At 43.5% G+C, this 57,671-nt stretch carries 52 protein-coding genes and 1 other RNA gene (1 of these 53 running past the window's edge); 8 read left to right on the forward strand and 45 right to left on the reverse strand.

Going from position 1 to position 57,671, the window contains the following annotated elements; all coding sequences use genetic code 11:
- Positions 1-153: 153 nt before the first annotated feature.
- From hpf to O3627_RS09145, 3 genes are all read right to left on the reverse strand, one after another.
- Complete coding sequence (gene hpf / locus O3627_RS09135) at positions 154-696, reverse strand: ribosome hibernation-promoting factor, HPF/YfiA family (RefSeq protein ID WP_002903257.1); 543 nt, start codon at positions 694-696, stop codon at positions 154-156.
- Between the two features lie 81 nt (positions 697-777).
- The gene (locus O3627_RS09140) at positions 778-1,443 is read right to left on the reverse strand and encodes a ComF family protein (RefSeq protein ID WP_371621358.1); all 666 of its coding nucleotides are present in this window, start codon (positions 1,441-1,443) and stop codon (positions 778-780) included.
- Positions 1,440-2,738 (reverse strand): DEAD/DEAH box helicase, encoded by a 1,299-nt coding sequence (locus O3627_RS09145; RefSeq protein WP_002920044.1) that lies wholly within the window; start codon positions 2,736-2,738, stop codon positions 1,440-1,442. The genes O3627_RS09140 and O3627_RS09145 overlap by 4 nt, the downstream gene beginning before the upstream one ends.
- Positions 2,739-2,793: 55 nt before the next feature.
- On the opposite strand from O3627_RS09145, the gene O3627_RS09150 reads away from it, so the two are divergent.
- Both O3627_RS09150 and cysK read left to right on the forward strand, forming a co-directional pair.
- Positions 2,794-3,426 carry a YigZ family protein gene (locus tag O3627_RS09150; RefSeq protein ID WP_002903261.1) on the forward strand — a complete coding sequence of 211 codons (633 nt, stop codon included), beginning with the start codon at positions 2,794-2,796 and terminating at the stop codon, positions 3,424-3,426.
- Positions 3,427-3,526: 100 nt separating this feature from the next.
- On the forward strand, positions 3,527-4,456 hold the full coding sequence (cysK, locus tag O3627_RS09155; protein WP_002903262.1) for a cysteine synthase A: 930 nt from the start codon (positions 3,527-3,529) through the stop codon (positions 4,454-4,456).
- Positions 4,457-4,560: 104 nt separating this feature from the next.
- Here cysK and O3627_RS09160 read toward each other — a convergent pair whose 3' ends face one another.
- The 13 genes from O3627_RS09160 to O3627_RS09220 all read right to left on the reverse strand — a co-directional run bounded on the left by O3627_RS09160 (position 4,561) and on the right by O3627_RS09220 (position 18,985).
- A complete protein-coding gene (locus tag O3627_RS09160) occupies positions 4,561-4,923 on the reverse strand; it encodes a S1 RNA-binding domain-containing protein (RefSeq protein WP_002901252.1) in 363 nt (120 codons plus the stop codon).
- A complete protein-coding gene (locus tag O3627_RS09165; RefSeq protein WP_125383270.1) occupies positions 4,923-6,323 on the reverse strand; it encodes a bifunctional Cof-type HAD-IIB family hydrolase/peptidylprolyl isomerase in 1,401 nt (466 codons plus the stop codon). The genes O3627_RS09160 and O3627_RS09165 overlap by 1 nt, the downstream gene beginning before the upstream one ends.
- 39 nt (positions 6,324-6,362) lie before the next feature.
- Positions 6,363-6,995, reverse strand: coding sequence for a response regulator transcription factor (locus O3627_RS09170; RefSeq protein WP_125383272.1), 633 nt, complete (start codon positions 6,993-6,995; stop codon positions 6,363-6,365).
- Entirely contained in the window at positions 6,973-7,992 is a 1,020-nt protein-coding gene (locus O3627_RS09175) for a sensor histidine kinase (protein ID WP_125383273.1), read from the reverse strand. Before O3627_RS09175 ends, O3627_RS09170 begins: the two co-directional genes overlap by 23 nt.
- The gene (gene liaF, locus O3627_RS09180; RefSeq protein ID WP_002893496.1) at positions 7,989-8,684 is read right to left on the reverse strand and encodes a cell wall-active antibiotics response protein LiaF; all 696 of its coding nucleotides are present in this window, start codon (positions 8,682-8,684) and stop codon (positions 7,989-7,991) included. Before liaF ends, O3627_RS09175 begins: the two co-directional genes overlap by 4 nt.
- Before the next feature lie 145 nt (positions 8,685-8,829).
- Positions 8,830-10,683, reverse strand: a complete 1,854-nt coding sequence (gene pknB / locus O3627_RS09185; RefSeq protein ID WP_125383275.1) for a Stk1 family PASTA domain-containing Ser/Thr kinase — start codon at positions 10,681-10,683, stop codon at positions 8,830-8,832.
- Entirely contained in the window at positions 10,680-11,420 is a 741-nt protein-coding gene (locus O3627_RS09190) for a Stp1/IreP family PP2C-type Ser/Thr phosphatase (protein WP_002893499.1), read from the reverse strand. Before O3627_RS09190 ends, pknB begins: the two co-directional genes overlap by 4 nt.
- 18 nt (positions 11,421-11,438) lie before the next feature.
- Entirely contained in the window at positions 11,439-12,755 is a 1,317-nt protein-coding gene (gene rsmB / locus O3627_RS09195; protein ID WP_371621359.1) for a 16S rRNA (cytosine(967)-C(5))-methyltransferase RsmB, read from the reverse strand.
- A complete protein-coding gene (gene fmt / locus O3627_RS09200; RefSeq protein ID WP_002908995.1) occupies positions 12,745-13,680 on the reverse strand; it encodes a methionyl-tRNA formyltransferase in 936 nt (311 codons plus the stop codon). The genes rsmB and fmt overlap by 11 nt, the downstream gene beginning before the upstream one ends.
- Positions 13,681-13,763: 83 nt before the next feature.
- A complete protein-coding gene (locus O3627_RS09205; protein ID WP_002908992.1) occupies positions 13,764-16,151 on the reverse strand; it encodes a primosomal protein N' in 2,388 nt (795 codons plus the stop codon).
- Positions 16,152-16,211: 60 nt separating this feature from the next.
- Positions 16,212-16,526, reverse strand: a complete 315-nt coding sequence (rpoZ, locus tag O3627_RS09210) for a DNA-directed RNA polymerase subunit omega (protein ID WP_002893503.1) — start codon at positions 16,524-16,526, stop codon at positions 16,212-16,214.
- A 25-nt stretch (positions 16,527-16,551) separates the two neighbouring features.
- Positions 16,552-17,184 carry a guanylate kinase gene (gene gmk, locus O3627_RS09215; RefSeq protein ID WP_002893505.1) on the reverse strand — a complete coding sequence of 211 codons (633 nt, stop codon included), beginning with the start codon at positions 17,182-17,184 and terminating at the stop codon, positions 16,552-16,554.
- 187 nt (positions 17,185-17,371) lie between these two features.
- On the reverse strand, positions 17,372-18,985 hold the full coding sequence (locus tag O3627_RS09220) for a ribonuclease Y (RefSeq protein ID WP_125383278.1): 1,614 nt from the start codon (positions 18,983-18,985) through the stop codon (positions 17,372-17,374).
- Between the two features lie 364 nt (positions 18,986-19,349).
- On the opposite strand from O3627_RS09220, the gene O3627_RS09225 reads away from it, so the two are divergent.
- The gene (locus O3627_RS09225) at positions 19,350-19,832 is read left to right on the forward strand and encodes an S-ribosylhomocysteine lyase (protein WP_002893508.1); all 483 of its coding nucleotides are present in this window, start codon (positions 19,350-19,352) and stop codon (positions 19,830-19,832) included.
- A gap of 102 nt (positions 19,833-19,934) precedes the next feature.
- Here O3627_RS09225 and O3627_RS09230 read toward each other — a convergent pair whose 3' ends face one another.
- The 5 genes from O3627_RS09230 to O3627_RS09250 all read right to left on the reverse strand — a co-directional run bounded on the left by O3627_RS09230 (position 19,935) and on the right by O3627_RS09250 (position 24,194).
- Positions 19,935-21,392 carry a cell division site-positioning protein MapZ family protein gene (locus tag O3627_RS09230; RefSeq protein WP_125383279.1) on the reverse strand — a complete coding sequence of 486 codons (1,458 nt, stop codon included), beginning with the start codon at positions 21,390-21,392 and terminating at the stop codon, positions 19,935-19,937.
- 12 nt (positions 21,393-21,404) lie between these two features.
- The gene (locus O3627_RS09235; RefSeq protein ID WP_002908164.1) at positions 21,405-22,559 is read right to left on the reverse strand and encodes a class I SAM-dependent RNA methyltransferase; all 1,155 of its coding nucleotides are present in this window, start codon (positions 22,557-22,559) and stop codon (positions 21,405-21,407) included.
- Between the two features lie 283 nt (positions 22,560-22,842).
- An RNA gene (gene rnpB / locus O3627_RS09240) (RNase P RNA component class B) lies at positions 22,843-23,210 on the reverse strand.
- Between the two features lie 22 nt (positions 23,211-23,232).
- The gene (gene gpsB / locus O3627_RS09245) at positions 23,233-23,595 is read right to left on the reverse strand and encodes a cell division regulator GpsB (RefSeq protein ID WP_125341611.1); all 363 of its coding nucleotides are present in this window, start codon (positions 23,593-23,595) and stop codon (positions 23,233-23,235) included.
- Between the two features lie 71 nt (positions 23,596-23,666).
- Entirely contained in the window at positions 23,667-24,194 is a 528-nt protein-coding gene (locus O3627_RS09250; protein ID WP_343092085.1) for a DUF1273 domain-containing protein, read from the reverse strand.
- A 67-nt stretch (positions 24,195-24,261) separates the two neighbouring features.
- On the opposite strand from O3627_RS09250, the gene recU reads away from it, so the two are divergent.
- Both recU and pbp1a read left to right on the forward strand, forming a co-directional pair.
- On the forward strand, positions 24,262-24,864 hold the full coding sequence (gene recU, locus O3627_RS09255) for a Holliday junction resolvase RecU (RefSeq protein ID WP_002905196.1): 603 nt from the start codon (positions 24,262-24,264) through the stop codon (positions 24,862-24,864).
- Positions 24,857-26,995 carry a penicillin-binding protein PBP1A gene (pbp1a, locus tag O3627_RS09260; RefSeq protein ID WP_343092084.1) on the forward strand — a complete coding sequence of 713 codons (2,139 nt, stop codon included), beginning with the start codon at positions 24,857-24,859 and terminating at the stop codon, positions 26,993-26,995. The genes recU and pbp1a overlap by 8 nt, the downstream gene beginning before the upstream one ends.
- Before the next feature lie 77 nt (positions 26,996-27,072).
- Here the strand turns inward: pbp1a and pepC are convergent, their stop codons facing one another.
- The 13 genes from pepC to rsmH all read right to left on the reverse strand — a co-directional run bounded on the left by pepC (position 27,073) and on the right by rsmH (position 40,650).
- The gene (pepC, locus tag O3627_RS09265) at positions 27,073-28,407 is read right to left on the reverse strand and encodes an aminopeptidase C (protein WP_371621360.1); all 1,335 of its coding nucleotides are present in this window, start codon (positions 28,405-28,407) and stop codon (positions 27,073-27,075) included.
- Between the two features lie 78 nt (positions 28,408-28,485).
- Positions 28,486-29,046, reverse strand: coding sequence for a GNAT family N-acetyltransferase (locus tag O3627_RS09270; protein WP_371621361.1), 561 nt, complete (start codon positions 29,044-29,046; stop codon positions 28,486-28,488).
- A gap of 47 nt (positions 29,047-29,093) precedes the next feature.
- Positions 29,094-29,918, reverse strand: coding sequence for an ammonia-dependent NAD(+) synthetase (nadE, locus tag O3627_RS09275; protein ID WP_002918040.1), 825 nt, complete (start codon positions 29,916-29,918; stop codon positions 29,094-29,096).
- Complete coding sequence (locus O3627_RS09280) at positions 29,915-31,375, reverse strand: nicotinate phosphoribosyltransferase (protein ID WP_371621362.1); 1,461 nt, start codon at positions 31,373-31,375, stop codon at positions 29,915-29,917. Before O3627_RS09280 ends, nadE begins: the two co-directional genes overlap by 4 nt.
- A 107-nt stretch (positions 31,376-31,482) precedes the next feature.
- Positions 31,483-32,397, reverse strand: coding sequence for a thioredoxin-disulfide reductase (gene trxB, locus O3627_RS09285; RefSeq protein WP_048773563.1), 915 nt, complete (start codon positions 32,395-32,397; stop codon positions 31,483-31,485).
- A gap of 65 nt (positions 32,398-32,462) precedes the next feature.
- On the reverse strand, positions 32,463-32,687 hold the full coding sequence (locus O3627_RS09290; protein WP_002893522.1) for a DUF4059 family protein: 225 nt from the start codon (positions 32,685-32,687) through the stop codon (positions 32,463-32,465).
- A gap of 171 nt (positions 32,688-32,858) precedes the next feature.
- Entirely contained in the window at positions 32,859-33,602 is a 744-nt protein-coding gene (locus tag O3627_RS09295) for an amino acid ABC transporter ATP-binding protein (RefSeq protein WP_002911290.1), read from the reverse strand.
- Positions 33,602-34,411 carry an amino acid ABC transporter permease gene (locus O3627_RS09300; RefSeq protein WP_049553151.1) on the reverse strand — a complete coding sequence of 270 codons (810 nt, stop codon included), beginning with the start codon at positions 34,409-34,411 and terminating at the stop codon, positions 33,602-33,604. Before O3627_RS09300 ends, O3627_RS09295 begins: the two co-directional genes overlap by 1 nt.
- 246 nt (positions 34,412-34,657) lie before the next feature.
- Positions 34,658-36,001: a DEAD/DEAH box helicase gene (locus O3627_RS09305; RefSeq protein ID WP_371621363.1), complete on the reverse strand. Its 1,344-nt coding sequence runs from the start codon at positions 35,999-36,001 to the stop codon at positions 34,658-34,660.
- Between the two features lie 104 nt (positions 36,002-36,105).
- A complete protein-coding gene (mraY, locus tag O3627_RS09310; protein ID WP_002893527.1) occupies positions 36,106-37,089 on the reverse strand; it encodes a phospho-N-acetylmuramoyl-pentapeptide-transferase in 984 nt (327 codons plus the stop codon).
- Position 37,090: 1 nt separating this feature from the next.
- Positions 37,091-39,379, reverse strand: coding sequence for a penicillin-binding protein PBP2X (gene pbp2X / locus O3627_RS09315; RefSeq protein ID WP_125409252.1), 2,289 nt, complete (start codon positions 39,377-39,379; stop codon positions 37,091-37,093).
- Entirely contained in the window at positions 39,369-39,692 is a 324-nt protein-coding gene (gene ftsL, locus O3627_RS09320) for a cell division protein FtsL (protein WP_002893529.1), read from the reverse strand. Before ftsL ends, pbp2X begins: the two co-directional genes overlap by 11 nt.
- 7 nt (positions 39,693-39,699) lie before the next feature.
- Positions 39,700-40,650 carry a 16S rRNA (cytosine(1402)-N(4))-methyltransferase RsmH gene (gene rsmH, locus O3627_RS09325; protein WP_002914283.1) on the reverse strand — a complete coding sequence of 317 codons (951 nt, stop codon included), beginning with the start codon at positions 40,648-40,650 and terminating at the stop codon, positions 39,700-39,702.
- Positions 40,651-40,850: 200 nt separating this feature from the next.
- Between rsmH and O3627_RS09330 the strand changes: the two genes are divergently transcribed.
- The 3 genes from O3627_RS09330 to O3627_RS09340 are packed head-to-tail and all read left to right on the forward strand — an operon-like array spanning position 40,851 to position 41,829.
- A complete protein-coding gene (locus O3627_RS09330; RefSeq protein WP_343092077.1) occupies positions 40,851-41,066 on the forward strand; it encodes a helix-turn-helix transcriptional regulator in 216 nt (71 codons plus the stop codon).
- A gap of 47 nt (positions 41,067-41,113) precedes the next feature.
- Positions 41,114-41,656, forward strand: a complete 543-nt coding sequence (locus O3627_RS09335; protein ID WP_125346899.1) for a DUF3278 domain-containing protein — start codon at positions 41,114-41,116, stop codon at positions 41,654-41,656.
- Positions 41,653-41,829, forward strand: coding sequence for a hypothetical protein (locus tag O3627_RS09340; RefSeq protein WP_002896934.1), 177 nt, complete (start codon positions 41,653-41,655; stop codon positions 41,827-41,829). Before O3627_RS09335 ends, O3627_RS09340 begins: the two co-directional genes overlap by 4 nt.
- A 61-nt stretch (positions 41,830-41,890) precedes the next feature.
- Here the strand turns inward: O3627_RS09340 and O3627_RS09345 are convergent, their stop codons facing one another.
- From O3627_RS09345 to nagA, 11 genes are all read right to left on the reverse strand, one after another.
- Positions 41,891-42,148, reverse strand: a complete 258-nt coding sequence (locus O3627_RS09345) for a DUF896 family protein (protein ID WP_002911278.1) — start codon at positions 42,146-42,148, stop codon at positions 41,891-41,893.
- A gap of 22 nt (positions 42,149-42,170) precedes the next feature.
- Positions 42,171-44,210, reverse strand: coding sequence for a glycine--tRNA ligase subunit beta (gene glyS, locus O3627_RS09350; RefSeq protein ID WP_125383293.1), 2,040 nt, complete (start codon positions 44,208-44,210; stop codon positions 42,171-42,173).
- Positions 44,211-44,212: 2 nt separating this feature from the next.
- Positions 44,213-45,130, reverse strand: coding sequence for a glycine--tRNA ligase subunit alpha (gene glyQ / locus O3627_RS09355; RefSeq protein WP_002893545.1), 918 nt, complete (start codon positions 45,128-45,130; stop codon positions 44,213-44,215).
- A gap of 198 nt (positions 45,131-45,328) precedes the next feature.
- Positions 45,329-46,090 (reverse strand): elongation factor Tu, encoded by a 762-nt coding sequence (locus O3627_RS09360; RefSeq protein WP_125383294.1) that lies wholly within the window; start codon positions 46,088-46,090, stop codon positions 45,329-45,331.
- Between the two features lie 311 nt (positions 46,091-46,401).
- A complete protein-coding gene (locus O3627_RS09365) occupies positions 46,402-50,922 on the reverse strand; it encodes a S8 family serine peptidase (RefSeq protein WP_125383296.1) in 4,521 nt (1,506 codons plus the stop codon).
- Between the two features lie 276 nt (positions 50,923-51,198).
- Positions 51,199-53,535 (reverse strand): ATP-binding protein, encoded by a 2,337-nt coding sequence (locus tag O3627_RS09370; protein WP_101771724.1) that lies wholly within the window; start codon positions 53,533-53,535, stop codon positions 51,199-51,201.
- The gene (locus O3627_RS09375; protein WP_260468099.1) at positions 53,536-54,804 is read right to left on the reverse strand and encodes a site-specific DNA-methyltransferase; all 1,269 of its coding nucleotides are present in this window, start codon (positions 54,802-54,804) and stop codon (positions 53,536-53,538) included.
- A gap of 315 nt (positions 54,805-55,119) precedes the next feature.
- Positions 55,120-55,572 carry a GNAT family N-acetyltransferase gene (locus tag O3627_RS09380; RefSeq protein ID WP_002908131.1) on the reverse strand — a complete coding sequence of 151 codons (453 nt, stop codon included), beginning with the start codon at positions 55,570-55,572 and terminating at the stop codon, positions 55,120-55,122.
- Positions 55,573-56,418, reverse strand: coding sequence for an aldo/keto reductase (locus tag O3627_RS09385; protein WP_002908129.1), 846 nt, complete (start codon positions 56,416-56,418; stop codon positions 55,573-55,575).
- Between the two features lie 76 nt (positions 56,419-56,494).
- Positions 56,495-56,689: a hypothetical protein gene (locus O3627_RS09390; RefSeq protein WP_002896920.1), complete on the reverse strand. Its 195-nt coding sequence runs from the start codon at positions 56,687-56,689 to the stop codon at positions 56,495-56,497.
- A gap of 158 nt (positions 56,690-56,847) precedes the next feature.
- Positions 56,848-57,671, reverse strand: partial view of an N-acetylglucosamine-6-phosphate deacetylase gene (nagA, locus tag O3627_RS09395; RefSeq protein WP_343092076.1) — the 3' portion only. The gene runs 328 nt beyond the window's last position; the window shows 824 of its 1,152 coding nt (coding positions 329-1,152); the start codon falls outside the window, past its right edge; the stop codon is at positions 56,848-56,850.

The following is a 57,671-nucleotide window of genomic DNA, read 5'->3' on the forward strand; positions in this document are numbered from 1 at the left end:
CATTTTTTTAAAAATTTTTTGAAGTTTATTTTTTAACTGTAAGTATAAAGTTAATTTCTTTATACGTAGGGTGCTTGTTTTATGTCATTTGACAGTAGAACTTTCTATAAAATAAAAAGGTTGAGAAACATGCTCTCAACCATCTTTTCTTATTTATTTGACTTCTAACAGGCCAATATCTCCATCCTCACGACGATATATGACATTCGTACTGCTATCCTCTGCATCGGAATAGATAAAGAAATCATGTCCCAATAAATCCATCTGCAGAATTGCTTCTTCCAAGTCCATTGGCTTCAAATCGATGTGTTTTGAACGAACAACTTTTGACGGAACTTCTTCTGCTTCCTCAGCAAAGGAATCTGTGAAAAGCTGGCTTGTAGCAACCTTATTGCGATTCTTTCTTTCAATCTTGGTCTTATTTTTGCGGATTTGGCGTTCAATCTTATCTGTGACCAAATCAATTGATCCATACATGTCCTGAGAGATATCTTCTGCACGAAGAGTGATGGAGCCTAGCGGAATTGTCACTTCCACTTTCGCAGTCTTTTCACGGTAAACCTTGAGGTTCACACGCGCATCAAGTTCTTGCTCTGCTTGGAAATACTTCTCAATCTTCTCAAGTTTAGAAACTACGTAGTCACGGAGAGCATCTGTTACTTCTAGGTTTTCACCACGGATACTATATTTAAGCATATAAGTACCTTCTTTCTATACATAAATGTTTTATTTATAATATCATTATAACGCTTTCATTCCTTTTTTGCAAATTTTTTCTTATCTTGCGATTGAAAATGTCAAAATTTCTTTCACTCCTGCTTCCAGCAAGATTTGCTTGGCTAATTGCAAGGTTTTTCCAGTCGTATAGATATCATCAACCAGCAAAATTCTATCTGGCAAATCAACTCCATTCTTAATTTTAAAAGCCTGCTGCGTCTGCAGACGCTCCTCACGAGTTTTACTTGACTGTGCTAGGGTGTCTTTTTTCTCTAAGATATTTCTATATGACAAGTTTGCAGCATCTAAAATACCCTGCACTTGATTAAATCCTCTTACTTGGAATTTTTCGATGCTGACTGGAATCGGAACAATAGCATGCTCCCTAAACAATTTGACTGCTTTTTTAGTTGCTTTTGCAAATACAAAACGCAGTGCATAGTCTCCCTGAAACTTGTATTGACTGAAATAATTCTTCATTGCTTCATTATAGGTAAATAGTGACTGATGCTGGACTTGATTGCCCTCTTTCTCCCATTTTTGGCAATCCATACATAAGTTTGATTGCCCGTTGCGAAAACATCGAGGGCAATGCTCTTCAGATATGCGTTCAAAATTTTGATAACAAGTGGAGCAGCAGCTTGGTCTTTCTCCTTTTAATAGAAAAAGCTGCAAAAAACTGACTTTCTCCTCAATTAGCTCCTTACATAAAAGACACGTTGTCATAATCCCGCCTCCTTATTCATATCCCTCATTTCCCGAATCGCCTTTTCCATAGCAAGGGTAGTCCCATCATGAAAAAATAGCAACTGTCCAGTCGGTCTATCCATACTACGGCCAACTCGGCCTGAAATCTGAACCAGAGCACTACGACTGAACAAACGATGATTGGCTTCCAAGACAAAAACATCCACGCCAGGAAAAGTTACTCCACGCTCTAAGATAGTCGTTGTCACCAAAATAGTGATCTCCTTGCGACGAAACTGCTCGACAATCTCTAGACGATTTTCTGTTGTGGAGGCGACAAAAGCCAGCTTTTCATCAGGCAGAGCAATCTGCAAAGCCTGAGCAACATCCTCTCCTCTTTGAATTTCTGCAGCAAATATTAAAAGAGGAAATTGAGTCTCCCTCTGTTTTTGTATATATTTTAAAAGTTTAGGTGCTATTTTCTTCTTCTGAAGATGTTTTTGAAAATCAGATAACCAAACTTTCTGAGGGATGGTCAAGGGATTACCATGAAATCTTCTGGGAAGACTCAGGCGTTTCAACTCACCTTTTTGAACTCTTTTATCCAATTCATCTGTGGAAGTGGCTGTCAGAAAAATAGTTGTAGCATCCTCTTTAACTGAACGCTCTACAGCGTGATACAGTATGGGATTATCCACATAAGGAAAGGCGTCTACCTCGTCCACAATCAACAAATCAAAAGCCCGATAAAATTTTAAGAGCTGGTGGGTGGTCGCAATTACCAAGGGGCTGCGAAAATAAGCTTCTGACTCCCCATGCAGAAGGGCTATTTCACAAGAAAAGTCTTCTTTTAGGCGCCGATAAAGTTCTAAACAAACATCAATCCGCGGACTGGCCAAGCAAACAGACCCTCCTCTATCAATAACTCTTGCAATCACTTGGTAAATCATTTCTGTTTTTCCAGCGCCAGTAACAGCATGCACTAACGTATTCTGTCTTTTCTCTAGCGCATCCAGTAAGCCTTTGGAGACCTTCCCCTGAAACTCTGTCAGTTGCCCCTGCCATTTAAGCACCTGTTTTTTAGGAAAATCCTCTTGAGGAAAATAGTAAAGTTTTTGGTCACTCCGTACCCGGCCCAATATTAAGCATTCTCTACAATAATAAGCTCCAACAGGTAGCTGATTTTCTCGTTCAATCAAGCTGTTGCAGCGTCCGCAGTGGAGCTTGCCTTTTTCTTCTCGGATACTGGGAATTTCTTTTGCTTGTGCTCGCAAGCTAGACTCTAACTGACTCTCTGTAAATATACGTCCTAAACAATCTTGCAACTCTAACATACTTATTTATTCGTAATTTTTTGGCAAAATTCATATTTTCTTGTAAAATATAGTTATGGAATTTAAGACAATTAAAGAAGATGGCATGGTTCAAGAGGAAATTAAAAAATCCCGCTTTATCTGCCATGTAAAACGAGTTTACTCCGAGGAAGAGGCTCGCGCTTTTATCACTGCTATAAAAAAAGAACATTACAAGGCCACTCATAACTGCTCTGCTTTTATCATTGGGGAAAAGAGTGATATAAAGCGAACTAGCGATGATGGTGAGCCCAGCGGAACAGCCGGAGTTCCTATGCTGGGAGTCCTAGAAAAGCACAATTTGACCAATCTTTGCGTGGTGGTTACTCGCTATTTTGGCGGTATTAAGCTAGGAGCCGGCGGTCTGATTCGAGCTTATGCCGGCAGTGTTGCTTTAGCTATTAAGGAGATTGGACTGGTTGAGATAAAAGAACAAGCTGGCCTGCGCCTAAGACTGTCTTACAGCCAATATCAGGATTTTACTAATTTTTTGAAGACAGAAAATCTTGCTGAATACGATACTGAATTTACAGATACCGTCTCCACCCTTCTTTTTGTTGATAAAGGTGAAAGAGAACTGCTCAAAGATAAGCTAACTGAGTTTTTTAAAGGCAAATTAGAAATGATAGATCAAGGACTGCGCCAAGTAGAAGTCCCCTTGACACTTTGACATAAAGAAAAGCTATGGCTCTCATAGCTTTTTTATATTTTACAAAGCTCTTATTTCATTTTATACTAATTCTATTAAATTATATTGAGGTATGTATTCTATGTCACGTATTTATCAAAATATTACAGAACTAATTGGGCAAACTCCCATCGTCAAATTGAACAACTTGGTTCCAGAAGGAGCTGCTGAGGTTTATGTGAAGTTAGAGGCTTTCAATCCTGGCTCTTCTGTCAAAGACCGGATTGCCCTCAGCATGATTGAGGCGGCTGAGCGCGATGGCCTTATTAAGCCTGGCGATACCATCGTTGAAGCAACCAGCGGAAATACCGGTATTGGCCTTTCATGGGTTGGAGCAGCTAAAGGCTACAAGGTCGTCATTGTTATGCCAGAAACCATGAGTGTGGAACGCCGCAAGATTATCCAAGCTTATGGTGCTGAGTTGGTCTTGACTCCGGGTAGCGAAGGAATGAAAGGTGCCATTGCAAAAGCACAAGAAATTGCGCAAGAACGTAATGGCTGGCTGCCACTACAATTTAATAATCCGGCCAATCCAGAGGTTCACGAACGAACAACAGGAGCAGAAATTATTGCTGCTTTCGGTGAAACTGGACTGGACGCTTTTGTTGGCGGTGTCGGAACTGGCGGAACTATTTCCGGTGTATCTCACGCTCTCAAAAAAGTTAATCCGGACATCCAAATCTACGCAGTTGAAGCAGACGAATCTGCTATCCTTTCTGGTGAGAAGCCAGGTCCTCACAAAATCCAAGGGATTTCTGCCGGATTCATTCCAGAGACCTTGGATACAGCAGCCTACAACGGTATTGTCCGCGTAACTTCTGATCAAGCACTGGAATTCGGACGCTATATTGGCGGTCAGGAAGGCTTCTTAGTGGGGATTTCATCTGCTGCTGCTATTTTCGCAGCTATTGAAGTAGCGAAAAAACTAGGAGCTGGCAAGAAAGTCCTTGCTCTGGCTCCTGATAACGGCGAACGTTACCTGTCTACCGCTCTCTACGAATTTGATGCTTAGTATTTTTTGAAAACATGTCCATTTCAACTTAGCAATCGGCTATGATTTGAATGGCAATTCTATCTAAGCAAAATATCCTGTTCTCTTATGGAACAGGATATTTTTTAAACTTTTTCTTCTTTTAAGAATTTTTTTGCCTCTTTGATCCAGATAGGCAGCTGTCTGCCTAAAGGCTCAAAACCAATTTTACAGCGGTCGTTTGAAAAGCGGTGGCGTCTAGGGAGGCGGTGCTTTTCTTCTTCCAGGGTCCGCATGGACAGACTGGACTTCCCAGAAAATTCATCATAGTCCACAACCTGTACTAATACCTGCTGGCCAATCTTTACACTATCATGGATATTTTCAATATAACCCGGACGAATTTCTGAGATATGAATCAGACCAATCGTACCATTTTCCAGCTCAACAAAAGCTCCATAAGGCTGAATCCCTGTGATTTTGCCTTTTAATTTATCACCGATTTTCATCAGTCTTCTACCTCAATTGTCTCAATCACAACATCTTCCACCGGCTTATCCATAGCCCCCGTCTCAACAGCTGCAATCTTGTCCAAAACTTGGTAGGACGCTTCATCAGCCAGCTGACCAAAGACAGTGTGGCGCCGATCCAAATGCGGTGTTCCTCCCTGACTGGCATAGACTTCAGCGATAGCTTCAGGCCAGCCGCCGCGGCTCAATTCCTTAGCTGAATAAGGAAGATTTTTATTTTGAACAATGAAAAATTGGCTGCCGTTAGTATTTGGCCCAGCATTTGCCATGGAAAGAGCCCCACGAATATTGTAAAGCTCAGGTGAAAACTCATCTTCAAATTTCTCACCATAGATAGACTGACCGCCCATACCGGTACCAGTAGGATCACCACCCTGAATCATAAAGTCCTGAATAATGCGGTGGAAAATCACACCGTCATAATAACCATCTTTAGCAAGGGCAATAAAGTTGGCTACTGTTTTTGGTGCCTGTTCTGGAAACAGCTGAACTTTCATGTCACCGTGATTAGTCTTGATAGTCGCTTTTGGACCTTCTGTTGCTGCAAGTTCTACTTGTGGAAAATGTAATTCTTTTTCTACCATACCTAACTCCTCTAAAGCGGCAAAAATACCGTCTTCTTCTACTGTTTTTGTAATATAATCTGCTCTTTTTCGCAGTTCTTCATGGGAAACGCCCATGGCAATGCCAATTCCGGCATAGTCAAACAATTCCAGATCATTGAGTCCGTCGCCAAAAACCATGACATTTTCAGGTTTCAAGCCCAGATGCTCGACAACCTTGGAAACTCCGGCTGCCTTGGAACCTTCTGTCGGCACGACATCTGACGAATGAGGATGCCAGCGAACCAAACGCAGATGCTCCGCTAACGCCTCTGGCAACTGCAGGCCATCTCCTCTATCCTCAAAAGTCCAAAGCTGATAAATATCTTTTTCTAAATGAAAGTCTGGATTTACAGGCAAATCTGGATAAACCACATCAATGGCCTCTGAAATCAGAGAATTTCGATTGGACAAGGCTGCTCCATGACTGCCGACCAAACCATAGTCAATCCCTACTTCCTGAGCCCAAGCAATATAGGACATCACTCTATCAGACGGGATAACCGTCTGAGAAATCACCTTCCCTTTGCTGTCTTCGACATAGGCTCCGTTCAGGGTAACGAAAAAGTCTGGCTGCAAAGCTCTCAGCTCCGGCACAACACCAAACATTGCTCGACCAGACGCAATACCCGTTAAAATTCCTTTGTCTTTCAACTGCTTGAAAACTGTCTGGATAGAATCTGGGATAAAACCTGTATCCTTGACTCGCAAGGTATCATCTATATCGAAAAAGACAATTTTTGTCTTTTTAGCCTTATACTTTAATTTCGCGTCCATATCTCCCCTTGTCCAATCTTAATCTTTTCTATTATACCATTAAAAGTCTTCTTGTGGGACAAGATGGTGCTGAAAAGCATAAACAACTGCCTGCGTGCGGTCGCTCACCTCCAATTTGGACAGGATATTGGAAACATGAGTCTTGACCGTTTTGAGGGAAATGAAAAGCTCATCCGCAATCCGTTGATTCTCATATCCCTTGGCTAAAAGCCCTAAAATATCATGCTCACGAGCTGTCAAATCCTCGTGAAGTTCAATATGGTTGCGATGATATTCTACTTTTTTGCTGACCTCTGTTTCAATGGCAAATTCTCCCTTGGCCACTTTTTTGACAGCACGGAGAATTTCTTCAGCGCTGGAAGTCTTAAGCATGTATCCATGAGCGCCTGCATCCAGAACAGGATAAATTTTTTCATTATCCAGATAAGAAGTCAAAATCAGAATTTTTGCTTCTGGCCACTCTTTTAAAATGGCCAGTGTCGCTTCAATCCCATTCATCTCAGGCATGACAATATCCATGATAATCACATCCGGACGACTTGCCAAAGCCTTCTCCACACCTTCTTTGCCATTAACTGCTTCGGATACCTCTGCTATATCCTCTTGCAGTTCCAGGTAACTTTTCAATCCCAATCTGACCATCTGATGGTCATCCACTAACAATATCTTCATGATCTTCTCCTTCTAGTAAAGGTATCGTGATTTCAATAGAAAGACCTTTTCTGGGGGCTGTCAAAAGCTTAAAAGTCCCCGCCATATCCCGTACACGGTCTTCCATATTTTTCAAGCCGTAGCTGAGTTCATCCTGAGCCAACGGATCAAAACCGACGCCATTATCAGATACCTTGATTTTAAGCTCATTAGGCGCCTGATAGAGGTAAATATCCAACCGACTGGCCTGGGCATGCCGCAGTGTGTTGTTGATAATTTCCTGCATGATTCTGAAGACATGCTCCTCCATCTGTTTGGGTAGATGCCCAACCTGATGATTGAAGTGAACATCAATGTCGCTTTTATCAGTCAGCTCCTTGATAATCACATCCATCCCTTCGACCAGAGTCTTATTTTCCAACTCTGTAGGCCGCAGGTGAAGCAGGAGAATCCGTAAATCCTTCTGGGCTGTGTCCAGAATATCGGCAATCCCCTTGAGCTGTTTTTGCAGTTTTTCTCCATCAAGCCGTTCTACATTTCCAGCCACTCCTGAAAGAATCATATTGGCTGCAAATAATTCCTGACTGACAGTATCGTGCAAGTCACGCGCAATCCGCCGCCGTTCTTTTTCGATAATTTTCTCTTCCGTCTGCAGGGTTTGGTTTTCAGACTTTTGGAGATTTTCTGTCAGACGGTGCAGCCTTCTCTCGATCTGATGCAGAGAGCGATCCAGCTCGGGCTGGTCTGTCGGCTCCAGTCTCCGTCCATCCAGCAAATGCCGAAGATTTTTTTGAACATGGGCTACCGATAGATACTGTATCAAGCGGGCTGCTATCACAATCAGAATGGTCAGTGATAAACCGATAATCACAACAAAGAACACAAAAGACTGCAACAGCTCCAAATCATTAAAGAGCTCCTGCCAAGTAAAATCAAAAATATTGAAAATATAATGAAAGATGATAAATAAGACAAAGAAAGTATAGAGGAGAATGAGAAAATAATTTGATTTCTTCACTTTCTGACAACCTCCACATTTCCTAAGAAGCTGACGAGGACAATCTTCACTGTCTTATTGGCCCGTTTATAGTCTGGTGTCGTCAGCGAAATAGTTTCATTGCGCAGCTTGCGGGATGGATGATGCAGAAAGTTTAGCTCCCCGTAAAGAGTATTGATTTGCAGCTGAATTTCCACATCCAGCGGCACAATAATCTTGGTATCGCCAAAACCTTTTCGAATGACAATGACATTATCATGATTGACCAAAATCACGTCTTCCAAATGAATGGTGTCTTTCCCAACAATGCGCAAGAGATTGATGTCGTGAAATTGACAGCTGTCTTTAGAAAAATGCTGCAGGTCCCCCAACCAGCGATTCTTCTCACTCTGAATTTCCACATCTTCTTCGTAAACGAGATGGGTTTCTTGATTTTCCTTATAGATATAAGGATAGGCCACAATCATCCCATAAACCAGCGCGAATAAAAGGGCAGCAATGACGTAGGGATTGAGCATAATAATGAAAAACAGCATAATCATGGAAGCGACCAGCAGAAAATTCCCTTTTTGCTTGCCGAAGTAATAATAGAGCAGCAGCAAAAAAAGGACCAAGATAATGACAACACGTGAAAAATCAGCTGCCAACATGGTCACCAATGCCATGGATAGTAAGACTGTTTCAACAAAGACAAATAATTGAACCTTCCACATAGCCGTTTCCTTTCTCTACCTTCCTATTTTAACAAAATTAAACCAAAAATCCTCCGTCCAAGGCATGAAATGGGGAAATTTGTCCAGCAACAAAGAAAAAACCATCCTTTCAAGCCAGAAAGCTTAAAAGGATGGCCTAGCTTCATCAATGGTCGGAAGAACTAGAGCTACTAGAATGACTTTCATCATCGGACGATGAACTGCTCTTTGAGCTGCTACTAGACGATGAAGATGACGAGCTAGATGACGATGGTGTTGTTGCTTCTGTCACGTAAAGAGTGATTTTTTCATTAGACTTGAGGTCAATTGTCTGACCAGCTGCTGGTGACTGGGAAGTTACCAAGTCTGCCTGAGTAGAAGAGACCGAACGGTCAACAACTCGCTCAATTCGGGAAGAAGAAATTCCCATTTGAATCAAGTAAGAACGTGCATTAGCGTAGGTGTACTGCATGCTACCAAAGTCAGGCATAGACACACTAGTTACTTCTTTGGCCACTGTCAGCTTAATCTTATGATTAGAAGTCAAATCATAGGTCGAACCAGCTGCTGGTGACTGACGAATGACCTGACCTGGCTCGTACTCGTCCGATTCCTCCTCAACAATCTCAATCAATTTCTCAGAAACATTATAGTTTGTTTTCAGATTTTCAACCACGGCTGATTTTGCTTGACCGACATAATCTTCCATTACAAAGGTCTTGGGTCCCTTGGAAATAATCAGGTCAATCTTGCTGCCTTCGCGGCGCTGACTATTGGCCTGTGGATCAGTTTTAATGACTTTGCCAGATTCGACATTGTCGCTGTATTCTTCCTTTTCGTCTCCGACAACCAGCTTCTTAGCTTCGATAGCGGAGCGAGCCTCTGCTACAGTCTGACCAGAAACATCTGGCACGCTGGTATTAGACGGGCTGTTATAGAGAAGGACAACAAAAGCTGCCAAAACCAATAGGACTGCAAAGAAAAGCACCTTGTAACGCGTTCTCAAACGACGTTTCTTTGGAACTTTCTTAACCGTATCAGCTGTCTCTTCCTTAACTTCTTCCGATTCCGTTTTAGCTGGAGTTGGCTTAACAGGTGGAACTGCTGGCTGCGGTACAGGTGAGATTTTTGGTAAGGTCTTAGTGTCTGCTTTCGCTACATCATCAAAGACTAATTTCTTTTCATTACGGCGCTCATAGGATAAGCTGCTGGACAAATCAACATACATCTCTGCAACCGACTGATAGCGATCCGTCAGTTTTTTGGCTGTTGCCTTAATGACGACATTTTCCAAGGCCTGAGGCACATTAGGATTTTCAGAAATGATGGATGGCAGCGGCTTTTGGAAATGCTGCAGGGCAATCGTAACGGCACTATCCCCATCATAAGGGATATGACCAGTCAGCATCTCATAAAAAATAATCCCCATCGCATAAATATCACTCTGAACAGTTGCTTTAGAGCCACGTGCCTGCTCAGGCGATAGATAATGAACCGAGCCTAGCATTGAGTTAGTCTGAGTCAGACTTGTCTCCGCAAAGGCCACCGCAATCCCAAAGTCTGTTACCTTGGCATTGCCATCTGGGGTCAAGAGGACATTTTGTGGTTTCAGGTCACGATGGACAATACCGCGTGTATGCGCTAAGCGCATTGCCAGCAAGATTTGTCCCATGATTCTGACTGCTTCTTCATTTGAAATCGGAGAATTCTCTTTGATATAGCGCTTGAGGTCAAGACCTGCCACGTATTCCATAGCCAGATACTGCTGGCCATCTTCTTCCCCAATATCAGTAATCCGAACGATGTGCGGATGGTCCAAGTCAGCCATCGCCTTGGCTTCCCGCTGGAAACGCGCGACAGCGATAGGATCTGTCTGGTAATTGGTCCTAAGAACCTTTACCGCAACTTCCTCACCATCCAAAATCAAGTCCTTGGCCAGATAGACATCTGCCATGCCTCCGCGGCCAATCTGCTTGATGATTTTATATCGCCCGGCAAAGATTTTGCCGATTTGAATCATGCCTTATCCTCCTTGTCAAAGCGAACCAGAGCAACTGTGATGTTATCCAGTCCTCCAGCATTGTTGGCAAAGCGAATTAAGGTTTCTGTTTTTTCAGACAGGCTGATGTCGCTGGTGACAATGTCACAAATTTCACTGTCTGAAATCATATTGGTCAGACCGTCACTGTTAAGCAGGAGGTAGTCACCATCTTCCAAGGTAATCATGCCATAGTCAGGCTGCACTTCGTCTTTTTGACCAATAGACTGGGTAATGATATTCTTCTGCGGATGACGCTCTGCTTCTTCTGGAGTAATCTGTCCAGCTTTCAACAAAGCATTAACAAGCGAGTGGTCATTAGTCAGCTGACGGTATTCATCACCGCGAATCAAGCCGATACGAGAATCGCCGATATGGGCATAAATGGCTTGATTATCAATGATAGCCAAGGCTTCCAAAGTCGTGCCCATGCCCTTGTATTCTTCATCTTGACCAAATTGATGAATGCGCTGATTTTCCTCTTCCAAGTGCTCCGCAAACCATTCACGCACTTGATTCACCGAATCAATCTGTGTATCAACCCAGGCAGCTCCTAAGTCTGTCACAGCCATTTCGCTGGCAATGTTTCCAGCTCTGTGGCCGCCCATACCATCTGCCAAGATGATAAGGGTCTTGCCCGCCCGGTTCACAAAAAGATTGGCATAATCTTGGTTATTTGTACGCTTTTGACCAACATCTGTTAATAATGAAATTTCCATACTGTCAGTTTCCTCCTCTTATTCCGATATCTTCCTAAATTGACTGATAAAAAATCCGTCGCTTTCATATAATTCCGGCGTAATCAAGATACAGCCGTCTTTGACGATATCTTTTCTTTCATGGTCTAATAAGACTTGCTCAAAGTTTGGATGACTGGCCAGAAATTTCTCGACAACCTCAAAATTCTCTTTGGCCATAATCGTGCAAGTACTATAAGCTATTATACCACCTTTACGTAGACTTTGACAAACGCTGTCTAGTATATCCAGCTGAATTTTTTGTAAATTCTCAAAATCTGCATTTTCTTTATTATATTTTATATCCGGTTTGCGGCGAATTAAGCCAATACCAGAGCAAGGAGCGTCCACCAGGATTTTATCGAAAGCATCTGGGCCAAATGTCTCAAACACCTTGGTCGCGTCTAGCTTTTTCGTAGTGATTTTATCAGCCAAGCCCAGTCTTTCTGCATTTTCTTCTACGAGCTCTAACTTATGATCGTAGAGATCTAAGGCTGTAATGTGACCGTTCGTCAGATAGGAAGCCATATGGACAGTCTTGCCCCCCGGTGCACTGCAGGCATCCAGAATCTGCTCCTCTCCTTCGATGTCCAGAGTAGGAGCCACCAGCTGACTAGACTCATCCTGAATCGTAATCGCTCCGCTTTCAAAGAGCTGGTGCCCAGCAAAATGCCCCTGTTTCTTAAACAAGGCTGACGGAGATAAGAGCGAGTCCTCAGCCCCTAAAAGCTGGCGAAGCTCTGCCTTTCGCGACATATCCGTCACTCGAATGCTGGCCTTACTGCGAACAAAGAGACTGGCAAAGATAGCTAAAGCTCTTTCTTCGCCATACTCTTCTATCAGGTCTTTGACCAGCCAGACCGGCAGAGAATACTGAATCGAATAGCGCTTGTTTTTGCGCTTGATTGTTTCAAAATCAGCTACACCCTCACGCTCAATCCTACGTAACAAGGCATTGGCAAATTTTTCGCTGCCTCGTTTACGTATTTTCGCAATTTCAACAGCCTCATGAACAACTGCATGCTGAGGGATTTTATCCAGATAGAGCATCTGGTACAGACTGAGCATAAGCAGAATGTAGAGCCAGTTATCCAATTTGTCCCTATCCTCAATCAGATGGGACAGATACCATTCCAGAGTGATTTTCCGAGCAACTGTGCCGTAAACTAGCTCTGTTACCAGACCTTTATCTGCTTGATTCAGCGAGCTTTGACTCAGAGCCCGGTTTAAGGCGATATTGGAATAGGCTCCTTCTTCAAAAACTTCTTCCAAAACTTCTATGGCCTGCCAACGGGCCGTTTTTTGCTTACTTTCCAAAAGTATCTCCTACGGATAGGCTGCGGCCCAGTCCATTCAAAAAATCAACGATAGCCATCTTGGGCTTACCAGCAGGCTGAACTGTCTTCAGCGAGAGAGCTCCCTGTCCAGCTGCGACCACTAGCTCTTTTTTACTAATAGACAATATCTGTCCCGGCTGACCGCTGCCAGCTGCCATATCTGCTTCGTAAATCTTAAAACGTTGCCCTTGCAGCAAGGTATGAGCTACCGGCCAAGGATACATGCCACGAATTTGATTGAAAATTTGTCGGTTTGTTTTGCTCCAGTCTATCCGCTCTTCTTCTGGGCTGATATTCGGAGAGAAAGTGACCTGGCTAGGATCCTGTGGCTGAGGAATAATCTGCCCTGCCCTATAAGCTGGCAGCACATCCAATAACAGATCTCGACCAATAATCGCCAATTTTTCAAAGAGAGTTCCGACATTATCTGTCTCTTCAATCGGCGTCGCCTTGCTGGCTATCATGTCTCCAGCATCCATTTCCTTGACCATTTCCATAATCGTAACACCCGCTTGCTTATCACCATTGATCAGAGCATAGTGAATGGGCGCACCACCTCGGTATTTAGGCAGCAAAGAGGCATGAACATTCACCGCAAAATCAACACTGTCCAGCAAGCGGCTAGGCAAAAACTGTCCAAAAGCAGCTGTGACAATACCATCTGCTTCTAAGTTCATCAGCTCCTCTAAATCCGAGCTTTGAGCCAGTTTTTCCGGTTGATAAACCGGTAGCTTGTATTCCAAGGCCAGCTCTTTTACCGGAGTCATGCGGATCTCTCTTTTACGGCCGACGGCACGGTCCGGCTGCGTTACAACTGCTAACACTTCGTATTGACCGCTATCCAGCAACCCTTTTAGGACAGTCGCTGAGAAGTCCGGTGTTCCCATAAATATTATTTTCATCATTTTAAACTATTGATTCCTTCTTTGTTCCTTCCCTTATTATATCAGAAGTCGCCTACAACAACCTTAATCTCGGCTAAAATGCTTCACATAAAATTTTGTGGCTCATTATCAATTGTCAGGCGTAAATCTTTATTGTCCCGATTTTGTGTCCAGTCCAAGACTTGATTTAGCGTCGCCTGCAGCTTGTCCTCAAAGCGATATTTGAGCAAAATCTGATAATGATAGAGATTGTGGGTGCGGGCAATCGGCTTCGGCGTTGGACCCAGGATTTGAACTTTTTCTGACAGACCGCTTCGCAGAATATCCATAACTTCATAAGCTTTTCGCACTGCTGTCTCTTCATCCTTGTGCGACAGGGTTAGACCGACTGTAAAGTAATAAGGCGGATAGCCTAGCTGCCGGCGGATTCCCATTTCATAAGCATAAAAGCCCTCGTAATCCTGTTGCTTAGCAAACTCAATGGCATAATGATGAGGATTGTAGGACTGGATAAAGACCTGACCAGCCTTTTCAGCCCGACCAGCCCGGCCCGCCACCTGAGTCAGCAGCTGGAAGGTTCGTTCTGAAGAGCGAAAGTCCGGTAGATTAAGAGCAGTATCTGCATTGAGAACACCAACTAGCGTCACGTTTGGAAAATCCAATCCCTTGGCAATCATCTGGGTGCCTAAGAGAATATCTGCCTGCCCCTGACCAAAGCTTTCTAAAATGGCTTCATGACTGCCTTTCTTACGGGTCGTATCTACATCCATCCGCAAAATGCGAGCCTGTGGAAAGAGCTGAATCAACTCATCATAAGCTTTCTGCGTCCCAGTACCATAATAGCGAATGCTGCGGCTGGCACAGTTAGGACAACTCTGAGGAATATTCTTAGTAAAACCACAGTAGTGGCAGTTCATGGTCTTAGTGTCCATATGCAGGGTCAGAGAAATATCACAGTTGGGACAGCTGTCAACGGTCCCACATTCCCGACACATAACAAAGCTGGAATACCCCCGCCTGTTGAGCATGAGAACCGTCTGCTCTCCCTTATCCAGACGATCTTGAATAGCCTCTAGCAGGACTGGGGTGAAATTACTGGCCTCATGCTGCCCGATATAATCCCGAAAATCCACCACTTCCACTTGAGGAATCTGCGCCAGCGGATTTGCACGCTTGCTGAGCAGCTGAAAATCATAGACTCCACGGCTTGCTCGGGCACGGCTCTCCAAGCTCGGAGTTGCCGAACCTAACACTAAGACAGCTTGATTATACTGAGCTCGCAGGAGAGCCACCTCTCTAGCATGATAGCGAGGATTAGAATCCTGCTTGTAGGAGGACTCATGCTCTTCATCAATGATAATGGCTCCAATATTTGTCAAGGGAGCAAAAATAGCTGAACGCGCGCCGACAACGACCTGGGCAGCTCCTCGCTCCACCTTGCGCCACTCATCATATTTCTCACCGTCAGACAGACCTGAATGCAAAATTGCAACTTGGTCGCCAAATCTAGAAATAAAGCGATCTGTAACCTGCGGAGTCAGAGAAATCTCCGGAACCAGCATGATAGCGGTCTTGCCCTGGGCCAGTGCCTCTGCGATGACCTGAAGGTAAACTTCAGTCTTCCCGCTGCCAGTAACCCCTTCTAAGAGAACTGGCTGAGAATGACTCTGACCAATTTTCTGAGTGATTGCCGCAACCGCTGCAGCTTGTTCATCATTTAAGGTCAGACTTTGCTGCTGTCGCTCCTTTTGGAAATAAGCAACAGAACGGCTGATTTCTCTATCCTCAATGCTAATTAGGTTTTCTTTGATAAAGTAATTAATAATATCGCGCGAAAAATTTTCTCGCAAATCTGCCAAGAGCTGGCTATCCTGCTGCTCCAGCAAGACTTCTTTTAATGCTTGTTTTTTCTTGGCTTGTCGGGGAAGGTCATGATTTTGCAGAGCGGTATGATTGACCTGATACCATTTCTCAGTCTTAATATGCTTCTTGTCCGTCGCCTGATACTCCAGCCGAATGCGGCCAGTCTGGGTCAGTCGCATCAGCTTGGCCTGACTTTTCTTGTCCAAATCAGAAAAGCGAAGACTGTCCTCCTGACCAAAGATAGCTGAATGCTCCTCATCATTCAGCAGCTCCGTCGGATAGAGTAGTTTATCATAGCTGGAGTTGAGAAGACTAGGCAGCATGGCCTTTAAAAGGCTAATCTTATAGGAAAAGACTGACTTGCGCAGCTCATCCGCCAGCCAGAGCTGTTCCTGATTCAGCACGGGACTGAAATCAAGGACTTCCGCAATCTCCTTCAGCTCTTCTTGGTCTCCTGTCTCATCAAAACCAACCACAATCCCTTGAATCAGGCGATTTCCCTGCCCAAAAGGAACATGGACCCGCATGCCAGCTGTCAGCATCCCTACAAACTCTTCTGGAATAGCATAGCTATAGGGCTTGTCCGTCTGCATCAGAGGAACATCCACAATAATCTTTGCCACCTTCATATTCTCACCCCACTTTCCTCAACATCGTCACAGAAAAAATAAGATTGAGCATCCCCAACCTTAAATCTTCTCACCTTCTTCTTTTTCTTTAGCGATTTGCTCTTTAATCTTGCGTTCTTCTTCTTCTTTACGCAGGCGCTCTTCTTCTGCCCGACGGCGAACTGCCTCACGCTTGCCTTCTGGATCTGGATGGATAACGACATTGCCGGATTCAATTTCTTCCAAAGCACGAAGAGTGGATTTGACAGACTTGAATTCCTGCGTAGCGGGAGCTCCAGCTTCAAGCTCATGAGCGCGCTTAGCTTCTAAAATAACCAAGGAATACTTTGACGGAACCTTGTCCAGCAAAGTGTCAATAGACGGTTTTAACATCATAATTTTCTACCTAATTTCTAACTTTCTATCGAATAATCGTTTCATTTTTTGGAAGCATGTCCTGATAACGGCCGATAACACGGTCTACTCGGAAATGCTCTGCTTCAATCACGCGCTTGACTCGGTCGGCAGCCAGCGGAACCTGATCATTGACAATGGCATAATCATACTCGCGCATGAGGGCAATTTCTTCTTTGGCCTTTTCAATGCGCTGGGCGATAATCTCAGCACTGTCTGTCCCACGGCCGACCAAGCGGTCTTTGAGTTCTTCTAAGTCTGGAGGAGTCAAAAAAATAAAGACGGCATCTGGAACTTTTTTCTTGACTTGCAAAGCTCCCTGAACCTCAATCTCTAAGAAGACATCAATACCTTTATCCAACGTTTCATTGACATAAGTCAGAGGCGTCCCGTAGTAGTTTCCTACATACTCTGCATACTCCAGCATCTGTCCCTGACGAATCAGCTCTTCAAACTCCTCGCGAGTGCGGAAGAAATAGTCAACTCCATCCACTTCACCTGGACGCTGAGGACGAGTCGTCATGGATACCGAGTACTGGAATTGGTTATCAGTGCTTTCAAAAATTTCTCGTCTAACAGTCCCTTTTCCTACACCAGAGGGACCAGAAAAGACGATTAGTAAGCCTCGTTCCGTCATCATGTCTCCTTCACAGTCTTTCTATCTAGTGTAACAAAATTAGGCTGATATTTCAAGAGGATAGGAAGAAATGTATGTGTCTAGAGTTTTGAGAAAATAGAAAAAATAAGCAAGCAATCATACGGAAAACTAAATAGGCCAGCAGAACATTCAAGAAAAAAGCAATCTGTTACCAGACTGCATTTCTTCTTTATTTTGCGTAGTCAACGGCTCGCATCTCACGGATAACTGTTACCTTGATATTGCCTGGATATTCTAAGTTATTTTCGATCTTTTCACGAACATCGTGAGCCAAAATCGTAATCTTGTCATCCTTAATCTTGTCCGGCTGAACCATAATCCGGATTTCACGACCGGCTTGTAAAGCAAAGCTGTTCTTGACACCCTTGAAGCTATTAGCGATTTCTTCCAAATCTTGGAGACGCTTGATATAGCTTTCCAGAGATTCACTGCGGGCACCTGGACGAGCAGCACTGAGAGCGTCTGCTGCAGCTACGATAACAGCAATGACACTTTCCGCTTCCACATCTCCGTGGTGACTGGCAATCGTATTAACAACAACTGGATGCTCCTTGTACTTACGAGCCAGTTCTGTCCCGATTTCCACGTGGCTGCCTTCAACCTCACGGTCGATAGACTTGCCAATATCATGGAGGAATCCAGCACGGCGAGCTAAATTAGCATTTTCACCTAGCTCAGCAGCGATGATACCGGAAAGCTTGGCAACCTCAATAGAATGCCTCAGGACGTTCTGACCATAAGAAGTACGGAACTGCAAGCGACCCATGATTTTCATCAAATCAGGATGCAGGTTAGGAGCTCCGATTTCATAAGCTGCTGCTTCCCCGTACTCACGGATGCGATTGTCAATTTCCAGACGATTCTTCTCAACCAACTCCTCGATGCGGGCTGGATGAATGCGACCATCTTTCAAGAGTGCTTCCATGGTCATACGAGCAATCTCACGTCGAATCGGATCAAAACCTGAGAGAGTAACCACTTCAGGCGTATCATCAATGATGACATCAATACCAGTCAGACTTTCAAAAGTTCGGATATTGCGACCTTCACGGCCAATAATCCGACCCTTCATACTGTCATCTGGCAGATGCACCGTTGAGTTGGTTTGCTCAGCTACATAATCACCGGCAATACGCTGCATGGCTTGGACCAAGATATTCTTCGCAACCTTATCAGACCGCTCTTTGATATCTTGCTCAGCATCCCGAATTCTAGTCGCAATCTCTTTAGAAAGCTTGTCCTCGGTCTGCGTCAAAATAATATCACGCGCTTCTGTCTGCGATAGCGAAGCAACTCGCTCCAGCTCTGCTGCCTTCTGCTTTTCAAGTTCCGCTACTTGTTCTTCACGCGCATCAATGTGTTTAGATTTATCTGAGAGACTTTGTTCTTTTTGCTCCAAAGCCTTTTCTTTGTTGCTTAAATTATCGTCTTTGCGGTCAAGGGTAGAAGCGCGCTCTGTCAAGCGGCTTTCGATTTGTTTAAACTCTTGACGTTCAGACTTAAATTCTGCATCAACTTGTTCACGATATTTTCTGGCTTCTTCTTTTGCCTCCAAAAGTGCTTCTTTTTTAAGCGAACTTGTTTCCCGCTTGGCTTCTTTGACAATCAAATCAGCTTCGCGTTCAGCCTGTCCGCGTAAATTGGTTGCTTCTTGTTCAGCATTTAAAAGAGTAAGCTCTGCAGCTTCTTTAGATGATTTCATCTTAGCTGAGACACTTACATATCCAATCACTAAACCAATGATGGCAGCAAAAACAGACATAATTATAGGAAATAGGTCCATGTTTTTACTCCAAATCTATTTAATTGTTGAATTCAAAATTCCATACTATTCTATCACAAATCTAAAAAATTCACAAACCTATTTTTTGAAAATCAAGAAAGCTTTTGTCCAATTTTTACCGACTAAATCTTCAAAGTTTGTAGAAGCCTGAGCACCAAAACTTTTTCAAACCATAAGCAAGATTGTTCAAACTTTTCATTCCCCTAAGACCTAAACTTTATTCCCAAATAAAAAATTTTTATGCTATAATCAGAGAAGAAAAGATGCATATGAGACAGGCTTTTTCTTCACTAACAAGACAAACCTATGGCTTGATATGACTAGAAAAACCTTCTCGCACTCGCTACATTGTAAAGGAGAAACCATGTCTAAAGAAGTTATCGTTGAAAGCTTTGAGCTGGATCACACCATCGTCAAAGCGCCTTATGTTCGTCTCATCGGAGAGGAAACCGGCCCTAAAGGCGACATCATTTCCAATTTTGATATCCGTCTGGTTCAGCCTAATGAAGATTCCATTCCAACTGCCGGCCTGCATACCATCGAGCATTTGCTGGCCATGCTGATTCGCAAGCGCATTGATGGTATGATTGATTGCTCACCTTTTGGCTGTCGCACCGGTTTTCATATGATTATGTGGGGCCAACACAGCTCCAGCCAGATTGCTCAGGTCATCAAATCCTGTCTGGAAGAAATCGCTGAGTCAACTAGTTGGGAAGATGTCCCTGGAACAACCATTGAATCCTGCGGAAACTACAAGGATCACAGCCTCTTTTCAGCCAAAGAATGGGCTAAACTTATTCTCAGCCAAGGAATCTCAGATGATGCCTTTGAACGCCATGTGATTTAAAACAATAAAAAGTTCTCGAAATCGAGAACTTTTTTTGTGCATGTATAATGAAATCCATCAACAAGCTATAAAGCCAGCTGCTGAAGAAATATTCACAGATGACTAGAAATCAAGCGAGTCAGCATGACCCGGTCCATTTCCGACGAAGTATCCAGTCTTACAGTTAATACTGAAGAGGTAGGTGCCGTCTGGCTTGAAGAGGTTGTAGTAGCCGTTTCCTTTAATAATATTGACGCGTTCCAGGATATAGTTATCACCAGAAATATAGCCACGCTCACGAGAAGTTTGCAAAATCTTCTCCAGAATGCCAGGATTGAAAGTCCAAGCCGGATTGTTGACATCATCAATAGCCGCTTGGTTATAAGGGACACGACTGAGGTCTCTCTGCAGATTTACTCCATTGCTTGAAAGACCATAGCCAGAGTATGAGCTGGAAGCGCCTGAACCAGAAGCAGATGCACTTGAACCACCACTTGTACTTGCACCGGTGCCTCCCTGATCAGTAGCAGGCGCTGGTGTTGGTACTTGTTGACTACGTCCTTGGGCAATCGCTGCCTTTAGAACTTCATCTAGCTTAGCATTGCCACTTGATACATCTGAGAAGGTCGCATTTGTATTAGCCTTGGCTTCCTTGTTCAAGACGCCGTCAGTAATCGCTCCGCCGTCAAACTGCGAATTGACACTTTGAATAGCTGAAATTTGTTTCACTAGGGAATCATACTTGCTCTTAGCGGCATCATAGTCTTTGCTGCCTTTTAGTTTTTCAAGTAAGGTTTTTAATTTTTCCAAGTCGCCGAATTTACTGTTTTTGACAGCTGTCTGATTGCTATCTGTGAAAAATGCAGCATACTCATCATTAAAGGACTTCAGATCCTTGGCAGTATTATCAGAGCTAGAGGAAGACGAGCTCTTTTTGCTGGACTGCGATGTTGAAGAGCTTGAGCTTGTAACGGTCTTGTTACCCCAATTATGCCCCAGAGCAAAGTAAAGCCCCGTGCCCGCTACAGCAATCCCTAAAAGTCCTAAAACTGGATAAAGGAAAGCTTTTTTCTTGTAGAAAGGTGTCTTAGGAACCTGTAATTCCTTTTCATCAAGCGGTTCTGGAATAGGACCGTAAGATGTCTTTTGAACGGGAGCGGCAGGAACCGCATCTTCCTGCTCTGAGCGTTGACTGCGAGAACCTAAGGGATTTGGAGCTGCTTCTGGCTCACTTGCTGTCTCAGTGGCTGTCAACTGAGCTGCTGGAATCTCCTGCTCACTTTCAACCTCTTGCCGTCTTTCTTTGATGAAGTCGGTCAAATCAGAAGAGGCTTGCTCAGCTTGAGCAGCTTCCTGCTCCTGCAGCTTTCTGATTTTCTGAGTTTCAAATTTTCCAGCTTCGATTTCCTGACGGTGCTGCTTGATGTACTTATCCAGCACATTGTCGCTTTCATTCACACCGGCTTCCAGCTCCTCTTTTTTACGAGTAGCTTGACCGACTGTCATTTCCTTGGCCTCTTCAAAATCAAGGACCGACTCTTTCTTTTCTTCTTCCGGTGAGTAGTTTTCTTCTTTCGTCACGGCAAATCCTTTCTAATCTAACTGACGTTTGACACGCTGGCCAAAATACTGATATAAATCCACTTTTAAAGTACCATTATAAAGTTTGCGTTTTTTATCGGCCTGACTGCCATATTTGCTTTCAAAAGCTTCATCGCTAGTCAGGATAAACTTGCTCCAGGTTTTGAGCGGAGCAAAAGTTTCTCCCATCTCCTGATAAAGACGAGTCACAGCCTCATCATCTAGGAGGCGCTCCCCATACGGCGGATTAGAGATAATCACACCATTAATCTTATCTGTATGCAAATCCTGCAGACGCATCTGCTTGAAGTGAATCTGCTCTGCTACTCCTGCTTGCTCAGCATTTTTTCGAGCTAGTTCTACCATACGGCCATCGATGTCCGAGCCAGAAATATCCAGCTGGATGGTCTGATCAATCTGATTGAGTGCAGTCGAGCGAGCCTGTGCTACCAAGTCTTTATCCACCCAATTCCAGTCTTCAAAGGCAAAGGAACGATGGAGTCCCGGCGCTATCTTCATCCCAATCATGGCTGCCTCGATACAAAAAGTACCAGAGCCGCAAGTCGGGTCTATCAAAGGCTTATCAGGATACCAATTGGACAGGAGTAAAATGGCTGCTGCCATATTCTCCTTGATCGGTGCACCACCTTTATCGGCCCGATAACCACGTTTGAAGAGGCTGGATCCTGTCGTATCAATCAAGACTGTCGCTACATCTTTTAGAATAGACACCTCTATCCTAAACTCAGCTCCATTTTCCTGCAAAGGAACCCCTTCCGGACGAGCATAATGCTTCTGCAGCTTCTTGACAACTGCCTTTTTAGAAATAGCCTGAACACTGGGCTCATTGTGAAGTTTTGACTTGACGCATTTAGCCTTGGCAATAGGAAATTTAGCTCCCAGCGGTAGATAATTCTCCCAATCCAGAGCAAAAACTCCCTGAAAGAGCTCTTCGAAAGTCTTTGCTGAAAAACTGCCAACTACAATCTTAATCCGATCGGCCGCACGCAGCCAGAGATTGGTTTGAATAATCGTACTGACATCACCCTCGAAGCGAACCCGACCATTTTCGACCTGACAATCAAGTCCCAGCTCTCTGATTTCACGGCCGACGACAGCTTCTAGCCCTGCCGCTGCGGTCGCAATTAAATTAAATTTTTCTTTCATCTCGGCTTTTAAATGGATTCCAATCTATACAAACAAAGGGAGTGAGACAAAAATCGTGATTTCGTCACATCGATTTTCCTCACTCTCCCTTTTTAAATTTTGGGCTGAGAAGGTTTCGCTGCCATTGTCAGCCAGCTCATTCCTTGAAATGTCCATCAGACAAATGAAGCAGCAGCTAGTTGAACTTGGCAGAGAATAGAGCGCTCAGCCACTCTCTTGCTATTCTATTATAAAATTTAAAGAGGACAGGACTTGACGTCCTAGCCTCAGCCTATATGCAATTTTCTGTAAGCCATGTTTTGTTCCGGAAATGACTAGGTACCATTTCCTTCGATAATCATCTGTCTACTGTTTCCAGTCAGAGTGCTATGTTCGCTTCCACGCACTCCATGCCCCGACCAAAGTTTGGGTTGCTAGCTTGAGGGGTTTACCGCGTTCCACTTCTTCTGTTTCCAAAAGAACTACGTCACTGTGGCACTTTCAGACCTAATCAGACATATCAAAAGACTTAGCCCTTTCAGTCGCCGTAACGGAAAAATCCGTCCCTAGGCTTATTTCTTCGCCTAGCACAAACACTACCGGCATCACAGCCAGTGCTAGCATGGACTTTCCTCATGAAAATCTAAAATTTCCACGCGATTATCCAAAAATTGCACTGTTCTAAAAAGAACCATTATTCACGATCCAGAATTTGTTTCCCGAATACTTCCTTTTCAAGACGGTTCAAGCGCTTCAAGATATCAAAATTAGTCGCAGAAGTCATCTGAGGGAAGTTTTCTGCAGTCGACTGAGTTGTTTGTGTTGATTGGACAGGCTGAGTCGGCTGAACCGGTGCTTTTTCAACCGGCTTCGCAGCCAACTCTTCCTTGAGACGGCGATTTTCCTCACGCAGCTCCTTTACCAAGGCTGCATAAGTCTCATAATCCTTGATAATATCGTCCAAAAACTCATCCACTTCGGACTTGCTGTAACCGCGTACTTCGCGTTTAAAATCCTGATCAAAAATATCTTTTGCTGTAAAAATAATACTTGCCATCTTCTCTCTCCAATCTAGTTTATCATATTCAATTATAAACAAAATGCACTATAAAAATCAAGATTTATTATCTAATTTCCCGAAAAATTTTCGGCCACTTCATTCAGGTCATCAAATGTTAATTTTTTGATAAAATATTGTTCTTGCTTTTTCATTTCTTGGTAAAGATATTTCAATTTTGTCTCCTGTTCTTCATCGTAAAAGAGGTAAGCTCCGTCTGTATTTTGAATGACGAATTGATTGTAATCACGAAACTGACTGGGATTTTGGTAGGTAGGATAAGCATACTTGACAAAATCGGTCTGCTTAAAAGCAGCTAATTTTGCCTGATTGGCTTCATTCCAATTTTCACCTTGATTCTCAAAGAGAAAGATGGTTGCCGTCTGAAATTTATAGTCTTTTTTCAGTTCATTAGCTAGATCCAAAACCCAAGACTCAAAGCCCAGATTACCCAGAAAAACCAGCCAATCCACTCCGTCTTTCAAAAAACGAATTAAATCCCTCTTAGCGGCTTCTTTTATGATATTTATTCTCATATCTTTTTCCGTCGAAATGCCGATTTCAAAGGCTTTGTAGCCTGTTATTAGTAGACTGGTCATTTATTCTCCCTTAAAAAAGTTTTTTGTGGTATAATAGAGTGATGCTATTGTACCAATAAGGAGTTTTATGGTCAACTATCCGCATAAGCTAAAGGCAAAAAGCAGTATCAACAGGCCTGTTCCCGGCATTGTTAACTTTGCCAATCGTGGGATGTCTTTTGAAAAGATGATCAACGAATCCAACAGCTACTATCTAAGCAGAGGACTCGCTGTCATCCATAAAAAACCTACCCCCATTCAGATTGTCAAGGTTGATTATCCGCACCGTAGCCGAGCCAAGATTGTAGAGGCTTACTTTCGGCAAGCTTCCACAACAGACTATTCTGGTGTCTACAAGGGCCATTATATTGACTTTGAAGCCAAGGAAACCCGACAGAAAAAATCGATGCCTATGAAAAATTTTCATTCGCATCAGATTGAGCATATGGAGGCAGTCCTTGAGCAAAAGGGTATCTGCTTTGTCTTACTGCATTTTTCCAGCTTAAGGGAGACTTACCTACTTCCCGCTTCTTATTTAATTGAGTTTTACAAGATTGACAAGGGAGGGAAGTCCATGCCCTTAACCTACATTCAAGAGCATGGTTATCCGATTGAAATGCAGCAACTTCCCAGCATCCCTTATCTTGAAATTATCGAACAAAAACTACTAGGTGGTATTATAAATGAATAAACAAACTCTTATGCAGGCTTTGAAATATCTTGCAAGTGCACTTATAACCCTGCTTATGATTGGATTCGTGATTGGCTGTTTGGTATTTACCTACTATGCGGTCAAGGCTCCTAAGCTTTCTGAAAAAGACCTAATCGCGACCACATCCAGTAAGATTTTTGACAGCAATAACAATTTGATTGCAGACCTAGGCGCTGAAAAGCGGGTCAATGCTGAAACAAGTGAAATTCCTACGGATTTGGTCAACGCCATTGTCGCCATTGAAGACCATCGCTTCTTCAACCACCGCGGGGTAGACTTTATTCGGATTGCAGGTGCCCTTGTTAGCAACATCCGCGGAGGTCGCCAAGGGGGATCAACTCTGACCCAGCAATTGATTAAGCTGTCCTATTTCTCAACCTCTTCTTCGGACGCGACCCTTTCACGTAAAATCCAAGAAGCTTGGCTGGCCGCTCAGCTTGAGCGTAAAGCGACCAAGCAGCAAATCTTGACCTATTATGTCAATAAAGTATACATGTCTAACAGTAACTACGGTATGCAAACAGCAGCCCGAAGCTACTATGGCAAGGATCTAAAAGACTTGAGCTTACACCAAACGGCTCTGCTGGCAGGTATGCCTCAGGCACCTAACCAATACGATCCCTACACTCACCCAGAGGCTGCGACCAACCGTCGTAATCTGGTACTTCGTGAGATGCATGATCTCAAGTACATCACAGATGAGCAGTATGAACAAGCTAAGAATACCCCTGTAACCGACGGACTTCAAAGCTTGAAAGCTTCCACTAGCTATCCTGCTTACATGGATAATTATCTTAAGGAAGTAATTGAACAAGTAGAAGAAGAGACTGGCTACAATGTCCTGACAACTGGTATGGAAGTCTATACAAATGTCAACACTGATGCCCAAAAGAAACTCTGGGATATTTACAACACAGGAGACTATGTAGCTTATCCAGATGACGAAATGCAGGTTGCGTCCACTGTTATGGATGTGCAAACTGGTAAAGTCATTGCCCAGCTCGGTTCTCGTAACCAATCTACCAACGTATCCTTTGGTACCAACCAAGCTGTTGAAACCAACCGTGATTTCGGTTCAACAATGAAGCCAATCACCGATTATGCTCCAGCTCTTGAAAATGAAATCTATACCTCAACTGCTGCTCCTATCACGGATGCTCCATATAACTTCCCGTATTCCAGCACACCAGTCTATAACTGGGATAAGAAATATTATGGCGGGATGACGATTCAATACGCTATTCAGGAATCCCGGAACGTTCCTGCCGTGAAAACGCTGGAAGCCGTTGGTCTGGATGAGTCCCTCAAGTTCCTAAATCGTATTGGGATTAACTATCCTGAAATGTTCTATGTTAATGCCTTTTCAAGTAATACCAGCAAATCCGGCAACGAATACGGAGCCAGCAGTGAAAAAATGGCTGCTGCCTATGCTGCTTTTGCCAATGGTGGTACTTACTACAAGCCTCAGTATGTCAATCGCGTTGTCTTCAGTGACGGAACGGAGAAGACCTTCTCCAACAATGGTTCCAAGGCTATGAAGGAAACGACAGCCTACATGATGACCGATATGATGAAAACAGTCTTGCAGTCCGGTACAGGTACAAACGCTGCTATTTCTGGGGTTTATCAGGCTGGTAAGACTGGAACCTCCAACTATGCTGACGATGAATTAGCTAAGCTGACCAAGCCTTATTACTACTCTAGCATTGTCACACCAGACGAGCTCTTCGTTGGTTACACGCCTAAGTATTCAATGGCTGTTTGGACCGGCTACTCAAACCGTCTGACACCAATCCTTGATGATGGAGTTAAGGTTGCGACAGATGTCTACCGCGAAATGATGCTTTATCTAGCTCAAGATGGCTCTGCCTCAGAAGATTGGGAAATGCCAGATGGTCTCTACCGCAGTGGCTCCTATGTCTACCTCAACAGTGGTACTGGCTATAACCGTTACTACAATAACCAGCAGTACTATAACTATTCTAGCTATAGCAGTTACAGTACAGAAGCTAGCTCTGACACATCAGCTTCTAGTGATCATTCTGGTGATTCAAACAATAGCTCTTCTAGCCACAATGACTCATCTTCCGGTAACGGTGGAGATGACTAGAGTGACGAAGATTAGAATACAAACTAAAAGAGTAAGAATGAAAAATTCTTACTCTTTTCTTATTCTCTCATTAAAGATTACTTTGCCAAAGCACCCATGGGATCCCAGGGAGATAGGACAAGAGGCTCTGCTTCATATGCAGCTAATTCTGCTGCTGTCAGAAACTCCTTTCGAACGACGATTTGATAGGTATACTCGTCCATCCAAGCGTCAGAGGCTACAAAGTAACCCTTATTACCAACCTTTTCACCCCAAGAGTTTTCGACCTTCCATTTCTTAGCTTTACCATTTTCATCCAAGTCTACCCCTGTCAAGACCATGGCGTGGGTCATGAGGCTTTCGCTATAGTCCAAGCGGCCAGCCTTATCCTGAGTCAGTCGAATATCCATGCTAGCAGTGAAATCGTGCATCCCCTCTGCCATAACACCTGCCTTACGATTGCTAGACTGAGCAACATCCGAACCAAACCAAACGGTCTCGCCAGCCTGCATTTGAGCTATAGCCAGCTCTTTTAGTCGGTCCATTTCAACATTCAAATAACGCACTGGCTTACTGCCAACGACATTTCCCAACATCTCAACTGTATAGGACCGACCATAAGGCTTGTCTGCAGTTGGCGCATTGATGATAGAGACATAGTCATCTAGCTTTAGATCGACATATTTTTGATAGAAAGTCAGAGGTGTCAATCCGCTCTCGCTATGGAAATGATTGTCTTTATCGCGATAAGAAAAGTCAAACTGGCGAGGTGGCAAGCCTAAATTCATAGCTAAGAAGTTAAAGACTTCTTGTAGGAGTTCTTCTTTCTTGGTCTGAAGTTCTGACGATTCTGCCCCTTCCGCTCTTAATTCTCGCAAAATCTGCGCATCCTGACGCAAGAGTTTATTGAGAATCTGATTGAGTTCACGGCTATTGCTGGATGAGATAGACTCCGGGTAGACTGACTTGGGCACGACACCATATTTTTTAAAGAGGGAAACAACCATATCCCACTGACCGCCATCCTGCTGTGGCGTATCTAAGAGAAACTTGACCTTACGGCTGGTCAATTCTTGGTCAGCTGTCGCAATCACCTGCTCCAAGAACCAGTTGGATTTTTCATATTTATCCCAAAAGAAGGTATGGGCCTGAGATAGCTCAAAATCCTCCAGTTGGAAACCAGCAATCATCTTGTGGCGGAAGATATTAAGAGCTGCAAACATCCAACAGCGCCCTGAAGCTTTCTGGTCGCTAACCTTGTCCTTAGTAAGATCCAGCGAAAAGACAGGTGTGTTTTCCACAGCGGCGCTTCGCTTCTCTAAGGAAGCCAAAAGGCCATTGTGACTGATGGCATTTCCCATCGCTGCAAACTTGGGATTGGCCTCATAAGCAGCATACAGCTTATCTGTAAAATCTTGTTCTAACGAATGCATAGAATCCTCCTTGTCATTATACATCTATTATAGAACTTTAAAAAAGGAGCGCAAGTAAAAAGGCTGGACAAAAGAGTCCTAGCCTTTTTCTAAATCGGATTTTAGGATTCCATAGACGGAAAAATCTTTGACTTGTCCTTTATGAAATACAGCCTGACGGAAAGTGCCTTCGTAGCTCATTCCAGCTTTAGCCATGACACGTCCCGAAGCTGGATTGGCTGTTACAAATCTTGCTGTGACACGATTGAATCCTGCGTCTTGCAAGAGATAGATCAAAACAGCTTTCAAAGCTTCTGTCATCAGCCCCTGCCCCCAATAGTCTTTACTTAAAATATAACCGACCTCGCAAGCATTGACTGTCTCATCCATGTCCACCATACTGATGTCCCCGATTACAGAATCAGGATTTTCTTTCAGGCAGATGGCCCACTTGTAAAAATTCATGTTTTGATAATTCTCAACCCAGCGAGCAATAGACTGTTGGGTGACTTCAGGACTCTCGTGAGCATCCCAGATCACATGCAGCAAATTATCTGGACGAGAAGCCCAGTTGTCATACATAGCTTGAGCATCCGATTCCAGAAAAGGTCTTAACAAAAGACGTTTGGTTTCAATGGACTGTGTACCAATCTTTTTCATAGCTTCCTCGTTTCTTAGCTCAAACTAAAAAGTTTCAATAGAGATTTTCACTTCCAAAATTCATCAAAAATCGTAATCGGCAAATGGCGTTTGTGCTGGCCTTTATGCCACCAAGATTCGATAGTTTCTTGGGCTTTGGCTGAAACGGACTTGCCTTCGAGATAATCGTCAATTTCATTATAGGTCACTCCCAGAGCGACTTCATCCGCAATCCCAGGCTTTTCTTCTTCCAAATCAGCCGTCGGCACCTTTTCATAGAGAGCCGGATCCGCTCCCAAGGCGGCCAAAAGCTGCTTGCCTTGACGCTTATTGAGACGGTAAAGTGGTAAGATATCTGCTCCGCCATCCCCAAACTTGGTGAAAAAGGCGGTGACATTTTCTGCTGCATGATCGGTTCCAATGACAGCTCCACTGTATGAACCGGCCAAAGCATACTGGGCAATCATACGGCTGCGAGCCTTGATATTGCCCTTGTTAAAATCAGAGACTTTGGTCCCCGTTGCCTCCACAGCCCTTGTCATGGCATCAGCAGATTCCTTGATATTGACTGTCAGACTGACATCAGGCTGGATAAAAGCCAGAGCTTTTTGCGCATCATCTTCATCTGCTTGGATACCGTAAGGCAAACGAACTGCGATAAAGCAATAGCTATCATCCCCAGTCTCAGCCCGCATTTCCTCTACAGCCAGCTGAGCTAAGCGGCCAGCCAAGGTTGAGTCCTGACCACCAGAAATTCCCAAAACATAACTTTTCAAAAAAGGGTGCTTTTTCAGATAGGCCTTGAGAAAATCCACCGACTTGCGGATTTCTTCCTCCGGATCAATGATTGGTTTAACGCCCAGTTGAGCGATGATTTCTTCTTGTAGACTCATTTTTCTGCTCCTGTCTGGTAGGCTTTCTTGCGCATCTGGTCAATCAAATCCATCTTATCCTGCCAAATATCTCTAGCCAGGTCAACTGGATAATCCTGTGGATTAAGAACTCGCTTGTACTCATCCCAAAGTTTATCAAATTCCTTACGGGCATAGGCTTGAATCTCAGTCAAGCTCGGCTGATTATAGACCAAATTCCCCTCTTGGAAAATATCCACCAAAAGCGGTACGGCATCAAAATTTTTGACCCTTTTATTGATATAGGTATAGGTCGGATGGAACATTTCCAGCTCTTCCAAGCCATTGACATCAAGGCCGTCATAGGTAATGTAGTCTCCCTCAGACTTCCCTTTTTCGCGGCTGGTAATGCGCCAAACCTGCTTCTTGCCTGGGGTCGAAACCTTTTCAGCATTATTGGACAGCTTGATGGTATTGCGTAATTCTCCAGTCTCATCTTCAATAGCAACAATCTTATAAACTGCTCCTAAAGCCGGCTGGTCATAGGCCGTAATGAGCTTGGTTCCCACACCCCAGACATCAATCTTGGCTTTTTGCATTTTCAAGTTGAGAATGGTATTTTCGTCCAGATCATTGGACGCATAAATCTTAGCATCAGGGAAGCCAGCTTCATCTAATTGCTGCCGAACTTTTTTAGAAATATAGGCAAGGTCTCCCGAATCAATGCGGACTCCCAGAAACTTAATCTTGTCTCCTAGCTCACGCGCCACCCGAATGGCTGCCGGAACACCTAGGCGCAATGTATCGTAGGTATCTACTAGGAAAACACAGTTATGATGAGTCTCAGCGTAAGCTTTAAAGGCTTCATAATCATTTCCATAGACTTGAACGAGAGCATGGGCATGCGTTCCCAAGACTGGAATATCAAAGAGCTTGCCAGCTCGGACATTACTGGTACCGTTCGCTCCGCCAATCACCGCAGCCCGAGTTCCCCAGATAGCAGCATCCATTTCCTGGGCTCGACGCGTACCGAACTCCATCAGAGGCTCATCTTCTATGACAGAGCGGATACGGGCTGCCTTGGTGGCAATCAGGGTTTGAAAATTAACGATATTAAGCAAGGCAGTCTCAACCAGCTGACACTGAGCTAATGGACCTTCCACCTGCACGATTGGCTCATTGGCAAAAACCAAATCACCTTCCTGAACAGACCTTACGGTCAGGCTCATCTTGAGATTTCGCAAATAATCCAGAAACTCTCCGTGATAGCCCAAGGATTGCAAATAATCTAAATCGCTCTGGCTGAATGTCAGATTATTGAGATAGGAAATAATTCTTTCCAAGCCCGCAAAAACCGCGTAGCCGTTATTGAAAGGATTCTTACGGAAAAAAACTTCAAAAACTGCACGCTTGTTGTGAATATTTTGCTTGAAATAAACCTGCATCATGTTGATTTGGTACAAATCAGTGTGCAGAGTTAAACTGTCATCTGGGTACATCTTCTTGCTCCTTTACGCTAGATACCTTTTATTATATCATAATTCCAAAAAAGCTAAGCAAATCCTGTCAACTCACTTGAATAGACACGCTTGCTTAGCTTATATTTTTATGCTTGCTCTGTAAGATATTTGTAGGCTTCCTGACTGGCAATGGCACCATCGCCAACAGCCGTCGTAATCTGGCGCAGGTCTTTCTGGCGAACATCACCAACAGCGTAAATGCCTGCTACTGAAGTCTTCATCTGATGATCCGTCAGAATCCAGCCTGCCTCATCAGTGATGCCCAAGTCCGCAGCAAATTCGCTAACTGGATCTAAGCCAACATAAATGAAGATACCACCAAACTCTGCCTGACTAATCTCACCTGTCTTGACATTCTTGAAGGTTACGCCTGTCACTTTACGCTCATCACCATGGATGCTTTCCACTACAGAATCCCAGACAAAACGAATCTTTTCATTGGCAAAGGCGCGATCCTGCAGCACCTTTTGTGCTCGTAGCTCATCACGACGGTGAACAATGGTCACACTTTTTGCAAAGCGCGTCAGGAAAATAGCTTCCTCTACCGCTGAGTCGCCACCACCGACAACCAGCAGGTCTTCATCACGGAAGAAGGCACCATCACAGACCGCACAGTAGGAAACGCCGCGGCTGTTGTAGTCTTCCTCACCAGGAACCCCCAGATGACGATGATTAGCACCAGAAGCAATGATGACTGTTTTAGCTTCAAAATGCTCATCTTCTGTGATGATTTCCTTAAAATCACCTCGGTCTTCAATTTTTTCTACTAGGCCAAATAAATGTTCAACACCCAGGTTCTCCAGAGGTTCAAACATTTTCTCTGCTAGCTCAGGACCGCTGATATTGGCATAGCCTGGATAGTTTTCAATGTCAGCAGTATTATTCATCTGACCACCAGGAATACCACGCTCCAGCAGGGCAACTTTTAGGTTGCTGCGGGCTGCATAGAGGGCAGCTGTCATGCCGGCAGGTCCAGCTCCAATAATAATTGTATCGTACATAACTCTTCTTTCTCCTTGTTGTAACTAGAATTATTCTAACAACTTTTCTACAGTTTTACAAGCATTTAAGCTTTTAGGACAATGAGCAGGCCCAACGTCGCAAAAGACAGGACTGGAATCGTCATAATGACAATCAAAAGGACATCATACAGATGGCTCTGGCGCTCCTTAGCTGTCTTGTCCTTGCGGCGAATCATCCGCAGCCCAATCCATAAACCCGCAATGATCCCTACACCGACTGCTGTATAAAGCAGGCTCTCGATATAAAGTGCAAATATTTGATCTAACATGTCAACTCCTCAAAGGTCAATCAGCCTCATAGTACAAAGAAAGGGAACAAATCCAAATCTAGCCGTCACCATAAAACACCCACTGGACAAGAAAGTCTGCTCCAGAGTATGCTAAGACTGAAAACAAACTCAGCTGGTCTAGCCAACTGAGCCTTCACTGTCTCTATTATATCAAATATAGGTCCGTTTGTAACTAGCAAAAAATTCCTTGGTTCTTTCTTCCTTTGGATGATGAATAATTTCATCTGGTGTCCCAGACTCTATGATTTTCCCCTTGTCCAAAAAGAGTACTCTATCCGCAACCTGAGCGACAAAGGACATATCATGACTGACCAGAATCATGGTCTGGCCAGACTTGGCTGCATCAGCGATTGATTTCTCTACTTCTCCGACCAACTCGGGATCCAAGGCTGAGGTCGGCTCGTCTAGCAAAAGAACATCTGGATTCATAGCCAAAGCCCTTGCTAAGGCAACCCGCTGCTTCTGACCGCCTGACAAATGTCTAGGATAGTGATTTTCTCGGTCTGACAAGCCAACTTTTGCTAATTCTTCCTTGGCTATCTTAGTCGCTTCTTGGTCTGACAGTTTCTTAACTACCAGCAGACCTTCCTTGACATTTTCCAGAGCCGTCCGGCGGGAAAAGAGATTAAACTGCTGAAAGACCATGGCTAGCTTGCGGCGCAGCAACAAGATCTCATCTTTGGAAATACTTGAAAAATCTACTTTAAAGCCGTCAATAGTAATTTTTCCGCTGTCTGGCTGTTCCAGATAGTTGAGGCTGCGGAGGAAGGTTGATTTCCCAGCACCTGAAGAGCCAATCAAAGCTACCACTTCGCCTTTTTTAATGTCCAAACTGAGATCATCCAGAACCTTTTGACCTGAAAAAGTCTTACTTAAATGTGAAATATTAATCATCAGATTCCTTCTCCTTCTGCTTGCTGAAGCGATTCAAATTTATCCGGCTGCTTGATATCCATCATCTTTTCGATCCAGCGGCCAAGTTGCTCAATGAGAATATTGACTGCCCAATAAATCAGCGACACCGAGATAAAACGCTCAAAGTAACGGTAGTCTGCCCCCGCGATAGCCTGTGCCTTGGCAAAAATTTCCACTACACCAGCACTAAAAGCCAGAGATGTTCCCTTGGTCAAGCCAATCAGGGAATTAATCAGACTAGGCGTCGCTACCACTGCTGCATTAGGGATAATGACACGCATATAAACCTGCTTGTTGGTCATCCCTAAACTGCGAGCAGCCTCAATTTCTCCCGGATCTACGGACAAGATTGCTGCTCGGATGGTCTCACTGGCATAAGCCGCTTCGTTGAAAGCGAAGGCAACAATCGCAAAGACAGACGCTGGAATCTCGTTGATATTAAAGCTTGTGCCATACTTCTGATTGATAGCCTTGAGCAATAAAGGAATCCCAAAATAGGTCAGCATAAGCTGAACCAGTAGCGGTGTTCCTCTCAGAAAGCTGACAAAGAAAGCTTGAATCGGATACAGAACTTTAACCCGATTAATCTTGACAACAGCAAAAACCATGGCAAGCAGAATACCAAAGACTGCACCACCCGCTGTCAAGAGAAGGGTGATTGGTAGATTTTGCAAAATGCCAGGAATAGCCTCAAAAACAGCCCTTAAACTAAATAATTTACCATCTGGAATGAATTTGAGGAACTCCTCATACCAACCAGTTGTCAGAAGATAAGTTGTAACCACTATTATTACTTCCTTTTCTTGATAATGAAATATTTTAACACAATTCTGGAACAAAACAAAGAATTTGCTTCGCTTTTACTGTCTTTTAGCAGTCAAAACATGAGTAGCTAATGCAAATCTCGTGTTCCTAAATATCAAATAAGCCACACTAAGCCCAATATAAAAATAGACTAGTTTCACTAGTCTATCATATCTATCTCATAAAGACTAATATATTTTTCTTATCACAGCGATAAGAAAAGTATATCACTAGAAGGTTTGGCGCTTAGCCTTACGCTCTGCCCGGCCACGTGCACGATTCTCTGCTCGCTTGGTCTTGCGGCGCTTTTCGTTAACAGCCCACTGGATTTTTTTCTTGTAGCCTGGTTTGATTTTTTTCTTTTTCTTCTTGACCAGCCCCAGCATTTCCGTGTCCAGCTTCTCCCGGCTCTTTTCCCGATTGGCACGACGGTCTCGGTCATAGGTATCCTGAAACTCGTCATCCTTTATCATTTTGGGAGTGAATTTGATCCCCATCTTTTCCAACTCTCGAATATCTGAGTCGTCACTCGGCTGGTAGAGAGTAATGGCTGTGCCGGGAAGACCATTACGGCCGGTCCGGCCTACCCGATGGACAAAGAAAGACAAGTCCTGAGGAATGGCATCATTGATAACATGGCTTACACCTTCAATATCAATCCCCCGCGCTGCTAAGTCAGTAGCGACAATGTACTCAAAATCCAGATTCTTGACCTGATTCATGATGCGCTTGCGCTCCCGCGGAGCAATATCTCCATGAATTTTAGCAACTTTGAGCCCTTGAGCTGTCAGATAGCTGTGCAGCTCATCTGCCCTCGTCTTGGTATTGACGAAAATCATAGCCAGATAAGGCTGCAGGAGCTGACTGATTTGATAAATCTGGGCATTCTTGTCTCGTCCCTTGGTTGACAGAAGCCAGTTTTCAATGGTGTCCGCAATGACCGTCTTGGTCTTAATCTGCTCAATCACTGGATTAGACAGGTATTTTTTCAAAAAAGGCTGAAGCTTCTGCGGAATGGTCGCTGAAAAAACGAGAAACTGCAAATCTTTAGGCAACCGGCCTGCAATCTTATCAACCGTCGCCAAAAAGCCCATGTCCAGTGTCATATCTGCCTCGTCAACGACAAAGGTCTTGGCCTTGTAAATGGCCAAGTCGCCAGACTCTACCAAGTCATAAATTCGACCAGGCGTTCCAATGACGATATGAGGCTGACTGGATTCTAACTTCCCAATCTGACGAGCTTTGTCAGTCCCACCAACATAATTGGCCACCCGAATCTCTTTTTCAGAAAAGCTAGCCAACTGACGAGCAGCCTGATAAATCTGCGCTGCCAGCTCCCGACTTGGGGCTGTAATAACAGCCTGCACGCTGTCTGCTTCCTCATCCAGCATTTGAAAGATCGGCAGCAAAAACGTGTGGGTCTTCCCAGAGCCTGTCTTGGACTCACCGACCAAATCCCGACCAGACAATACCACCGGAATCAGCTTCTCTTGGACTGGAGTCGCTTCAACGAAGTTCAAATCCCTGAGCGCTTCCTGAATATAATCTTTAAACTTAAATTCTGTAAATTTCATCTTGTCCTCTATTCTATTATCCTAACTATTATACCAAAAAATTGCCCATCCTGCTTACCCTCAAATCTAAGAAGCAGAAAAGCGAGCCAGAGACTCGCTTCTTGCTATAGATATAGGATAGCTAGGGTCAAAAGACTGCCCACGATACCGATTCCCCAGAAGAAGAAATCGACTTTCCACTCGCTCCACTCCTTGCCGTGGCCAGTTAGGCCACCAAGCTCAAAGTGGTGATGAACCGGGGTCATCCGGAAAATCCGCTTGCCGCCGGTCAGCTTGAAGTAGGTCACCTGCATCATGACAGAGGTCGTTTCAAACACATAGACGATCCCAATCAAGAGCAGGGTCCACTCTTGGTGAAGGGAAATGGAGATAGCAGCCAGCATACCGCCCAAAGCCAGGCTTCCCACATCTCCCATGAAGATTTTAGCGGGCTTGTGGTTGAAGACAAAGAAGCCTAGCAAGCCACCAATCATACTGATGATGACAATCAAAATATCAAAACGCTTCTGCTCAACAGCAATCACAGCATAGGCCACCAAGCTAATGACCACAGAAATGCTGGCCAAACCATCAATTCCATCCGTCAGATTGACAGCATTGGAGAAGCCAATCAGCCAAAAAAGGACGAAAAAGACATAGAGGAAGCCTATCTGGACAGGAACGGTGAAGACATTCAGCTGGTCACCTGCACCGTGCTGATTATAAAAGAAGTAAAAGACAACTCCGCCGACCAGCTGCAAAAACAGTTTCTGCTTGGGATTTAGACCCTCGTTGATCTTACGAAACACCTTGAGGAAGTCGTCCAAAAAGCCGACAACGCCATACAGGACCAAGATAAAAAGAATCATGATGAGGCCGTTGGACAACTGATGCGAAAACAGACCGATAACAAAGCTGGCCAGAACGGATGTCAAGAGAAAGACAGTACCACCCATGGTTGGTGTTCCGGCCTTGGCCTGATGCTGCTTGACATCTTCGTGCATCTGTTGGCCTGTGATACGAGCCTTATGGTAAAAACGAATAAAGGCAGGAATGCCGATGATAGTTAGGATAAAAGTTACGATTCCTGCAATAAGAGCAATAAGCATATTAGTCTCCCATTGTAATTGTTATTTTCTTGAGATTTTTCAGCGAAGTATTGGTCTTTTCGCTCTGCTTGACGACTTTGGAGCCCTCTCCTTTGAAAGTGACTTCAATGTCCTGCCACTTCGCAAAACGTTCGACATTGGCCTTGGTCCAACCGTACATATCAGGCAGACTTTCTAAATCATCTGACAAGATCAAAACCTGTTGATTAGCCTTGAGATTTTTACCTTCTTTGACAGATACTTTTTTAATCTTGCCACCTGTTCCCAGCACAATTGGTTGGACGAGGTTGCGGCGCAATTCATCTGCCAGACCGCCAGGACTGACTTGATGTTTCAGACCTAGTTGCTTGGTCAGTTCTTCCAGCGATGGCATTTTATAGCTAGTTTCTTCAGTGACTGTTTCAAGAGCTGGAGTCGTCTCTGTCGTCAGATTAAGACTGTCTTTGAGAGCGACAGCTTCTTCCAAGACCGGATTGACCACTTCCTGCCAAAATATAGGCTGGAATTTTTCCTCGGGCTGCTGAACTGTCACATACATGATAAATTCAGGATTTTCTGCCGGCGTCATGGCAACAACTGAGTAGATGTAGTCGTTCTCACCCTCTAGATAACCATTTTCAGAAGCGATCTGAGCGGTCCCTGACTTGACAGCGACATTCTGACCGGCCACTTGAATGACGGGTTCTCCACCGACATTCAGGGTTCCTTTGTAGGGGTCTGTTCCGACCTGAACCATATAATCCCGAGTGGTTTGAGCTGCTTTTTCTGAGACAGGATTTCCGATAATTTCTGTCGCTGTCTTACGAGCTGTATTGGTTTTTGGATCATGGATGGCATTGATAAACTTAGGCTCCACCATGACGCCGTCATTGGCAACGGACGAGAAGGCACGCAACATCTGCACCTGGGTCACACCAATCCCTTGACCAAAAGAACTCATGGCAATCGTAACATAGTTATCACCTGGCAAGGAGCCATAAGTTTCATTCCCCATCCCAAAGCGGGTCGGCAGACCAAACTTAAACTTACTCAAGTAGTCCAGCCACTTGTCATTGCCCATCTTCTGCTCCAAAATAGTCATACCAACGTTACTGGAATAGGTAAATCCTTGGGCAAAGGTCAGGGTTTCCCCTTCTGAAATCCCCATGTTGACGTTCCAGTCCCGAATGGTCGCATCCATAACCTTGTATTCTCTACTGTCATAGGTATCGTTAGGATTAAAGCTGCCATTATCAATAGCTGAAGCTAGAGTCATGACCTTCATGGTAGATCCAGGCTCATACTGACCTTGATAGAGCATGGTATTCCAATTGCCCAGATTTTTCTCATTCAAGCCTTCCTTGGTATCGGCATTATAGGTCGGCCGTTGAGAGGTAGCTAGGATTTCGCCGGTCTTGGCACTGACCAAGGTTGCATTGACAAACTTACCTTTGACTTTTTCCTGGAAAGCGTTCATCCGCGTTTCTAGGTAGGTTTGCAAATCAGCCGACAGCGTTGTATAGACGTCCTTGCCGTCCTCTGCTTGTACAGAGACCTTTTCTGACCCAGGCACAACATTGCCATTCCGGTCTTTTTCGTAGGTCACAATCCCATTCTGACCAGCAAGAATCCTATCCAGAGCCTGCTCCATGCCAGAAGTCCCTTTCAGCGTCTTATTGCCTTCCTTATCCTCCTGCAGCTGGGCAAGACCGATAAACTGGGAGGCAAAGACACCGTTACTATAACTGCGGTTGGGACTGGTAGTAAAGTCAATCCCTTCAATACCAGCAGCTTCAAAGGCTTCCCGCATAGCGTTCATATTACTGTAGGTAATGCCATTGCCCTGTGCCCCGAAGGAAACCTGCTTGAGATTTTTCTGCGACAGCTGGGTTTTGACGTAGTCCTTATCCAATTCTAGGTATTGATTGAAAATCTCTGCCACCTTATCGTACTGGGATTCTTCTACATAGAGAATCTTGCCGGTAGCTGACTTGTAGCTCTTGTCAATAATGGCATAGACATTATAAGTCGTGGCATCCTCTGCAATGGGAACACCATTTCGGTCATAAATCGTTCCACGCCGGGCAGCGACTGTGACCGTCTTTTGATGGACCACTTCTGCTCCCTTTGACAGATTAACACCGAACTTCTGGTCTGTCCCGATAATAATGGCAAAATTAATCAAGAAAACGAAAAAGAGAAAGATAGCTAAGATGCTCATGCTCTTTCCCACTTGCCGCCGATTGTATTCAGGGGTTTGCCTATTTTTCAGGGCGTATTTTTTAATTCTTTCAAAAATTCTATTCTTCATCCGTTGAACTCACTGTTTTACGATTTCCCTTCTGGAGTTTCATATCCTGAGAGCTGGCCAGCTGGGACAGCCTTTCATAGCGGGTCAGTTCATTGACTTCCTGCTTGATGTCGGCTAGCTCTGTCTGCTCCGCTTCAATCTGGGTATTAACTTCTGTCAAATCCCGGTCCACCTGCAATAGCTTGGTCTGCATAAAGACGATGCTGACCGCTAAAATAATGGCAGTCAAAACGATAGATCCGTAAAAGGCCTTCTCAACTCGGGAAAATTTTCTCATCTGATCTTGAAGCGGGTTTGGTCTTTTTTCTGACATTTCTTCCTCACTTGTGTATCTTACGGGCCACGCGCAGCTTGGCGGAATGAGCCCGATTATTGCTTTCTAATTCTTCTTTGCTTGGTAAAATTGGTTTGCGGCTGACCAGCTCCAGCTTAGGCTGCAGTTCATCAGGTATAAAGGGCAAGCCCTTAGGAACATCTACTGTTGACGCCTCCTTGAAAAGCTGCTTGGTCAGACGATCTTCCAGCGAATGAAAAGTAATGACCGCAATCCGGCCGTCCACCGCTAGCAGATCAATGGCCTGCTGAATAGACTCATCCGCTGCGCCCAATTCATCATTGACTTCAATCCGAATAGCTTGAAAAATCTGCTTGGCCGGGTGGCCTTTCTTCTTCAGCTCCTTAGCTGGCTTAGCTGACTTGATAATTTCAGCCAATTCTGTCGTTGTTTCAATAGGCTTGATACTTCTAGCCTGCTCAATCTTGCGAGCAATCTGCTTAGAAAACTTATCTTCGCCGTATTTAAAAAAGATTCGTACCAAATCCTGATAGCTATAATGATTGACAACCTCAAAAGCTGTCAAGGCTGCCTCGCGGTTCATGCGCATATCCAAAGGCGCATCCTGTTTATAGGAAAAACCACGCTCACGCTGATCCAGCTGAGGGCTGGAAACGCCTAAATCATAACAAATCCCATCAATTTCTTCCACACCGGCTTCTTGCAAACGGCTCTTGAGGTGGCGGAAATTGTCCTTGATAAAGGTCACCATCCCCCGCTCTACATAAGGAGCCAAACGCTTTTTAGCATTGTCAATAGCCGTCTGGTCCTGATCAAAGGCATAGAGATGCCCCTCATCTCCGAGCTGGCTCAAAAGATATTCGCTGTGACCAGCACCGCCAAGGGTCGCATCGATATAGATGCCGTCAGGCTTAACCGCCAACTGGTCAACCGTTTCATGAAGAAGAACCGTAATGTGATGAAATTCGTTTGTCATATCTTACTTATTATATCACATTCAAAAGCAAAAAAAAATTTAAAAGAAAAAGTAAGCGGATGAAATCCTTTTTTAAATTTTTTGTCAGATATACTTGACACTTTTTCCAAAAAGTATTATACTAGCATAAAATAAAAGTCAAATATAACTGACAAACTTGTTGAAAGTTATCAGTTATAGTATTAGAAAGGAAGGGTGTAATGAATCGTGTCAAAGAATTTCGAAAAGAAAAAAAGATGTCTCAGCTAGAGTTGGCCAAGTCTATCGGGGTATCGCGGCAAACTATCAATATGATTGAAAATAACAAATACAACCCCACCCTCGAGCTCTGTATCAATCTGGCTAGAGCGCTGGATACTGACCTCAACGCCCTCTTTTGGGAGCCCCAGCTGACAGATGAAGATTCTGAGGAATAAGAATTCTTCCCTGTAGCAAATTTCATACCTAAAGAAAGGACACAAACATGAAAAAAGAAACATTCTCAGACAAGATGATTAAACGATTTTACGGCATTACTGGACCTTTGGACGAGCAAAAGCGCCAACAGGCTGAGCATCTAGGAAATATAGGCTTTATCTGGCTTTTCTTTATTCTGATTTTTGGCAATGCCATCGCCTTTCCCCTAGCCTTTCGCTGGCCCAAAATTATCGCTGTTGCCTATCCTATCCTGCTGGAAATCCTTATCCTCGGCTTCTGTGTCTATATAGTCATTCAAGCACGGCGCAAAGGAATTGATGACCTAGAGCTAGAACTTCAGGATGAAAAAGAAGAAAAAGCCATGAAACACGCTGGTCTCAAAGCAGGTTTCTCTTATTGGTTGCTCTTTTACCCTCTCTTTAGCATCATGATAGCTGTCATGGAAAAGAAAGATATCCTACAAGTTCTGCTTCAACCTAAACTCATTATAACTGGATTAGCTGCTGGTCTTGGATTTGGACTGATTATGCATTTCATTGCCAAAGGAAAGATTCGTCAAGCACAAAAAAAGGAGGAAGAAGACCTATGAGACTCAATCTCAAAGAAAAAATGGATCTAGGCATTCTGTCCCTCATTACTGCCATCGCTGCCTATTTCTTTTTCCGTATCACGGAGCCTTGGATTTTCTGGCTGGATGTAGCAATCATCGTTAGCTGCATCTATATAGCTCTCCGCATTTTGAAAAAACATAAACAAGAATAAAAGAATCCCTCGACAGGAACTTTCTAGCTTCCTAGCGAGGGATTCTTTTATTTATATCTACTTAAGACTCTGGGTCATCCAGACTACGGCCGTGAAGGCCTTTCTCGCGCTGAACTTGACGCAATTTTTCAGGAGTGATATCATTGCCATCCTCGTCGACAATCTTGATGCCTTCGATGTGATGACGAACAGAGCGACGGTAGCCTTCGATATACTCTTCACGAAGCTTGGCTTGTTCCACTTTTTCCTCAGCAGTTAGACCTTCAGCTTTTTTCTTTTTAGCCAGTTCATTAATACGGGCAATTTTTTTAGGATCCATGATTCTACCTCTCTCTTACCTTTTATTTGGTATTAATCTGATTAAACTGAGCCATTTGTCCCGCTTTGGCTGTCAAAGAAGCTAGGAGAGCTAGACGATTGTTACGCACAGCCTCATCTTCATCCATAACCATGGTATGGTCAAAGAAAGCATCGATAACTGGACTGAGTGCAAAGAGTTGGTCCAGATTGGCAGCCAAGTCTGACGTCAGCTCCACCGCTTCAATGGCCGCAGCCAAGTCTTTTTCCTCTTGATTTTCAAAGAGTGCTGGATTAACAGCTGCATGCCCCTGGGCTTTCTCAGCAAGATTGAAGACCCGAGACAGGCTTTCCACTGCTGTCTTGAAGTTGTCTTCCTGAGCTTTCTCAGCTAGAAGCGCTGCTGTTTCTACCAAATCGCGTACGACAAAGTGAGTGCTTTGAAGAACAGACGTAACAATGTCTTTCGGAATGCTGCGATCCATCATCTTCTCAACGCGGGCACGGAAGAAATCCAGCACAGCCTCTTGATTTTCATAGCTTAGGCTATCAAACTTGAGTTCGTAAAGTCGACCAAGAAGCTGAGCCAAGTCAATGTTCCAGCCAAACTTATCCAAAATACGCACGACACCCTGAGTCGCACGGCGCAATGCATACGGGTCATTAGAACCACTTGGAATCAGCCCAACTGAGAAGAAGGACAGAATAGTATCCAGCTTATCAGCCAGAGCCAAGACTGCTCCGACCTTGGTGTCAGGCAATTCCCCATCTGCTGAAGTCGGCATATAGTGCTCCCGAATGGCAGCTGCCACCGCAGCATTCTCACCAGCCAGAAGAGCATACTTCTCACCCATGATACCTTGCAGCTCATCAAACTCACCAACCATGCCAGTCAGCAGGTCAAACTTATAAATAGCCGCTGCACGGGCCAAGTCAGCCGTCTCATCAGCATCCAATCCTGCTTCTTGCGCCAAGAGAGCAGCAATCTTGCCAGTCCGCTCCATGTGCTCTGCCAGAGAGCCAATCTTTTCGTGGAAGGTCACATTGCTCAGCTTTTCAACCAAGTCTGCAATAGCCAGTTTTTGGTCTTCCCGCCAGAAGAATTCCCCATCTTCCAAACGAGCCACCAAGACTTTCTCATTTCCCTTGATGACATTTTCTAAGTGCTCTGCATTTCCGTTACGAACAGAGATAAAGTGAGGCAAAAGCTTGCCTTCACTATCGCGCACAACAAAGTAACGCTGGTGCTCTTTCATGGAAGTTACCAAGACTTCCTCAGGCACCTCTAAGTATTTAGCATCAAAATTACCTAGGAAAGCAGTCGGATATTCCACTAGATTCAACACTTCATTGAGCAGGTCTTCGTCAATCTCAATTGAAACTCCGTGCTCCTCTTCCAGTGCTCGAATCTGCTCGACAATCATATCTCCCCGCTCAAGAGGACTGGCAATGACAAACTGAGCCCGTAGGTCATCTTCATAAGAATCCGCTGAAGAAATCTCCGTCTCTTTGCCCAAGAAGCGATGTCCACGGCTAGTACGGCCGCTCTTGATGTCCAAGAAATTCAAATCAAAGGCCTGCTCATCTAAGAGCACAGTCAAAGTATGGACCGGACGGATATATTCAAAAGTGTTGTTGGCCCAGTGCATGCTGACAGGGAAGGTCAAAGCTTGCAGAACTTCTGTCACTGCTGGGATGATTTCCTCTACCGGGCGGCCGATTTCTTCCTTGGTCACATAGACATATTCTTCCCCCTTAATTTCGCGGAAAGTGATATCTTCTACAGTCAAACCTTTACCCCGAACAAAACCTTCGGCTGCCTTGGTAAAGTTGCCGTCTGCGTCCAGAGCAATTTTCTTAGAAGGGCCTTTGAAATCTTCGGTCAAATCAGACTGCTTGTCCGCCAAGCCAACCACGCGCACCGCCAAACGGCGAGGCGTAGAGAACATTTCAATTTTCTCAAAGGTCAGACGATGGTCTGTCAGGAAGGCTCCCATCTTGTCGCGCAGCTGCTTCATGCTCGGTGTCACGACATAGGCTGGCATTTCCTCCAAGCCTAATTCAACTAATAAATTTTTTACCATGATTATTCTCCCTCCTCTGCCAAGAGTTTCTCGCGAGTCTCTGCATCCAAAAGCGGATAGCCCAGACGCTTGCGCTCAGCCACAAAGGTCTTGGCCACAACACGCGCCAGATTACGAATACGGGCAATGTAACCAGCCCGCTCTGTCACAGATACGGCTCCACGCGCATCCAAGAGGTTAAAGGTATGCGAGCATTTGAGAACGTAATCATAGGCCGGGTGCACCAGATGCTCGTCCAGACAGCGCTTGGCTTCCGCTTCAAACTTCTCAAAATTCCCCAAGAGCAAGTCTTGGTCGCTGACCTCAAAGCTGTACTTGGAATGTTCATACTCAGGATGCGTGAAAATTTCGCCGTACTTAACGCCATCAGCCCACTCAATGTCGTAAACTGAGTCCACTTCTTGGATATAAGAAGCCAGACGCTCCAGGCCATAAGTCACCTCAGCAGTCACCGGCTGAGTTGGCAGACCTCCGACCTGCTGGAAGTAAGTGAATTGCGTGATTTCCATACCATCCAGCCAAACTTCCCAGCCCAGACCAGCCGATCCAGTTGACGGATTTTCCCAGTTATCCTCGACAAAGCGGATGTCGTGCTCCAGTGGATTGATACCCAAAAGCTCCAAAGACTGCAAGTAAAGTTCTTGGATATTGCTTGGAGATGGCTTCATGACCACCTGAAATTGATGGTGCTGGTAAAGACGGTTCGGATTTTCCCCATAACGGCCATCTGCTGGCCGACGAGACGGCTCTACATAGGCCGCATTCCATGGTTCAGGACCAATGGCACGCAGGAAAGTGTAGGGGCTCATCGTTCCCGCTCCCTTCTCATTATCATAAGCCTGCATGAGCATACAGCCCTGGTCATTCCAGAACTGTTGTAGAGTCAGGATAATTTCCTGAAAGGTTAATTTCTTAGACATTTTTTACTCCTTTAGTTTATTTAGATTTCTTGCGAAGCGTTCAAAAGGGAACGATTATTTCCCTTTTGAAAAGCTAGTACATCGCCTAGACAAACCGCCCATAGCGGTTGTCGTCAGTCAATCGAACCTTTAGGTTCGCAATTGACTTTGGCGAGGTGAAAGGTAAGTTTCTTAGACATTTGTTACTCCTTAATTTGTTTATATTTCTTTGTCTATTATTTTCTGCTGTATGAACCAATCCAACAAGGGAAGTGTTTTATCTGTGTTTACCCACCGATGATAAGAATCAAAGACCGTTTGCACACTGCCTAGATTTTCTACTAACTTGTCGACTGTCAAAAAACTGCGCCAGTATTCATAAAAAATACTAGCATAATTCCCTTGATAAGTCGAAGTACCGAAATCATTCAATGAGTGCCAACCGTGCTTTTTCTGAAAGAGCTTTACGAGAGCCTGATTACAAGCTTTTTCCACTCGAAATTCCTCATCTGTAAAGAAATACTTGCGGCTAATATACTCAACCATCCCTTCTTCAAACCAGATATAGGCACCGTATCCATCAAAGTCATCTAAAAAATGCTCCGACCAATGAGCTAACTCATGGCCGACAATCTGTAAGAGAGAATTTTCAGACAAAGACTGATAATGGTCTTCTATTGCTCGAGTTTGGTGAGAGGACTCGTAATTCTCCAACTGAAGAAGATATAAATCTTTCCAAACCGTCAACTCGGGAGTCATAACCATCCGCTTATCATTTGTATAGGCCGGTACAGGAATTTCCCGAATGATCTGCGTAGCAGAACCAAAATCGGACCAAATGATGGCTTGCGGCAAGTCATAAACCGCAAACTCGTCTTTTAAAAAAGCTAGATAATCCTGCAACTTTACGGCATTCTTTTCGACGAAATCTCGAAAAGCTGCTAATTGGTTCTCGTCTTTTACAAGGTAAAGGTTCTCCACGAATCTCCTTTCTTTCGAACAATAGACTCAGTACGCAAAAGAACCACATCCGACAGTCCTAGGCTCTTCAACCTAGGGGCGTCAAGACGCGGTTCCACCCTAATTTATTACTTCATTACTTTAAAAATTATAACCGAAAGCGCCATCTGCACTGCTTCCCTATCCGGCTCACACTATCCCGAACTCGCTAAAAAGTAGACAATGAGAATTCTTTCTAAAAAAGATTATAGCAGAAAATAGGGCCAATGTAAAATACTTATCGAAAAATCCCTCAAGTTTCAACTTAAGGGATTTCAACTAATCTAAACCAATTAGACTTGTTTAGGTTTTTTCGGTCTCACAACTCTTGGCTTTCTGCCATCAAGCTTTCTCTTGGCTGCTCTGAGATTGGCGATAGCTTCTTTGACATCTTCCTGGCTGGCACCTGGATTGGCCAAAACTTCCTTAGCCTGTGCATAAGCCTCTAGATAAGCCGCCTTAACCGCGTCAGTTGCATAGATAAACTTATTGCTGATGGCTTGGTAATGCACTTCATCATCAACTAGCTTCTTGAGATTGGTAAAGTTAGTCGCCTTACCATCCAGCTTCTTCTCTGCTGTAGTCAGCTGAGCTAGAGCTGTATCAATTTGCTCCTGGGTCACCTTGTCCTGCACCAAGAGTAGAGCGACTGCTTGGAAGGCCTTGTCATAAGCGCGACGAGTCTTATCCTTAGCATTGGCATAAGCTCCTGTCTTAGTAGTAGCTGCATAAGCTTCCACAGCTGCTTTAACCGCAGTAATATCAGAGTCCTTGCCGTCTAGATCAGCAGATGCTGTTTCTAGTTTTGCTCTTACGGCATCGACTTGCGTTTGGGTCAGTTTGCTTGTCAAAGCTTCCTTGGCTGCCTGATAGGCTTGGTCGTAGGCTGTGCGCTTCGCTGCAGAAGCATTGTAATACTGAGCAGTGCCGACCAGACTAGACTGCTGATTGACAGCTGCCAGCAAGCCTGACTTGACGATAACTCCCAGCTTCAGCAGATTATTCTTGCCTTCTTTGACCTCGACAGTCGGCTCACTCTCCCAGAGCTCGTAGCCAGTCGGCAGGTTAACAAAGACTGAGTAGAATCCTGCTGCTACGGATCTTCCGAAAGCATGCTTGCCAAACAGTTCTGCTGGAAGCGTATAGGCATCGCCATTATTATTCTTGAGAACCACTTGGGTATTCTTCGGAACAGCTTGATCAAAGGCAACGCTGACTGGTGCAAAGACCAGCTTCTTGACTAGAAACTCAATCGTCTTAAAGCTATCTTGGGCTGTCAGCTCAAACTCCTGAGTCAGATCGCTGTAGAAACGAAGTCCATCCTTGTCATAAGTAAAGATTTCAGCTGTATAGCGGCCAAATGGCAGAGCGTTGATTTGCTTGCCCTTGTCCAGTTCGACATACTTGCCCTTGCTATCCTTGATCCGATAGACAAAGGTCGACGATACATCTTGATGCGTATTAGCATCTACCAGAGCAACACGGATGCGCCCGTCATTTTCAGCACTGACTAGATCTGACAAAGCTATGGCATCACGGTTGCCTGCATAGTCCTCTACCACATAGAAAATCTTAGACTTGTCCACTCCTTTTGGCAAGGTGTAGCTGCCATCCGCATTGGCTGAGATGTAAACCCGGCGCTCATAATCACGTTCAATGCCAAAATCATCCACGGCTTTATAGGTCTCTTTCCCTTTTTCATCTGCTTGAAGATAGAAGACTTGTTCTCTCAAAATACCGCCGTTGCCGACATCTTTTGGCTTGCGAGCCGTAAAGGTTTCCGCACCATCCTTAGTACTTATATAGCCTGAACTAATCAAAGGTTTCTGCGTATCGATCTGCAGCTTAAAGCTAATCTGCTGCTCTTTAGCACCTGGTACATCTGGAGTATAGCGAACCACATAGGTATAGAGGCCATCTTCCAGCTTCTCACCCTTGCTATCACGACCATCCCAGTATGTATCTTCTAGTAGGTAGGACTTAGGATTGTCTGACTGACCACTATAATAGTTCTTGCGGCCTTCTCTAATCGTGCTGCTCTGCCAGATTGGGAAGCGATAGTCCGTATCATCTGCCGTATAGACACTAGCTGTCAGATTATTGATATTGCGATAGAGAACTGTCCGATACTGGATGCTATCTTGATTGCCATCTGCATTAGGTGAGAAGGCCAGACGAATCTTGCCATCCGCTCCCAGCTGCAGCACATGCTTACCATCCGCATTTTCTGCAGTTCCCAGTACAATTGAGCTGCGAGCAGCTGTTCGACCGGTAGAGTAGAGTGTATCATTTGACTCTGTCACAAGGGAAGAGACATTGTCATCAGACAGGATACTCTTGTCTTTTGGCACTGGGTAATAGAAGCCTGACTTGCCTTCTTGGACCAGATCATAGATTGGTCTTTCTACAGCTGGCAGATCTTGGAATTGCCCGCGGAAGCCCATGAATGGCAGACTAACCACATCGCCGTCATCCGCTGGATCAACAAAGCGGACAAAGCCTTCTAAGAAATAGCCATTCGGCATCTGCTTGATCAACTCTTCCGCAAACTTAGCAGTATTTACCTTAACCGTAACTTTCTGGCTGCTGTGAGCCTTGACCGTAACTTCTGGCCAAACCGTTTCGGTTAGTTTGCGAGGTGTCAGGGTAAAGTAGCCATCCTTGACCGCATCTGTGTTGGTATTGACAATCATCTTCAGCGTCCGGTCCTTATCCGTGATATTATGAACCGTAACATCAAAGGTGAAGCTGTCTTGGACATTACCCAAGGAAACGCTAGGATATTGGTTATCTCCTGTCACATAGAGACCAGTAGAAATAGCCGCTGCAGTATCCACGATACCAGCACCCTGCTGACGCGGAGAGGTATAGACACCAGTTTCCTTGTTGACGTGCAGCTTGGCTGTTGACATGATGAGGGCTTTGACCAAATCGGCATTCTGGGCAGGTGTCAAGTCTGGATAGTGCTGAAGGAGATATTCCTTGACCAGAGCTGCTACACCAGCTACATGAGGCGTAGCCATACTGGTTCCCTTCATAGAGCCATAGGTATTATCATTAAGTGAAGAGTAGATATCGCCACCTGGTGCGGTCACATCTGGCTTGAGCAAACCATCTGTCGTCACACCCCAACTAGAGAAGTCAGACAGACTACCTGCTCCTGGATGCGGCCGATTGACCTTAAGACCATTAAAGACCACCTTGTAATTACCAGCTGCTAAAGCCTCTCCATATTCCTTACTGATAAAGGCTGACGGAACCTTTTTAGATTCACTGTCCAGGCTCATCGTTAGGTTAGCTCCGTCGACGTTATTATAGATCAGAGCACCAACAGCACCATGGCTGATGGCATTTCTAACCTTTTCAGCAAAGGTAAAGGAACCACGCTGGATAAGAGCCAGCTTCCCTGTCAGATCCTTACCAGCAAAGTCCTCTTCACGGCCAAGACCAACATGGACATACTCATATTCCTTGCCCTTTTCAAAGGTTGCATTTGTCTCACCCATGGAGTAGCTGAAATGACCGTTCAGGAGCTTGTCATTCTTCTCCAAGCCACGAACTTCCATGACTTCCTCTGTCAGAACAGTGTTATTGACAGAAGCGACTGAGATAGAGCTTTCTGCTGTTGAAGGACTACCAACTAGACCATAGTCTGGATTTTCAACCAGCGGTTTAGAGTATTCACTTCCGAAGGTGTTGTCATTACCCGCCGCAATGATCACACTCACTCCCTTAGCCCGAGCACGCTCAATAGCCGCCTGCAAACTAGGGCTGACATCAACCGTTGAACCTGTTGCTGAGCCCAGACTCATATTGATGGTATCAGCTCCCAAAGCCACCGCATCATCAATGGCTTTGATATAGATAGCGTCGCTTGTTGTGCGTTGACGGTCTGAGAAGACCCGCATAAACATAACTTGTGCTTCTGGCGCAACACCATAGACATACTCGTCATTAGGAGCTTTCTTGTTGGGATTTCCCGCTGTAATCCCTGTGACGTGCATACCATGCGAGTAACTATTCTTTTCCTTGATATTGTCATCACCATCGATATAGTTATAGGCATAGACAACCTTGTTGTTGTACCATTTCCCGTAGTCAATACCGGCCTTTTTCTTAGCCTCTTCCAAAGCCGCCTCTGTCTGATACTTGGCCTTTGACGGGTCAGAAATCTTCAGAACCTCGTGATGGACATCCAGACCTGAATCGATAATGGCTACCACACGGCCTTGACCTTTATAGCCTTGAGACCAGGTTTGAGGAACCTTGATAATCTCATTGGTACTGATGCTGCTTGGTTTAGCATCCCGAGAAGTTGGTGACTCTGCTACTGCATCAGGATTAGCAGCAGGCTTTTCTGAGTTTGCGGCTGACGGAGACTCTGCAGTCGGACTAGCCGGAGCTGTCGGCTTGGTCTGTGTGGCAGATGGCTGAGTTACCTTCTCAGCACTTGAAGAAGCCTCTTCTGATGAAGAAGTCGCTCCTTTTTCTACAGGAGCTGCAGATGCTTCCTTAGCCTCTGCCGTAGAAGGCTGGCTAGCCTGCTCTGTACTTGAAGTAGCCGATTCAGAAGAAGCTGGTGCTGCTTTCTCCACAGAGGCTGGACTTATCGGCTGACTCTCAGGTGTAGATGATTGAGAAGCAGACTCAGTCGCTGATACCACAGCGGCAGTCGTCTGACCTTGCCCTGACGAACTAGCTGTCGCCTGCTCATCCGCCTGAGCCTGTCCAGCACCAAAAACCAGAGCAGTTCCCAGCAGAACAGAAGCCAAACCGAACTTGTATTTACGGAGTGAAAAACGTTGCCTTTGCATAGAAGTCTCCTTATCTTTATTTATAAACCATATTATAATAAAAATTTTCTGACAATTCATACAATCCTAACAAATTTAACCAAAACGTAATAATGGCGAATGTTCTAACCAAAAACTGCTATATGATAAAGTTTCAAGTCTCTATTTATTTGAAATACAGAATAAATACAGTTTAAAATCCGGAAATAAGAAAAAACCAATCAGAACAAGCGCAGAGTGCTCTAGTTTGATTGGTTTGTTATGGGATGTATCAATTTTAACAACCAGGGAAATCAATTATTTATTTTTATCAGCTTCTGAAATATATAGTAAGCCCAATAGCAATTTTAATTCTTGTGTTTTTTTCATTACATCAACTTTTGTTATAATTCTAGTTCCCCCATGCGTTGACAGGTTAAGAAATGCTAAAAAGCTTTCACTTTCATCTCTAGAACTAATTGTGCTACGTAAAGAATTCAAAGTTCGTTTATCCGCGGCGTCTAATTCACTACTATCAATCAAACCTTTTCCTTCTTCAATTACTTTTCTATAGTTTTGCAATAAACTTTCTGTCTTACCTATTTTATTGTTATCCAAAATATCATTTACAACAATTTCAATTAACGTTCGATAAGCAGCAACTGCTACAAAACTATAATCTTCAGTCCTAAAAATTCGATTAATTTCTCCTATAAAACTGACAACATCTGACCTAAAGTTAACTTCTTTGTTTATAGGCATACTAACTAAATCCCTATTAGAAGATTCTGGTTGAGCAATATAAAAGTTATCCTCTACTACTCTAAACGTAAAATCAGCCTCATGAATAAGCCCTGTTTTCTTATCTGTTATTTTAATTGAAATTGTATTTTCATTTAAACGACCAAAATTGATTACTCTCTTACTCTTATTAAAATTAATTGTGGGATTATTTTTTGTATTAATATCAGGTTTTATACCTTCACCCTTTTCATTACCAAAACTATTTGTAAAAGTGAATAAATCATCAATATTATAATCTATCCCCTTCTTGAGAATATTCTCCTTTTGATTGATTTTAGGCTGTATTGGTTCTTTTAAAATAATTTTCAAAATCTCAATTTGATCTTCCGACTCATTTTTTACAATCCATTCTCCTTCTTGATTTTTATTAAATTCATTAACTTTGTCACCATTAAATCGAATTTCAGTTGAGGCTACTATTAATTTATTTAAATTAGCAATTTTTTTATCTAAGTAATCTATACCAATCCACGATTCAACTGTTCCTAAATCTTTTGTTTCTTTAACCTTTGGAATGATATCTAGTAGAACTTCCCTATCAAATAGAGTACATTTTAATTGATTTCCTTTTTTCTCAAAAATTAAAGAATCTTTTAATTTAAAATTTGGTTTAATATATTTTTTAAGATTGTCAGGATTAGAAGTTTCTTCTTCGGGTATCCTATTTTGAATAAATGTTTTGGAAGAAAAATCTCTTAATTCATTTTTCAACGAAGCACCAATTCTCTGAATTTCTTCATTTAATTTTTCAATGAAATGAGCAATCTCATCAGTTAACTCACTCTGAGAAAATTGAGTCCGATCAGAATTAAACTGTATTGATGAATCACTAGATTTAATCGAAATATAACCAATTAATTGCTTTAATACTTCACTATATTTTTTAGTAGCCATCAATTCAGTATCAAACAACATATAGTTGTTAAATAAATTATTATTGATATAAATTAAAGGAGTTAAGTTATTATTAGTAGGATTATAGAATAAAGAGTTAATCTTACTTTTTCCTTTTGAAACGAGATAATAGGCAGCTAAATTAATATCAAGAGAATACCTATCTGAATTAAAACTAAATTCTTCAGAAAAGATATCCTTACCATCTTTCCTAAAGACTAGATTTTGATTAGACGAAGAATAATTTATTTCAAATAACTGCTGAGGCTTATTTTGTGTCTGTAATTGAATTTCATAATCGGTTGAGTTAATCTCTCCATCTATATTAAGTTTTATAATAAAGTTCTTATCGGCAGAAATTTTTCCGTCAGATATTTTATCATCAATAAAAGAATTTAAAATTTTATTTCGATTAACTTCTTCACTAAGATACCTTTTTAAAGTATTGACATTATAATCATTGATTTCAATTTGGATTAATGTACCTATAAAATCACCTGAACTTGAAAGAGTAACATCTAAACGCTTATCTGTTATATTATATTCAGTAACCAAAGAATCAAAATCTACAGTAAACTCTGAGATCTGAGTATTTTGAGCTGTTTTCCAATATACTTTTTTCCCAAATCTAAAAACAGATAAAAATCCCAAACCTTTTGACCCCTGAGTTAAGCGTTTAGTGTCCTTATAAGAAATAATTTCTCCATAATGCTTATCACTACTTGATATGTGGAATAATTTTTTAATTCCCTCCGTATCCATACCAATTCCGTAGTCTCGAATTGTAAGTAGTCTAGATTCCGAATCCAATGTAATATCGACACTAGGAGAACAAGCATCGTACGCATTTTTTATTAACTCATTTAGAGCAATAATATTATTCGGAATTTTTTCTGATAATTCACTCAATATATTACCTGCTACAGTAATAGGTACCTGTTCAACATTATTAGACATCTAAATCTCCTTTATTTTTCTTAATATCAAGACATATTCTTGATTCATTGATTCCACAGAATTGTCTTTCACCTTAGAAACCCGCCTCGGCATTCTCTTTATAGGTATATTACGTGTAATAGAAATTTCCAACTCAAAACCATTATTTTCAAAATATTCCTGTGTAATACTTGACAATGGTACCACCTTATTATCAACACGTCGGTCGCCCAAGGTTAAAACTATTCTCTTATCCTTTTTTAAGACACGCCCCATTTGCGCCATCACTTCCAAATAGTCTATTATAAAATTTTCCACTTTTTTTCGCTTATCTTGGGATATACTTTCAAGATACTCTGATAAATAGTGTGACTGATACTTTTGTTTATTTCTTTTGCCAGATCCACCTAAACTATTTGAATCAATACTTGAATAATTATCTATTAAATTTTCAGAAAAAACCTCCAAATCCTTCCTATCAATCCAATATATCGGTAGCATAGAGTACTGTCCATATGTTACAGTAGTTGAATTATCTCCATACGGAGGAGAAGTAACAATCAAATCCACTGAATTATTCTTCATTTCAAATAAAATTTCTTCAGATTTTCCTATCTGTAAATTGATTTTTTTATTTCTACTATAGTCAGGTAAATATTGAAAGTAAACATTAATACTTTTTAAAAAATCAATAATGATATGATTTTTCATCGCTTCAATAGAGCTTTGCTCTTTTATATGCAATTTAAACGTCGAACTTCGTGTATTACTATACTTTTTTAAAATATTAATTAAACACACCCAATAATACTGTCTTACATATCTATATTTTTCTCTCTGGATAGCACAACGAATTTTACTAAACGTCAGTATAAAGTCTTGACGATACCATTTTTCTATATTATAAAAATAGTGTTTGTCAAACTCTGAATCGCTATTTTTTAAAAATTGTTCAATTTTTTTATTTGCTACATGGATATACTGTTTATTAACACCTTGTAACTTAACTTTTGTAATAAGATTAGCTAAAGGGTTAATATCTATGCCAATAGGAGAAAGGTTGTTCTTTTCGCCCTCTACTAGTGTCGTTCCAGAGCCATGGAATGGATCAAGAATATTTGCAATGGACGAATCTTCACTTTTAATTAAATTAATCAATTCATATTGCATATCAGGTACCATTGTAGCTGGATACGCACTAATTTTATGAATACCTGAAGCAGTTACATTTTTAAAATCCCAATAATTAAGTCCTTTTTTTCTTATTTTATTTGCTAAACTAAAATTCAAAATGGTACCTCTTTTATAAAAATGGTTGTTACTAGATAAATGAAAATCTATAGCCTAAGTATAACATAGATATCTTTACAGATAAAGAGATTAATAACAAGTTAACTGCAAAACGAAATAGAAATACAATATTAATCAGCTACTTCTTCGATTTCCAATTCTTGATTCTTCTTCATCTAATTCCCCTATCTTAGTATTTCGTTGGATATTGGTCTCATTTTACACCTCTTATTATAGCACAGAAGCACCTTGTTTTATAGTTTCTTCCGGTAGTAGATATAAAAATCCCCAGCTCTTTTTAAACTGGGGATACTTTTATATTTTTAATTCATACACTTCCTGCCAGCCGGCTGGTCCTAATATGCGCTGGGGCTGTTTGCTAAAGCCAGTCTCTCGGTAGAGATAGGAAGCTACTTGATTTCTCTCATTGACGCCTAGTATGATGCTTTTATACATAGGCAAATGCTCTCTTATGAAATCAGGCAAGAGCTTCAGGGTCTGACTACCGTATCCTCGCATCCGAAAGCCTTCATCCGTTGAAAAGCTACGAAGGAGCAGGCTATCTGGCTGACCGCCATAAGCAAACTTCTTTTCTCCAGCATCCAAGATCAGAAAGGTTACGATTTGATCTTCTTCAAGACCCAAGATGGCATAGCGATTTTCTAAATCAGCGACAGCCTGGCTAGGATAGCTGGTAAATCTCAAGTCGGTTAAATGGTAAGACAGCAATGCTTCTCTATCTGAACTTCGATAGAATCGGATTTTCACCTAAAAATCCATCCCATCCGGATTTGGTGCGCCACCGGCCAAACCGCTGATATTTTTAAGCACTTCCAAGTCCGCATCATCTAGCTTGATGTCAAAGCAATCTAGATTGCTGGCGATCCGGCTCGGAGTGACCGACTTAGGCAGGGGCAGAAAGCCTTCCTGCAAGCTCCAAGCTAGCGCGACTTGAGCAATGGTCTTGCCATACTTATCTGCCACAGCCTGTACGGCTGGATTTTGAAAGAGCTCACCTTGACCAAATGGTCCCCAAGCTTCCAGTAAAATCTCATGCTCACGACAGAAGTTCACCGCTTCTGTCTGATAGACACCTGGAGCCAGGCGGATTTGATTGACAGCAGGAGTCATGCGCGCTGTTGCAAGCAAGGCTTCTAAGTGATGAGGCAGGAAATTGCTGACGCCAATCGCTCGAATCTTACCAAGATTATAGAGGTCTTCCATGGCACGCCAGACTTCGGCATTGCGCTTTTTCCAAGCATCGTTTTCCCTCAGGGGTTTGGGATTAGGCCAGTGGATGAGGTAGAGGTCCAGATAGTCCAGTCCCAACCGCTCCATTGAGGCAGCAAAGGCCTCTTGAGCCTCTTTATAAGTATGGTTGTCGTTCCAAAGCTTAGTCGTGATGAAGAGCTCCTCCCGCGGAATGCCGCTGTCCTTGATTGCCTGTCCGACACTCTCTTCATTCTTATAGATAGCTGCCGTATCAATATGCCGATAGCCTGCCTTGAGAGCGGCTAATGTTGCTTGATAGGCTTCTTCGCCATCCTGAGCCTTCCAAGTACCGAAGCCCAGCACCGGAATGCCAACACCATTGTTCAAAAGATATTCTCTCATCTCATGTCTCCTTTACAAGTTCCATCTACTGCCTCCAGCAAGGCAGCTGCTATAGTGTTCACAAGAGTAGAACTGCTCACTTCTTTTCCTTTTTCTTCAGTATTGGCTTGGGTTTGAAGATATTTTCCTTGGTCGGCTCCATGCCTTTACTGAAAAAGCTATAGATAATGAAAGCAACTCCTGCGACAAGGATTAAGATTCGTCCAAACATCAGTCCCGCCAGCAGCAAAACAAGTCCCATTATCAGAAATTTCGCATCAATTCGTTTCATAGCCTACTCCTGTTTACATTATAGTCTCATTATATCACGCCTAAGAAAGCAATTCAAATCTAGGAGAAGGCTATCAAGTAGCTTGCCAATCAAAAAGAACAGGTTGCCCTGCTCTTTCTGAAAAATATAAGGAGACTAATTTAAAATACCTGCGGTTCTCATACATGGAATCGTTCTTGACCATCAAGATAAGTAGCTACCAGCTCTAAATCTTTATCTAAAACGATAAAGTCAGCATCGTAGCCTTCCTTGATCTGTCCGCAGACATCATCAATATGGACTGATTTTGCTGGAATCAGGCTAGCCATCATAACCGCCTGATGAGGATTGGCAATGCCCCATTTGATCACATTTTTCAATCCGTCCTTGAGTTTGAGGATAGAGCCAGCTAGATTGCCCGTTGACTTGAGTCGAGCTGTTCCTTCGGCCACAACCACTGGAAATTCTCCCAGCATGTAGTCACCATCTTCAAGACCTCCTGCGGTCATACAGTCAGTAATGAGAGCAATATTTTCATGTCCCTTCTGCTTAAGCAAGATGTCACAGGCCTTAGGGTCCACATGATGGCCGTCACAAATCAGTTCCGCATAGGTATGAGGTAGTTCATACATGGCACCAACCATGCCTAGCTCCCGATGAGTCAAGCCCCGCATACCATTGTAAGCATGCACCCAGACACTGGCACCTGCTTCGACCGCAGCTTTGGCTTCATCATAGGTTGCGTTAGAATGCCCCAGAGCAACGGTCACGCCTTCATCAGTCAGCGTACGGACAAATTCCTCAACGCCATCGCGTTCTGGCGCGAGAGCAATCTTATTGAGCAAGCCATTTGCGGCCTTTTGCCAAGCACGAAACTCATCCATGCTAGGATCTTTCATATAGGCTGGATTTTGAGCACCCTTATACTTCTCGGTGAAATAAGGCCCTTCAAAATAGAGACCGCGAATCTTGGCCCCGCTGGCTTCTTGATAGCGAGCACCGA

The organism is Streptococcus sp. 27098_8_82, assembly GCF_041431615.1.
GTDB lineage: Bacteria > Bacillota > Bacilli > Lactobacillales > Streptococcaceae > Streptococcus > Streptococcus sanguinis_K.

What these genes read in the sequence shown, in the direction of transcription:
- hpf (WP_002903257.1), bottom strand. Translation starts at nt 696, where the DNA reads ATGCTTAAATATAGTATCCGTGGTGAAAACCTAGAAGTAACAGATGCT.
- O3627_RS09140 (WP_371621358.1), bottom strand. Translation starts at nt 1,443, where the DNA reads ATGACAACGTGTCTTTTATGTAAGGAGCTAATTGAGGAGAAAGTCAGT.
- O3627_RS09145 (WP_002920044.1), bottom strand. Translation starts at nt 2,738, where the DNA reads ATGTTAGAGTTGCAAGATTGTTTAGGACGTATATTTACAGAGAGTCAG.
- O3627_RS09150 (WP_002903261.1), top strand. Translation starts at nt 2,794, where the DNA reads ATGGAATTTAAGACAATTAAAGAAGATGGCATGGTTCAAGAGGAAATT.
- cysK (WP_002903262.1), top strand. Translation starts at nt 3,527, where the DNA reads ATGTCACGTATTTATCAAAATATTACAGAACTAATTGGGCAAACTCCC.
- O3627_RS09160 (WP_002901252.1), bottom strand. Translation starts at nt 4,923, where the DNA reads ATGAAAATCGGTGATAAATTAAAAGGCAAAATCACAGGGATTCAGCCT.
- O3627_RS09165 (WP_125383270.1), bottom strand. Translation starts at nt 6,323, where the DNA reads ATGGACGCGAAATTAAAGTATAAGGCTAAAAAGACAAAAATTGTCTTT.
- O3627_RS09170 (WP_125383272.1), bottom strand. Translation starts at nt 6,995, where the DNA reads ATGAAGATATTGTTAGTGGATGACCATCAGATGGTCAGATTGGGATTG.
- liaF (WP_002893496.1), bottom strand. Translation starts at nt 8,684, where the DNA reads ATGTGGAAGGTTCAATTATTTGTCTTTGTTGAAACAGTCTTACTATCC.
- pknB (WP_125383275.1), bottom strand. Translation starts at nt 10,683, where the DNA reads ATGATTCAAATCGGCAAAATCTTTGCCGGGCGATATAAAATCATCAAG.
- O3627_RS09190 (WP_002893499.1), bottom strand. Translation starts at nt 11,420, where the DNA reads ATGGAAATTTCATTATTAACAGATGTTGGTCAAAAGCGTACAAATAAC.
- fmt (WP_002908995.1), bottom strand. Translation starts at nt 13,680, where the DNA reads ATGATGAAAATAATATTTATGGGAACACCGGACTTCTCAGCGACTGTC.
- O3627_RS09205 (WP_002908992.1), bottom strand. Translation starts at nt 16,151, where the DNA reads ATGAAGGTGGCAAAGATTATTGTGGATGTTCCTCTGATGCAGACGGAC.
- rpoZ (WP_002893503.1), bottom strand. Translation starts at nt 16,526, where the DNA reads ATGATGTTAAAACCGTCTATTGACACTTTGCTGGACAAGGTTCCGTCA.
- gmk (WP_002893505.1), bottom strand. Translation starts at nt 17,184, where the DNA reads ATGATGACGGAACGAGGCTTACTAATCGTCTTTTCTGGTCCCTCTGGT.
- O3627_RS09220 (WP_125383278.1), bottom strand. Translation starts at nt 18,985, where the DNA reads ATGGACCTATTTCCTATAATTATGTCTGTTTTTGCTGCCATCATTGGT.
- O3627_RS09225 (WP_002893508.1), top strand. Translation starts at nt 19,350, where the DNA reads ATGTCTAAAGAAGTTATCGTTGAAAGCTTTGAGCTGGATCACACCATC.
- O3627_RS09235 (WP_002908164.1), bottom strand. Translation starts at nt 22,559, where the DNA reads ATGAAAGAAAAATTTAATTTAATTGCGACCGCAGCGGCAGGGCTAGAA.
- gpsB (WP_125341611.1), bottom strand. Translation starts at nt 23,595, where the DNA reads ATGGCAAGTATTATTTTTACAGCAAAAGATATTTTTGATCAGGATTTT.
- O3627_RS09250 (WP_343092085.1), bottom strand. Translation starts at nt 24,194, where the DNA reads ATGACCAGTCTACTAATAACAGGCTACAAAGCCTTTGAAATCGGCATT.
- recU (WP_002905196.1), top strand. Translation starts at nt 24,262, where the DNA reads ATGGTCAACTATCCGCATAAGCTAAAGGCAAAAAGCAGTATCAACAGG.
- pbp1a (WP_343092084.1), top strand. Translation starts at nt 24,857, where the DNA reads ATGAATAAACAAACTCTTATGCAGGCTTTGAAATATCTTGCAAGTGCA.
- pepC (WP_371621360.1), bottom strand. Translation starts at nt 28,407, where the DNA reads ATGCATTCGTTAGAACAAGATTTTACAGATAAGCTGTATGCTGCTTAT.
- O3627_RS09270 (WP_371621361.1), bottom strand. Translation starts at nt 29,046, where the DNA reads ATGAAAAAGATTGGTACACAGTCCATTGAAACCAAACGTCTTTTGTTA.
- nadE (WP_002918040.1), bottom strand. Translation starts at nt 29,918, where the DNA reads ATGAGTCTACAAGAAGAAATCATCGCTCAACTGGGCGTTAAACCAATC.
- O3627_RS09280 (WP_371621362.1), bottom strand. Translation starts at nt 31,375, where the DNA reads ATGTACCCAGATGACAGTTTAACTCTGCACACTGATTTGTACCAAATC.
- trxB (WP_048773563.1), bottom strand. Translation starts at nt 32,397, where the DNA reads ATGTACGATACAATTATTATTGGAGCTGGACCTGCCGGCATGACAGCT.
- O3627_RS09290 (WP_002893522.1), bottom strand. Translation starts at nt 32,687, where the DNA reads ATGTTAGATCAAATATTTGCACTTTATATCGAGAGCCTGCTTTATACA.
- O3627_RS09295 (WP_002911290.1), bottom strand. Translation starts at nt 33,602, where the DNA reads ATGATTAATATTTCACATTTAAGTAAGACTTTTTCAGGTCAAAAGGTT.
- O3627_RS09305 (WP_371621363.1), bottom strand. Translation starts at nt 36,001, where the DNA reads ATGAAATTTACAGAATTTAAGTTTAAAGATTATATTCAGGAAGCGCTC.
- mraY (WP_002893527.1), bottom strand. Translation starts at nt 37,089, where the DNA reads ATGCTTATTGCTCTTATTGCAGGAATCGTAACTTTTATCCTAACTATC.
- pbp2X (WP_125409252.1), bottom strand. Translation starts at nt 39,379, where the DNA reads ATGAAGAATAGAATTTTTGAAAGAATTAAAAAATACGCCCTGAAAAAT.
- ftsL (WP_002893529.1), bottom strand. Translation starts at nt 39,692, where the DNA reads ATGTCAGAAAAAAGACCAAACCCGCTTCAAGATCAGATGAGAAAATTT.
- rsmH (WP_002914283.1), bottom strand. Translation starts at nt 40,650, where the DNA reads ATGACAAACGAATTTCATCACATTACGGTTCTTCTTCATGAAACGGTT.
- O3627_RS09330 (WP_343092077.1), top strand. Translation starts at nt 40,851, where the DNA reads ATGAATCGTGTCAAAGAATTTCGAAAAGAAAAAAAGATGTCTCAGCTA.
- O3627_RS09335 (WP_125346899.1), top strand. Translation starts at nt 41,114, where the DNA reads ATGAAAAAAGAAACATTCTCAGACAAGATGATTAAACGATTTTACGGC.
- O3627_RS09340 (WP_002896934.1), top strand. Translation starts at nt 41,653, where the DNA reads ATGAGACTCAATCTCAAAGAAAAAATGGATCTAGGCATTCTGTCCCTC.
- O3627_RS09345 (WP_002911278.1), bottom strand. Translation starts at nt 42,148, where the DNA reads ATGGATCCTAAAAAAATTGCCCGTATTAATGAACTGGCTAAAAAGAAA.
- glyS (WP_125383293.1), bottom strand. Translation starts at nt 44,210, where the DNA reads ATGGTAAAAAATTTATTAGTTGAATTAGGCTTGGAGGAAATGCCAGCC.
- glyQ (WP_002893545.1), bottom strand. Translation starts at nt 45,130, where the DNA reads ATGTCTAAGAAATTAACCTTTCAGGAAATTATCCTGACTCTACAACAG.
- O3627_RS09365 (WP_125383296.1), bottom strand. Translation starts at nt 50,922, where the DNA reads ATGCAAAGGCAACGTTTTTCACTCCGTAAATACAAGTTCGGTTTGGCT.
- O3627_RS09370 (WP_101771724.1), bottom strand. Translation starts at nt 53,535, where the DNA reads ATGTCTAATAATGTTGAACAGGTACCTATTACTGTAGCAGGTAATATA.
- O3627_RS09385 (WP_002908129.1), bottom strand. Translation starts at nt 56,418, where the DNA reads ATGAGAGAATATCTTTTGAACAATGGTGTTGGCATTCCGGTGCTGGGC.
- O3627_RS09390 (WP_002896920.1), bottom strand. Translation starts at nt 56,689, where the DNA reads ATGAAACGAATTGATGCGAAATTTCTGATAATGGGACTTGTTTTGCTG.